Here is a 56390-nt window from a genome sequence, read left to right as displayed (position 1 = left end):
GCCGAGCCTTCCCATTAGCTCCACCCATGCGGCCGCGATCTTTTCGACCCCCCACCCGGTGGTGGCCGGCTTGTCGCTGTAACCGAAGCCTGGTAGCGACGGGACCACGACGTGGAACGCTGGCGCGTCTGGATCGTTCGGATCCGCCAGCTCGTCTATTACATCAATGAACTCGGCAACGCTGCCTGGCCAGCCGTGCGTCAAGATCAGAGGGGTGGCATCCGCGCGGGCGGATCGGCGGTGCAGGAAATGGATTCCCAGACCGTCGATAGTCGTGCGGAACTGGCCGATCCGGTTGAGGCGCGCCTCGAACGACCGCCAGTCGTACTCGGTGCGCCAGTAGTTCACAACCTCGACGAGACCGGCAAGAGGAACGCCCTGTTCCCATCGGCGAGAGTCGGGCGCGGGGCGATAGACCGTCTCAGCTTCCGGCAGACGCGCCGCGGCCAGCCGCACGCGAAGGTCGTCGAGGTCATCGTCAGTTGCGTGGGCTTCAAATGCGTGCACGTTGGTGGTTGGACGGTTCATGAGATGCCCCTGCCGAAGTGAGCTACCGTGGCAGTACGTTAGAAAAACTGTATGCCATCCTGATTCAACCTACGTTTATATGATCTAAAAGCTAACAGATGAGGGCGTTTGGGGCCTGTCAGAAAAGTTGAGTAACTGTTAGTTTTTCTATCATGAGAAAAAGAAACGATATCTCTTGGCTGCCGCTGAATTCCCTTCGTGCATTCGCGGCGGTCCGTGAAACCGGCTCTGTCGGTGCTGCTGCGGATAGGCTCAATGTGACGCATGGCGCAGTAAGCCAGCACCTACGGGGCTTGGAAGAGCGCTTGCAGCGCAAGTTGTTTACCCGTTCCGGCAATCGTCTGGTCATGCTGCCGGAAGCCGAAGACTTGGCCGATAACCTGCTGCGGAATTTCAGGGCGATTGCCGGTGACATTGACCAGTTCCGGCGTGACGAAAATATCCTCAATATCACCGTGACGCCGCATTTCGCCCAGTATTGGCTGCTGCCACGCCTTGGCGAGTTCCTGCAGCGCCACCCGGAAATCGATTTGCGCATCAATGCCGATGCGACAGTGCATGATCTTGCACAAGGTGATATCGATGCCGCTGTCCGGCACGGCGACGGTAACTGGCCGGGGGTGAATTGCGAAAGGCTTCTTGAAAGCCGGCATATCGTCGTGGCGGCGCCATCGATCCTGGAGTCTGTTTCCATCCAAACACCTCAGGACCTGACCAAGCTGCCATGGATTCTGGATGAAGACCGGGATATCGAAATGTCTAACTGGTTCGATGATCACGGCTTGGCCCATCGAGCTCATACGCGGATTACCCGGCTGCCTAGCGCGCTGACGCTTGTCGCGGCACTTGATGGGTATGGAGTGGCATGGCTACCCCATGTTTATGCTGCGCCTTATTTGGCCAGTGAGCGCTTGGTGCAATTATTCAGCGACGACCAGTGGCCGGCCCAGAATACACGCCACTATTACTTGTGCTGGGCAGACAACAAGAATCGGCCGGCTTTCAGGAAGTTCCGGCAATGGATAAGACGACAACTTTCAGGAGAGTCGGGTAACTAGCCAGCTTCAGAGCGAGGCCCCAATGAACGTCAGTTTCTCGATCAGGCGCTCGTTGGCCAGGCCCACGGCCAGGTCGCCATTGCCGCCGCGCAGGACGGCCGGTGAGCGTCCAGTCGATGTTGTCGTGCTGAGCGTGGCGCCGTGCCAGAAGGCGAGGAAGCCCTCCACCAGCGGTAGGTCGATGCGTCGCGCTCGGTTCTCAGGTAAGCCATCATCGCGTGCCAGTCGTTAAAGGGGTAGAGCCTGCCGTCGGTGTGCGCCTCCCCAGGCGGCTGCCAGTTCCTGCCAGCGCTCGCCGACGTCCTGGCCGGTGGGCAGCCGCCACAACAGCGTCGAGGCCTCGATCATATCCATATCCAGCACCACGGCGCTGCACGCCTGGCGGATCGGGTCGGATCAATTCCGGCCTTCCGCTGTGCGCTTCGGGATAAGGCCCGTGAGTCGGCCCTGACCGCCCAGGACTCCCAAGATAGTAATCGCAATTCCGATCAGTTGTGCTGATTGCGGAACGATACCCATGGCCAGAGCCACGGACCGCGATGCCGACGTTCCAGAATAGATAGGCCAGTACGGAGCCAGCGATCCCCATCCATAGTGTCGCCAGCAGACTGATCCCGGATCCCGCGACTTAGGCTTTCCTATTTATTTAATTACTCTCTTAATTGAATTAATTAGCAATTATATGGGTTGGGGTGATAGTGGTTTATTATTGTTAATATGTTTTTGTTGAGCAAGGGTTGCCAAGCAAGGAAGAGCAAGCACGCTGATGGATCTAGCATCAAGGATGCACAAGCAGGATGCTTGTGGAGTGGCAGGGAAGCTCAACCCGGTCCATGTGACCGGGCTCTATTAATTCTGCATCAAATCTTCTCTATCTGCTTCACCCACCTTCCGCCGTGCATTATGGACTTTCTTCTTCTAAAGCCAGGCCCATGCGGTATTAACGTCCCTGAGCTCCCCGGCGAAGCCAGTCATGCACAAAGGCTAGTTTGCGGCGCGCGGCGTCTGACAACACGAACGGATAGAGGTCCGAGAGCCCCATCGAGCGATTGACGTTGTTGACCCCTACAGCCAGTGAAGCAGCAACATAGATCAGGCGCTCGGCATCTGGTTCCGAATACGGATCCCAGTTTTGGCCCGGTAACTGGGGCGAGGACAGGCCCGCCGCAACGAAGCTGTCGGCTATGTCGGTCAGGTGCAGCAGATGCGCTGTAGTCTCGGCCCAGTCTTCGTGTGGATGCGCAGAGGCGTAGGTAGTCAGGAAACGCTGCTTCCAATCGGGAGGCGGGCCATCATTATAGTGATGCTGAAGTGCTGTCGGGTAATCCGCCCGCTCGTCGCCGAACATGGCACGGAAGGCATCGAGAAAGTCAGTGCGCAAGCTGAGCCGCCACCAAATCATATGCGCTATTTCATGACGCATATGGCCGATCATGGTTCGGTAGGGCTCCTCCAATGCTTGACGACGCGTAGTCCGCAGAACAGGATCCGCCTCGGCAACGCTGATAGTCACCACGCCCTCGACATGCCCCATGGGCACCGGGGTTGGCCCCTCGGCAAGCATGTGGAAGATGGGTCGAACGCCCGGATCCTCCGGCCTGAACCAGCTCCAACGCCCCAGGTTATCGAGCACCCAGCGCTTGGCGGCCTCGGTCTGTGCCCAGTTCGGAATGGCGTTGGGGATAGCGGGATCTGGGGCAAGCGCCGTCATAGAACAGGACTGACAGAAGGCACCTTGTTCGGGAGCGATCCAATTACAGCTGATGACTTCACGATTGGCGCAGAAGGGTGGCGTGGGCAGGAAGGCCCGCGCCTGCGGGTCGTAAGCTACAGGTATGCCATCCGCAGTAGCGAGGTTGTCGAACCAGAGTGAGCCGGAACCGACAGGATTGGAAAAAACACGCATATAGGGTCTCCGTAAGGTCCAAGGTCCGAGATTTCTTTCTTTATATCCCCGCCCATGGATCAGTATAGAAATACTCGTGATCCAGGGCATTACGATTGCCTTTTGATGCGTGCCTGTAGCCTCGCCTCGATGCGGCAAGGCTGACTGTTCCCTTGGGTGGGGCATCATTGGTAGGGGCTGGCTGCTGTTCGCCTGTGGCGGCCCTTCTCGCTTCTGTGCGATGCAGTGCACGCTATGTGTCAGTGATCTCCTAAACACACCGAGCCAGATGTTCGACTCACCCGGGAGAATTCCACGATTATGGCGCTTCTCTAGCGCTTTCGACCCTCATGGCCCTGCCATGTAGAGGCGTGCAGCCCACCCTAGCTGGGCACCGCAGTGTAGCTTGCCATCTAACCTTGGGATCTCCGCCAGCATGCGGTCACCATGTAAAGCAAACCAAGGTTTGCTTGTGGTGCGAGAATCGCTTAGGTGCGAGAGGAGGGGGGCAGTGCAGGTGGCGATGCTAGTGATAAGGTCGGCTTTTGGCCGCAATTGGCCAGTGAACTGTGCCTCATGAAAAATCAGGCCGACTTGGAAGAACCGCTCCACGACTCGCAGCCGATAGGGGCCTTCGCTGTCTATGACTACGGAATGAACGAGTTCGACGAGGTGCGGCCTGATCCGCTTGCCTCGAGTTAGGTGCTCCAGGTCCTGTTACATACCTATCGCTGGGAGGTGCAATCATACGATCAGATGAGCTGATTTATTGATGTTGCCATTTGATCTGAAATTCTATTTCTTCTTCATCATCTGACCGTTCGTGTTCGATGGAGAATTCGGCTCGGACGGGGACATAGATACGCTCGCCGGCAATCTGAATGTCGAAACGTTCGCCGTTCTCGATGGCATCTGCCAGTCGCCGTAGCTTTGCCACGAAGTCGGCCTTCGGATAGCCTTTCTCTACGTCTCTCTCGCCTTTGGATCCCATTGTTCTTCCTCGGTGACATCGTTACCGTCAGCGCCGGTGGCACTAGCCGGCTCTCATCTAGTCTAGCACTGCACCCACATCTTCTACCCGACGGCGCAAGCTAAATTCAACATCTCCGAAACCACTCAGGCGTTCTGAAGCGTTCGATGCCTGGCATAGATCCGCCTGTGCCGGCGATGATAAGACGAAAGCGGCGGTTGCCAGCATGCCGGCAAGTAAGCACAACAAGAGTAATCGTTTCATCCCTGCACCGGGGTAGTTATGGTATCGCTGCGTGTGAGGTACGCTCAGTGCGGCGTTGCTCTTGCCATGGAAGCAAGACAGGAAGCGATAGGGCGCCGTCCCTGGCTTCCATCCTTGGCAATTGCTATCCATCAACTAGCAATGTAACGCTATGTAATGGTCGCGTTTGTAAGAGATTACCGACAAGGCATGTGCGAAATTGCCGCTAGTGAGGAGACAGGCTGCATTGAGCTCGGCACAGTGGGCGCACGGACATGAAGGAATTCAGATGAGCCTGAAAAAACAATTTGAATTACTAGCCACCTACAACCAGTGGATGAACTCGAAGGTTTATGTGGCCGCGGGCCAGCTCTCTGCGACAGATTTGGCGAAAGACCGAGGGGCCTTTTTTGGCTCTATCTTGGGAACTCTGAACCATATCCTCGTTGGTGACACCATCTGGCTCAAACGGTTTGCTACCCATCCGTCCTGCCTGAACTCGTTGCGGGTGGTCGCCGATCTTCAAAGTCCGACGAGCCTGGGTCAGATACTCTTTGACGATCTTGGTAGATTATCTGAGCAACGGATCTGGTTGGATCGTCAGATCATCAACTGGATAGCCGAGCTATCCGAAGGCGATCTGGATTTCGTTCTCAGCTACCACAACACCAAAGGAATTTCTGCTCAAAAACGGTATTCGAGTATGGTTCTTCATTTCTTTAACCATCAGACTCACCATCGAGGGCAGGTTTCTACTTTGTTATCACAGGCGGGAGTGGATATCGGGGTTACTGACCTGTTGGCTCAGATTCCGGATGAAACTCATGTATAACCAGCCGCACTTGCCGGACAATTTCCACCGTGTTGCGGCCAGCGCTCCGCCTGTTCTTCGCTGGCGAAGCATAACGCAATCTCATAGTTCCCACCGCGCGCCGGTGACTTCGCGCTTATCGACCTGAAGGGGCACTGCAGTTCGGCGGCGATCAATACCATGGGGTGTGGTGAGTTCACGAATCGGGGCAGGCCACACCGCGCGTACGGGCCTGCGTCAGCAGCCATGCCTGCACGGCCATGCCCGATAGCGCCACGAGTCCGGCGGCGATGGAGAGCGTGTCGACAGGCATCTGTAGCGCTAGGCGAGCCCACCGAGCGAGGCGCCGAGGGCGCTCCACAGCACGATTGATTCAGGTAATGGGCACCAACTGCTTGAGCAATAAGCATTTCAAGTCTCATCTCATAGTATTGTGGGTAATAAAATGCTCATCTTCTTGCTATCTATACAAGCCGCATCATAGTGAGCACTTGAATGCTCATAAGATGTCTAATGAGTATTTAAATGCCCAATTTGGCGAGATGGCAATGAAACGGCCGCGCAGCTACTTCCGCGTCACCAGTCAGGCGCTCTCGATCCTCGGCAAGCTGATCAAGGCTGGCCGCTTGGAGCGTGAACTCACCGCTGCGGAACTGTCTGAACGCGCAGGCATCTCGCGTAAGACCCTCCGCAACATCGAAAATGGCCGAGATCGGCATCGTCTTCGAGGTCGCCACACTCGTTGGCGTGTGGCTGTTCGATGTCGACGACCGGGCAGGTGCGATGCATAACGCCCATCTCGAGGAAAAATTGACGCTGCTGCCGGAGCGGGTTCGCCCGAGCAGGCAGGAGGTCGATGATGCCTTCTAGGCTGACGCAGCCACGAGAGGCCTATGTCTGGATCTGGTTGCCTGAAGAGACACAACCCGTGGTGGCCGGTCGCGTTACGCAGCACGGCGATAGCTACAGCTTCAACTATGGCGCCAGCTACCTGGCGCGCGATCCCGATCTATGACCCCGAACTGCCACTGCGCCGCGGCCTGATCGAACCAACCGCTGGCCTGTCGATGGCCAGTTGCCTGCGTGACGCCTCGCCCGATGCCTGGGGGCGCCGGGTGATCATCAATCGTCTGATGGGGGGCAAGGCCGCTGGCGCCGCAGCTGACGACATCTCCGAACTCACCTATTGGCTCGAATCGGGGGCGGACAGGATTGGTGCCCTCGACTTTCAGCATTCCGCCACGGAATACGTGCCTCGCCTCAAGGCCGAGGCATCTTATGAAGAGTTGCTGGAAGCGGCTGAACGGATCGAGAAGGGCGCCCCGCTGACGCCAGCCCTCGATCAGGCATTGAACCACGGCGACTCGATTGGCGGTGCCCGCCCGAAAGCCCTGGTCGACCATGGCGGTCGCAAAATGATCGCCAAGTTCTCGTCGATTACGGACATTTACAGCGTCGTGAAGGCGGAATTCACCGCCATGAAGCTGGCGGCTGCCTGTGAGCTCAATGTCGCCCCGGTCTCGATGACCGCGGCGGCCGGCAAGGATGTGCTGCTCATCGACCGCTTCGATCGCATCAAATCAGGGGCTGGCTGGCAGCGAAAAGCGATGGTGTCAGCGCTGACGATGCTCGGCCTTGACGAAATGATGGCGCGCTATGCGTCTTACGAAGACCTTGCCGAAGTCATCCGTCATCGCTTCACTGATCCGAAGCAAACGCTGCGAGAGCTCTTCGCTCGGATCGTCTTCAATATCCTGTGCGGCAACACGGACGATCATGCCCGCAACCATGCCGCGTTCTGGGACGGCAGGATGCTCTCGTTGACCCCAGCCTATGACATCTGCCCGCAGGGGCGAACGGGCAACGAGGCGACGCAGGCGATGCTGATCAAGGGCGAAAACCGTATGAGTACGCTGCACAGCTGCCTCGCGGCCGCCCCGGATTTCCTGCTCAATGACCAACAGGCCCAGGCCATCATCGAGAACCAACTGGTCATGATCGCCGGTGCATGGGACGGGGTCTGCGAGCAGGCCAAACTGACCGAGACCGACCGCAGACTTTTTGCCGGCCGACAGTTTTTGAACAGCTACTGCGTCGAAGGCCTCGGCGCCGCGCATAGCACGATACTGGATGGCTTTGCGGCCGCACGTGCGCAGTTACTCGGCTAACAAGGCGGCGAGGGTGTTCGGCTTCGACCGGCAGCCGGCCGAGTATCGCAATCTGCTCTGGATGCTGTTCACCGACCCCGAGCTGCGCCAGGTGATTGCCGATTGGCCGACCCAGGCTCCACGCATTCTCTCCAGTTTTCGGCGCGACTACGCGCGGGCGGATGGCGATCCCATCATCGCCATCCAAGTGAAGGAGCATTCAGCGCACTCGCCCGACTTTTTCCAGTGGTGGCGCCGCCACGAGGTGGATGCCCCGCGCCAGGGCGTGCGTGCGCTCGAGCTCGATGGGCTCGGCAAGGTCGGCTTCGAGCACACCCGCCTGATCGTCGACGAAGGCCGGCATCTGCGCCTGGTGGTCTACTCCGTGCAGGAGACGGACCTCAGGCCAAAGCCTTCGCCCGCTGGGTGGCTGGCGAAAGAGAGGAATAGCCGATTAGCCGCCGCTACGGCCCGGCCTCGCCCTGCGCGACGAGCGGCTGGGGAATGAGCGGCCGAGCGGCTGATGAGCGTCACCCAGAATTACCGGCTTCCCCAAACTTGCCGGTAAGTCTCATTGCAAAACGTTACCGAGCGAGGCTAAGTAGAGTTAAGCCTCTGGGCTAGCGGCCGATAGAAAATACAAAGAGAACAATGCATAGCGAGTCGCAGGGAAAGGATGTCATCCCCGGGCGGTAGTGTGTCTGGGTGTGTGATCGCAGCAGGTGCCCTCGGGAGCTGTGGCGTTGGGTGACCCCATGAGGCCTGACTTGCATGCTAGGAATGATCAATGGTGTTTGAAGCTTGGCAAGGCAGCGTCTGCTTTCGACCCAGAGCGGACGGTCCGAGGAAGGCCGCATGCGCGTTCAAGGGTGTTATGCAGCAGGCACGGTTATTGGTGTTATGTTGCCGAGTATACTTAATGACGAGCTATTTCAATAGGTTAATGACCTGTCACCATACTCAATAACATTGTTGAACGCGCGTGCGCGTTTAAGTCAATAAACGAACACGCTGTCTAATACCTGTTAAAAGCTATGAATGATTGTACCGAGTGCGAAGATCTGCAAAACAAATTTGATATTTCACATCCGTCAGAGCTTAGGAAGGCCATGCGGGTTGCGAAGGATAACGTCGCTGACGGAACGCTCTGTGTTGTCGGCGGAAATGATGAGGCCTGGGCTACTCCTTTTGATCAGGTTTCTGCTGAAGGACCATGGGACGATATTGTTCATTACAAATTCAAGTGCAATCATTGTGGTAGGAAGTTTTTGCTGTCGGCTGAAACATATCATGGAAGAGGCGGCTCATGGTCTGTGTGTGCATAGCAAAGGCTTTTAACAAGGCCATCAAATTCGCTCCCTACGGTCGCCGGACGCTCGCAAGCTCGCGCCGTTAGCTTTCAAAGGAAGAAGAATGTCATCTTTAATTTTTTACACGGATGAGTCGCAGGCTCTAATTGCAACAGACACTTTAGCTGTTGATGCTCATGGGAATCCCGCATTTTTTTGTTCGAAAGCAAACCATATTCCGCATTTAAAAATGATTATTGCTGGTACTGGGGCTGGAGGTTTTTCGAACGAATGGGGTTTGCAGGCTTCAACTAGGATGGTCGTAAAAGGCATTCACAATCTAGATTACCACACTCCTGAAAGGTTGCGTGCTTTATGGAGCGAATACAAAGAAAAGTACTCTTTGCCAAAAAGTTTCACAACCACTGTATATCAATTTGGCATATCCGAAGAAACGGAAAGCGTTGTTGGTTTTGCCTATCGGTCAACCAACAATTTTATGTCAGAGGAGATTGGTTATGGTGCTGGAGTAAAGCCCGAGTGTGATGTTTTAGAAGGTAACTTGATTGAATTGCTCTCTACGATGATGGAACAGCAACGATTTATTCAAAACTCTGCTCCAAAAAGCGAACGTGTTTACATTGGTGGTGAGATTATTGCGTTTCACTTAACCGCTAATGGTTGCAATACTTTTAAAATTAGTGAGTTTGATGACTTTTCCGAACATGTGGCATTCATATTTGATAATTATGAGAGTAATAAAAGCTAACAAGGCCATGCACGGGATGCCAAAAAGCTGCGTTCGTTCCACTCACTACACTTTTTGCCACCTGTGATGGCGACGTTAGGCACTAGAAGTGTGGCTTGCTTTTTGGGGTTTCTACGTCGATTCAAGACATCAGCAAAATAGGTATTAAATAGGGGAAGAGGTGTCGAGCAACTATTGTTATGAATTCGTGTGTTTTGTTCCGCTTGATGCGAATGCTCCGAGATTCTTTGGTTTCTCCGAATTTCTTGCTGGACTAGCGCTCATGGTATTGGCATGGACAATAGCGGATGTGCGCTACCGCTTTAGGGTTAGAACGACACCGTTACCGCTCCAAGGGATAACATTCTCTGTGGTAGCAGCTGTGGGCGTTTTGACCCTACTGACGGATCTGTGGCGTGCGGAGCAATGGCTGGTTCCACGAGGGAATCTCTTGACGCCATCAGGATGGCAGGCCTTGCTCGGAGGTATTTTTCTTCTGACGTTTCTAACATGGGCATGGTTCGCTTTCATTCGTCCTCCTGTCTTTGGTAAGAGGAATGCCCAGCGGTATGGCCAAATCCTTTATCGGATTATTCTCAAAGGCTCTCCGTCTGAGCTATCTGTGATTGCAGATGAAGTTGCCCGCTCGGCGAAGTCGTTGATTCGCCACGCCACGGATAAGGGCGAGTTTAAAAACTACCGTAGGCACGAAAAGGAAGATAAGAACCCGCCGAAGGTGACAGCCTGTGCTAATGATATATTGCTCCTGATTGCCGATAAGAGGTTCTGTAGGGAAATTGTCGAATCGTCCCCCGGTACTGCGTTAGCTGTGTTCTACGAGATTGGCGAGACACAGAAGTATGGCGTCCCAGTAGAGATTTTCTCCAAGAATATCGTGAACGAGGCCCTCGCAAATAAGGATTCCTTCCTATTCCATGAAGCCGAAGGGTACGAATCCGGCTTGATCGGCTATCACAAGCCTTTGAGCCAAGCCATGTTCTCAAATTACAAGATGGTTGAGGTAATCGGAACACTTTTAGACCCAGACATATGGGACAAAAGAAAGTGGGATGCTGCGCAATGGAAAGCATACTGCCGGGTAGTTCTAATGACCCTCCGCGATTATGTGGAGAATGATTTCTGGAACCACTCCTTCGTGCTGTACCGCGCAAAGGGCTACATTGAGCACGCTGCATTCGATCTCTACAAAATTGATGGAATCGCGAACAGTGGCTGGGATGACGATGTACAAGCGAGGCTTCGAGTTGTCGTTGAATTCATCAAGGACGCAAGCGAGGTTCTCGAAAAGAGGGGGGTTCCTGAGGGCCTCCAGCTAAGAGTTCGGGAGGAGCGTGGTAGGGAATCCTTCTATGATCACCTGGTTGCCATAATCTTCGAGGTCATATTCTGCGCATCCGCAGTTCGGTCCCCTGCCAGCCAGTGTTGGTGGATCCAGCATAACTCCGTCTGGGGTGAGCTGTTCAACTTCAGAAGTCTAAATGCAGCTGCTGGCAAGGTAGTGAAGTTCAAAGTGCGTCGTCTTATCTACAATGAGATAGCAGATATGGCGCGCTTCCCAAACTTTAAGGGGGCTAGGATTATTGGCTTCTGCTTGAACGTGATGGGAATCACCGTCACGGATCAGGACTATTTTCACGACAGTAGGGCACTACAGAAGGCGGTACTATCGTGGACGAAAAAAAATTATGCGTGGCTGCACTCCTACAACCCGAACGTAGCTGAAGCGTGTTTGGTCGATGGCATTACGTATGACGAGGGTAATCGACGTTTGGTCAAAACTTACCCGGTCGAAGGTTTGAGACGCGAGCCAAAGTATGTTTACTTTGATGTGGACCCGCCACCGCCCGAAGTAGAGAATCCCTAGAATGGTCATGCACTATTAGGATGAGAAAAAAGCGCCTAACAATCGGCTGCACAGCGACCGATTTTCCGCCGCTTCGCGGCTCCAATCGGCACGTGAGCCGGGCGTTAAGCCTCATAGGAGAAATAGTGCATATCCGTCGTTTTCGTATTGGTGATGAGCGTGAGCTTTTCGAAGTCTTTCACTCGGCGATTCATCTTGTTGCAAGCCGCGAGTACACACCGGAGCAGATTAATCCTTGGGCGCCGGTAAGCTTGGATCAGGAGCTTTGGGCACGGAAATGCGTGACATCAAGCCATTTGTCGCAGAGATTGATGAAATGATTGTTGGCTATGCCGATGTGCAGCCTTCTGGCTATGTTGACCACTTTTTCGTCTCGGGATTTCACCCAAGTCAGGGAATTGGAAAGTTACTGATGTCGACTCTTCATAGTGAGGCAGTATCGCTTAGTTTAACAGAATTGATATCCGACGTTAGCCGGACGGCACAGCCTTTCTTTGAAAAGTTCGGGTTCGGTATAATTGAGCGACGGGCACCCGAGTTGCGGGGAGTAGTCGTTCCAAATGCACTCATGCGTAAGATTTTGCCGTGACGAGGCTTAACCAGTCCATTAAGTTCGCGCACTTCGTGCGCTGGACCTCATTTCACTCGGCCGCTTATGGCGTGCGTTATATTCATGCGGACCTAAATGCATTTAGTTTAAAAATGTGGAGCTGGTCATTCAAACGATACATCTGATAAATATGCTTTATATTTTTACTGAGCTTTGATATTCGCAGTGTAAATCTTTGATTAAGGATAGCATGAATATATTTGAAAATTTCAAGCTACTTAAAGCTGATATGGAAGAAAAAGGTTGGGCTATTGAAGCCTTTTCCTTTAAATATAAAAAAGTAGACTATGTGGTTTTAGTGAAGCTCTATCAAAGTAATGAAGTTAAAGAGAGTCGATATGCTCTCTTAAGAGTAGAGTTTCTTAAAACACATGATTTCAATGATAGTCTAGTTGTTCCTGCAAATGTTCGAGAGCTTCTAGCAGATGCTCAAACTTTGAGAGAGTATTTTGGTATTGAGTGGTCTGAAAATCTTGGCGAGATTTTACGCCAATTTAGCGAACACTTTGCTCAATTTATACCTGGAAAAGTTGATTTGTCGAAAAGCAATACGCTTAAGAGAGCGATGATAAAATCGCTTTCCGAAAGCGATAGCGAAGATCCATGTAAGATATATTGTTATGCTATTCGTAGAAATCCGGATAACGGGAAAAGATCTATATTCAACGACAATAAGTCTAGGCTGTTACGTCCAAAGCTATATGGAAAGATGTTGGGTGATCATACAGTTAGTTTTTGCTACTCGTCGAGTAGTGATCGAGAAAAAACTGATGCCGAAGTTATTAAAAATTTTACCAAAAAATAAGTTAGCAGGTCATTTAATAAGTATAAAATATAACAAGCGCAGGCACGACGACGGCTTTTCCGTTTCGGTTTCGCCTCCACTACAAAGCTGCGTGTGCTGCGGGCGTTATGTTGTCAAATTAGAGTCAGAGTTAAAAAATATGGATTGGTTTCAAGAATATAAAGAGTTGGTTTTTTCAGAGAGTATATCTGTAGAAAATATCGATAGAGCCATGTCTTTGAAGTATGATCATATTCCAAGTATACTTTATAAGTACCGATCTATTAACGAATATTCTCTGAAAAATTTAGAAGAAGACACAGTTTGGCTATCTGACCCAAAGAACTTCAATGATCCATACGATTGCTCATTTCATCATGAAGTAGCGATAGATCCTGACAATTCAGATTTAGTTTTATCAATGGCTCATGAGAATGGGTTGACAGATGGGTTAACTGAAGAACAAATTCAAGCAGTCAGAGAGAGTGAAAGCCCTACAATTAAGCTACTTGAACTAAGTTATCCTGATGAACCTGAATTCGGTCGCTCTTGTGGTGAGGCTCTAAGTCATGCGATGAAAGAACATGCGAATGCTTTGGTTCGAGAAACGTCCGAGGGTTTTAAGGGGATGTTTAAAATCTGCTGTTTCTCTGAAAATCCAAAATCCATACTAATGTGGTCGCACTATGCTGATTATCATTCAGGGTTCTGTATAGGGTATGACTTTTATGAGTTAGGTGATAAAGACTTAAGGGCTAGGTCAATTTACCCTGTCGTTTACTCTGATGAAATGTTTGATGCTACCGATGTGTTTGGCCCAACTAAAAATGTAGATAACATACTCTACCTAAATCAAACTGCACTTATTAAAAGTGCCGAATGGTCTTATGAAAAAGAGTGGCGGCTTGTGTTTGGGAATATGCTCATAAAACAAGAAGTTTCTTATCGTATGCCGAAACCAAAGCGTGTGATTTTAGGCGCAAAAATATCTTTTGACAACGAAGAGGCTATCCGGAAAATATGTGATAGAAAAAACATTGAAGTTATCAAGCTTTATATGAAGCATGATCAATTTGTCCTTGATGTCCAGAAGTGACTACATAACAATTGATTTCTAATGACGCCTACGGCGCACCTTAACCTAGCGTTAAGTGTAAATATGGATCGAACCAGGAAAGATAAGCTTCAGTTAATCAACAGGTATCTTTACAGAACCTTGATAAAGATGTTCACGCCAAAGGTCTCTCGTGATTTCGAGCACCTCATCGAGGACCTGACGGAATCCGAGGAGTCATTCGGGCGTAAGATTGACAACGCGTACGAAGCCCTCCAGAGCACCTCGCGGTTAGTAGAGCGGCTTGAAGGCGAGTTGAGTCGAAAAATTGCTGATGTCGAGCGTCTCAAAGGTGAGTATGAGCGCTTCTCACAACTTGCCAAAGTCGAAGAGGGCAAGGCGCGAGCCATCGGTAGGCAACTGGAATCAAGCTTTAATAGAGGAAAGACTAAAGAGCGAGAATTCGCATTTTAATCAATTTGGCTGCCGGCCTTATTTTGTTTTTGGTGGGCGTTATTTTGTTTGTGGTGGGCGTTATTGCAGGGCCCTATCTTACGTCATGGCTCGGCGTAGGCACTTAACAAGGCCATCAAATTCGTTCCGGCCTTCGGCCTCCACCGGACGCCCGTGTCAGGGCGCCGTTTATGGCTGGCGTTATATCTACTCTGGCTTAACGTCTGCTTCTGGCCGTTAGCTGACCGATGGGTACGACAGAAGTAGATGTTTGATCCGGTGAAGTAATGGTTCAGGTCGCCATGCATCGCCCCGGGCATTCTAGACACCCGCCAGGCCCTGAATGTAAGCCGTTGTCACGCTGACCCCGGCTCGTGAGCTGCCTCTGAAGGTTGGATACCAACCGATGTAGGGGCGGTTAACGAGCCGGGGTTTTGTTTTTTGGCCTTTCAGTTAGCCGGCGGCTGTAGGGTCGTCAGCCGGGTTTCCAGCAGTCGCGCGGCATGCATGACCTTTAGATCCTCGAACTTGGGGCCAACCAGGTGCAACCCGACGGGGAGCCCCTGGCCGTCGAGGCCGCAGGGCAGGGAGGCCGCGGGTTGTTGCGTCAGGTTGAACGGGTAGCTGAAGGGCGTCCAGTCCATCCATTCCTTGTACGGGCCGCCGGGTGGTGTGTTGTGGCCCGCCGCGAAGGGCGCGATGGGCATGGTTGGCGTCAGCAGCAGGTCGTAGCGTTCATGGAAGCTGGCCATGTGTGCGGTCAGCTCCGCCCGCTGTCGTCGTGCGGCCAGGTAGTGCTGCAGGGAAATGTCGCGGCCGCGCCGGGCGATATCCAGGAAGCCGGGGTCGAGCCGTTGCTGTTGTGCTTCGTCCAGCCGTTCCAGCACCTGGCTTGCACCGGCAAACCAGAGCGTGTTGAAGGTCTCGATTGGGTCCTGGAATCCCGGGTCCACGTACTCGACCGTCGCACCGAGTTCTTCCAGCAGGCCCACGGCCTTCTCCACGCAGGCGGCAATGTCCGGGGCGACTTTCACATAGCCAAGGTCGGCGCTGTAGGCGATACGCCAGCCCGTCAGGTCGGGCGGTGGCGGTGTCAGCCAGGCCGGGCAGCGCGGGTTGCCGGCATAGCCGTCGCGTGGGTCCGGCTGCGCGATGACATTGAGCATGAGCGCGCTGTCTTCCGCCGTGCGCGTCATGGGGCCCAGGTGGGAGAGCGTACTCATGGCGCTTGCGGGCCACTGGGGGACCCACCCGAAGGTGGGCTTGATGCCGAAGGTGCCGGTGAAACTGCAGGGGATGCGAATCGATCCGCCGGCGTCGCTGCCCTGATGCAGCAGGCCCAGGTTGAGCGCGGCGGCGGCGCCGGCCCCGCCGGAGGAGCCGCCCGGGGTCAGCCGGGTATCCCAGGGGTTGCGGGTTATCCCGTGCAGCGCGTTGTCGGTGACTCCTTTCCAGCCGAATTCGGGGGAGGTGGTCTTGCCGAGGAGGACCGCCCCGGCGTTGCGCAAGTGCCGGCTGATGGGCGCATCCGTATCCCAGGGGCCGTCGGGGTTGCTGGTCGCCGAGCCCATGCGGCAGGGCATGCCACGGGTGGGCGTCAGGTCCTTGATGGTGATCGGCACGCCATCCAGCTCGCCGCAGGGCTCGCCTGCCTGCCAGCGGGCTTCGGATTGCCGGGCGGCTTCCAGCGCCTGCTCGGCGCCGACATACGAGAAGGCGTTGACGCGGGGGTTGTCACGTTCGATACGCGCCAGGCAATCCTCGACGAGTTCGACGGGCGACAGCGCCTTGCGACGAAATTGCGCAAGCGCCTGGCTGGCGGTGATCCGGGCCAGTTCAGTGGGAGCATCGGGGTGTGTCATGGCCGGCTTCACCCTTCTTTCTGCTGGTCGACGCCGGCCGCCTGCACGACCGCCCGCAGCAGGACGTTGCATCCATCGTGCAGGTCGCTCTGGCTGGCGAACTCGCTCTCGTTATGGCTGATGCCGTTCTCGCAGGGCACGAAGATCATCGCCGCGGGCGCCACGCGGCCGATGAAGATCGCGTCATGACCGGCGCCGCTGACGATATCCATGTGCGAAAGCTTCAAGGCTTCGGCCCCCTGGCGAATGGCGCTGACGCATTCCTCTTCGAAGTACTGCGGCGCGAAGTCGGCGGTGGGAGTCAGCGTGTGTTCGAGGCCATGGCGCTGGCAGACCTCGTCGATGGCCCGCTCCAGGGCGTGGGCCATCTCTATTAGCGCCTCGGGCGTCAGGTGGCGAAGATCGATGCTCATCTTCACTTCGCCGGGTATGACGTTGCGCGATCCGGGATGGACCGCCAGCGAGCCCACCGTGCCGCGACCATGCGGCGCATGCTCCAGGGCGATCCGGTTGACCGCCTGGGTCAGTTCGGCGGCGCCCAGCAGGGCGTCCTTTCTCAGGTTCATGGGCGTGGGGCCGGCGTGGGCTTCCATGCCGGTGAGGGTAAGATCGAACCAGCGTTGCCCCAGCGCACCGATGACCACGCCAATGGTGCGTTCGGTGTCTTCCAGGATCGGGCCCTGTTCGATGTGCGCTTCGAAATACGCCTGGATCTCGGAGGTCGCCACGCTGTCCTGGCCCCGGTAACCGATGTCGTCCAGCGCCTGGCCCACCCTGATGCCATCGGCGTCGGTGTGGCCGAGCATGTCGTCCAGCCCGAGCTGGCCGGCGAACACGCCGGACCCCATCATGCAGGGGGAGAAGCGGCAGCCTTCTTCATTGGTCCAGGCCACCACCTCGATGGGGGCCCGGGTGCGAATGTCGTGCTGGTTGAGCGTGCGAATGACTTCGAGTCCCGCGAGCACGCCGAAGCAGCCATCGTACTTGCCGCCGGTGGGCTGGGTGTCGATGTGGCTGCCGGTCATCACGGCGGGGGAGTGCGGCTCGCTGCCGGCCCGGCGGGCGAAGATATTGCCGATGCTGTCGATACGGATGGTGCAGCCTTCCGCCTTGCACCAGTCGATGAACAGGTCGCGGGCCTGGCGGTCCAGGTCGGTCAGCGCCTGGCGATTGACGCCGCCCTTGGGCGTGGCACCCAGCCGGGCGAGTTCCATCAGGGCGTTCCAGAGTCGTTGGGCGTCGGTGCGCGGCAGGGCATGAGCGGTTGCGGCCGGGGTGATCGCTTGAGTCATGGTGATGTCCTTGTCGGTGTTATACGGGGGCGTCTCACGCGCTGAGCGCCAGGTAACGGTCGCGAATGGCCGGGTCGGCCTTGAAGGCGTCGGCGCGGCCCTGGTAGACCACTTGCCCCTGCTCGAGGATGTAGTGGCGGTCGGCAACGGCCTCGCACACTCGCAGGTTCTGTTCCACCAGCAGCACGGGGAGGCCTTCTTCGCGAATGGCGGTGAGGATCTTGATGATTTCGTCGACGATGACCGGCGCCAGCCCTTCGGTCGGCTCGTCCAGCAGCAGGATCTTCGGGTCGTTGAGCAGCGCGCGGGCGATGGCCAGCATCTGCTGCTCGCCGCCGGAGAGGGCATTGCCGCTGTTGCGACGACGCTCCTCGAGCCGCGGGAACCAGCGGTAGATGTCGCCCAGCTGCCAGCGGCTCTGCTTGCGCGTGGCGATGCGCAGGTTTTCCTCCACGCTCAGGATGCCGAAGATGCCGCGATGCTCGGGCACCAGCGCGATTCCCTGGCGGGCAATGCGAAAAGGCTGCATGCCGCGAATGTCGTGGCCGTTGAAGGTGATGTTGCCCTGACGCGTGTCGACCAGCCCGACGATGCTTTTCAGGGTGGTGGTCTTGCCGGCGCCGTTGCGTCCCAGCAGGGTCACCAGCTCGCCGGCTTCCACCTGCAGCGAAACCCCTTCCAGGACGTGGCTCTTGCCGTAGTAGCTGTGGATGTTTTCGAGCTTGAGCATCAGGCGGCCTCCCCGAGATAGGCTTCGCGGACCCGTTGATCGTTGCGCACGCTGTCGGGCGTGCCCTCGACCAGTACCTGGCCGCGGTTCATCACGGTAATGGTGTCGCTGATCGACATGACGATGCTCATGTTGTGTTCGATCAGCAGGATGGAATGATCCTTGCCCAGCTCGCCGATCAGGCGCGTCATGGTCGGAATGTCGTCGATCCCCATGCCCGAGGTGGGCTCGTCCAGCAGCAGAAGTTTGGGGCGGGCGCAGATGGCCATGCCCACTTCGAGGATGCGCTGCTGACCATGGGAGAGTTCGCCGGCGGGAATGCCGGCCCGTTCGGTCAGGTTCAGGCGCTCGAGCACCTCGTCGGCCGTGTCGATGTGGCGCTTGCGGGTGTCCAGGCGCTGCCAGAAATTGAGCGCCTTCCAGCCGTCCACGCCCTGCGCCGCCAGGCGCAAGTTCTCGTGGACGCTGAGTTCCTGAAACAGGCTGGTGATCTGGAAGGAGCGCGCCATGCCCAGCCCCACGCGGCCATGGGCCGGCTGGCGGGTGATGTCCCGGCCATCGAGCAGAATGCGTCCGTTCGTGGGGCGGCGTTCCCCGGTCAGGCAGTGGAAAAGGCTGGTCTTGCCGGCGCCATTGGGGCCGATGACGGTATGGATGGTTCCGGAGTGAATGCGCAGGTCGACCCCGCCCACGGCCTTGAAGGCACCGTAGGCCAGTTCCAGTTGGCGCGTTTCCAGCAGGGGAGCGTGCGAGTTGGTCATGTCACGCCTCCTTGTCGTGCGATGCCGCACGGCGTGCACGCTGCAGCAGGCTGGTCAGCCCACCCCACAAGCCGCCGCGCATGAAGATCACCACGGCGATCAGCGCCACCCCCAATAGCAGCATCCAGCGTGGCCAGATGGCCGAGAGGATGTCGCCGAGCAGGACGATGCTGCCCGCCCCCAGCAGCGAGCCGAACAACGAGCCGGTGCCGCCGATGATGGTCATGATCAGGATCTGCTCGGACATCAGCAGTTCGATGTTCGACAGCGGCGCGAAGTTGAGCAGCATGGCGTAGAGCGCTCCGGCCAGTGCGGTAATGGCGCCGGATAGCACGAAAACCATGATCTTGAACAAGCGTATGTCGTAGCCCAGCGCCGCGGCCCTTGCCTCGTTCTCGCGAATCGCCAGCAGGGTGCTGCCGAAGGGCGAACTGGTGATGCGTCGGGCCATGATGTAGATCACCGCGAACAGCACGGCGACCAGCCCGTAGAAGGCCAGCGGCGAGGCCAGGCTGACGAAAGTCGTGCCGCCCAGGGCGATGGGCGGGCGCGGAACGCCCAGCAAGCCGTTGTCGCCGCCCGTCCAGTCGCTCAGGGTATAGGCGAGAAAGTAGGCCATCTGGGTCAGCGCCAGCGTCAGCATCACGAAGTAGATGCCCTTGCGGCGAATGCACAGCAGGCCGACCAGCAAGGCCAGCACGGCCCCTACACTCAACGCCAGCAGCAGGGCGCTGAACAAGCCCAACTGCCAGTGCAGCATGCCCAGGGCACTGCAGTAGGCGCCCGCCCCGAAGAAGATCGCCTGGCCGAAGGACAGCAGGCCGGTGTACCCCAGCAGCAGGTTGCAGGCCAGCGCCGCCATGGCAAAGATCAGGATCTCGGTGGCCAGCGTGGCCGAAGGCAGCACGACGGGGAGCAGGATGACCACGCCAAACATGGCGAGCGTCGTCCCCGGCGCCCAGCGGGCCCGGCCCGGGCGGGCCAGAGGGGCGGCGCCGTTGCGCTTCGCCGAAGAAGCGACGGCGGCCGTTTTGGTATCCATATCAGGCTCTCCCGAAAAGGCCGTAGGGACGAAGCAGAATGACCACCGCCATGGCGGCGTAGATCATCAGGCTGGCGCCCTGGGGCCAGAGCGTGGTCATCAGGCTCTGCACGACGCCGACGAGCAGGCCGGCCACCAGGGCGCCGCTGAACGAGCCCATGCCGCCGATGACGACCACCACGAACGCCAGGCCCAGCACTTCCGGGCCGATGAACGGGTGGGCGCCCCTCAGCGGGGCGGAGAGCACGCCGGCCAGCCCCGCCAGCCCGACGCCGAGTGCGAAGGTGATCGAGAAGAGCCGGAAGATATTGGAGCCCAGCAGCGAGACCATCTCGGTGGATTCGCTGCCCGCCCGCACCAGGGCACCGAAGCGGGTACGCTCGAGCAGCAGCCATAGCAGGATGGCGACGCCGGCACTGAAGGCGATCAGGAAAAGGCGATAGATCGGGTAGGCGAAATTGCCGAAGCGCACCACGCCCTGGAGCAGTTCGGGCGTGGGAACGCTCTTGCCGACCGGGCCCCAGATCATGATCGAGAGCTCCTGGATGATCAGGGCGATACCGAGCGTGACCAGAATCTGGAAGGTGTGGGGCAGATGATAGATACGCTGGATCAGGCTGCGTTCCAAGGCCCAGGCCAGCATGGCGATCACCAGCGGGCCCGCGATCAACGCCAGCCAGAAGTTGCCGGTCAGGGTGACCAGCGTGTAGCACAGGTAGGAGCCCAGCAGGAAGAACGCCCCGTGGGCAAAGTTGACGAAGTTCAGCAGCCCGAAGATGAGCGTCAACCCGACCGAGATGAGGAAGTAGATCATTCCCAGGCCCAGGCCGTTGAGCACCTGGAACAGATAGACATTGAGCATTGTTCACGTCTCCTGGTGGGCCGGAGTGGCAGGCACTCCGGCGTCCGGGTCAGAGTTGGCAGACGCTCTTGTCTTCCTCGACGAAGGAATGACCGGAACTGATGATGTCGGCGAAATCATCGGCATCGTCCATCTCGGCCTGGCCCTTGCCCAGCAGCAGGTAATAATCCTTGATCACCTGGTGGTCGGCGGCGCGGATGGTTTCTTCGCCGGTGGGGCCCTGGTAGGTGAGCCCTTCCAGGGCGGCGATCAGCTCGGGGCCTTCACTGGCACCGGTGGCGTCGACGGCCTCGAGCATCGTGCGGGTCATGATGTAGTCGGCAGCCAGCGGGTAGTTGGGCGTGATGTCGTACGCTGCCTTCACCTTTTCCACCAGGTGCCGGTTCATGGGGGTGTCGACTTCGTGCCAGTACTGCGCGCCGAAGTAGATTCCCTCGACATTGTCCGCGCCCAGCTCCTGCAACTGGTCGAGGCCGGCCGACCACACCATGACGATGTCCATCTGCTCGTTGAGCCCGAAGTTGCGGGCCTGGCGCAGTGCGTTGGACGACTGGGCGCCAAAGTTGAGCAGGACCAGTACATCCGGTGAGGTGGACATGGCGTTGGTCAGATAGCCCGAGAACTCCTGTTCCTGCAGGGAGTGGTAGCTATTGCCGACATGCTCCAGACCGTACTCCTCGAAGACTTTCTTGGCGTTCTGCAGCAGGGCTTCGCCGAAGACATACTCGGGGGTGATGGTGTACCAGCGCTTGGCATCCGGCAGTTTCTCGATCAACGGCACCAGGGTTTCGCGGATCGCCCCGTAAGTGGGCACCGACCAGCGGAAGGTGGAGGCGTTGCATTCACTGCCGGTCAGCTCATCGGCGCCGGCCGGGGTCATGAAAACGCCACCGGCCTTGTTGACTTCCTTGCCGATGGCCAGGGCGGTCGAGGACAGGGTTGCGCCATTGAACAGCCGAGCGTCTTCCTGGTTGATCGCTTCCTGCACCTTGCGAATCGCACGGCCGGCGTTGCCTTCGGTATCCAGCGTGGTGTAGTTGATCTCGCGGCCCAGGGTTTCCTGCATCTCCTCGACCGCAAGCTGGGAGCCCATTTCGGCGTACTTGCCATAACTGGCAAAGGCGCCTGAAACCGATTTGACCCCATAGAAGTCGATGGCGGGTTTGTCCTGGGCCATCAGCGGTGTTGCCAGCAGGCTGCCCGCAAGCAGGGTGATGGCGAAAGTGGCGGTGTGGGTACGCACAGACATTGTTGTTCCTCTTGTTTGAGTTAGAACCCGTCGGGTGCGACGAGCCGGTGTGGCTGGCGTCTTCATGGTCGGTATTGTTCTTGTCGGGTGGGTCAGGATGAGTAGAGGTTGGCGGCCTCCTTCAGGGTCTCGGGCAAGACCAGAAACTGATCGACCACCTCGGCTTCCAAGGCCGCCATGTGGTGTTCGGCATCGCACATGTGGTCGTGCATCAGTTGCCGCACCTGCTCGCGATCCTGCGCTTCGAAGGCCTCGACCAGGGCGATGTGGTAGCGGATATTGGCTTCGTCGAAGGCGTGCCGCTCGGGCTTGTAGGCCTTCTTGATGACGACCAGATCGCGCAGGAGATCGTTGAGAAACTGGCTGACGAAGCGCAGCAACGGGTTGGGGCAGTACTCGGCCAGCACGTTATGGAACTCGAGCTCGAGCATGCGGTGCTGACGCTGGCTGAGTTCATCGTCGTGAGGTCGCTGGCATTGCGCAATGTTCGTGCGCAGTCGGGCGAAGCCGGCTGCGTCCAGGCACTCCACCACGGAGTCGGCTATCTCGACTTCCACCAGGCGCCGCAATTGGTAGACCTGGCTGCCATCCACATGCTGAAAATGCAGGAAGTTGCGTAGGGCGCGACAGGCCGGGTCGATCGTGACCTCGCGGATGACGGCGCCACCGCTCGGCCCGGTTTTCATTTGCACCAGCCCCTCGACCTCGAGCACCCGCAGCGCCTCGCGAATCGTCCCCTTGGCGCATTCATAGCGCTCCATGAGGGCCTTCTCGTTGGGCAGGCGATCGCCTGGCTGCAGGCCCTCGGTCACGATCCAGTGCTTGATGTCTTCGCAGATGAGGTCGGCAATCTTTTGCCGTTTCGCGGTTCTTGGAGTCGGCACGAATGATCCTAATATTATATTTATTACAATAAATACTAGAATTAGCCCACCGCGGAGGCTCCGTCAAGGTCATATCCGCCGGTGAGCCGCATGAGGGCGCCAGGGTGGGCGCCACGTGTCGCGGCGGAAAACCGTGGAAGGCCCGTTGCAGGGCGGAGCCCGCGCCGCCGTCCGGGCAACGCTCAGGAAATGAGCGTAAGGCGTGGGGTACCAGCGTGGCAGCGAAGCTGACTGGATATCGGCATAAAGAAACGGGATGAACGGCCGATAAAGCCCGTAAAGTCGACCTGATCGGTTTCTCCAGAAATTCTTGAATTTCCCCAGTGATCGGAACTCCATGGGGCTGAAGTCATAATGGATGATCGCCGTTTTACACAGGGGGATTAGGCTTTTGGCATCACTAAAAAAGCAATATAAGGTACATTGGCTGACGGGGCAGTTTCGTGAAGATGTCAGGGAGTCAATGTATCGAAGGTCCATCAATAAGAGGGTACGACTCGAGTCCTCTCTTTCGTTGGTTGTGGCGACCTTGGTCTTTGGCATGTTCGCCATTACGGACTACTACCTCCTGGGCCTGTCTAGAGAATATTACCTGTTAATCACCATGCGCAGCGTGGTGGTTGTCCTCTGCCTTATCCTGGCATTTATTATCGCACGCAGGGGCAGCTATTCTCATAAGGCCTGGCTACACGCAATGCCGCTCTGGATACTTGCGACGGGCATCATCCTGATCGTTCCCCTGCGCCCCGAGAGCCTCTCCACGCAGATAACGGCGGTAGTAGTGGCTACCATGGCGTTCTATCTCCTGATTCCCAACCTGCTGACGGTGGTAACGTTCGCCAGCCTCTATCTGAGCATCGGCTTTCTGGTATCTGCGGTGCTGTTTGCCGAGCTTGCTCCGGTGGATACGCTTCGCTTGGCGCTGTTATTGGTCATGACCAACGTAGTGGGCTTCTGTGCCTTGCTGCGTCTAGAGAGCTTGCAGCGCAAGCAATTTGCGCTGCTTCATGAAGCGCGCGATCAAAATCGCCAACTGCTCAAGGAAATAGCGCATCGAAAATCACTGGAAGAGCAGTTGCGCATGGTCGCCGAGCGGGATGCCCTGACGGGACTGAATAGTCGGAGTCATTTCATGAAGCGTGCCAAGGCGCTCTTGCAGCGTTCGCGATTGGAAAAGGTGCCGTTCAGCCTTTTCATGATCGATGTGGATCATTTCAAGAGCATCAACGATACCTGGGGCCACAGTCATGGGGACTGGGTGCTGAGCAAGGTCTCGGAGGTCTGTGCGCACGCTCTGCGCCCTACGGATGTGATAGGTCGTTTCGGTGGTGAAGAGTTCGTGGTTGCCCTGCCTGACACCGGCCCTGACGACGCTCTAATCGTGGCGGAGCGCTTGAAGACGAAGGTCGCCGAGCTGCCGCTGAAGGAAGAAATGAGCGAGATGTGCCTGAGCGTCACCATCGGTATTGCGATAGCGCACAGTGAAGAAGTCGACCTACAGGCCCTGATCTCGCGAGCGGATCAGTCGCTTTACGTTGGCAAGCGCGACGGCAGGAATCGGGTGGTGATAAGCCGCCAAGGAATGGAGACGGATGACCAACCCCGGGCGTGACACCCGAAACCCGGCAGCCAGCTGCGACTGGAGTCGATAATCTATCGCTTCATTCGGACTCTTCGGTTAAAGAATGCGGAGTCTGGCTCCGCATTCTTCATTTTGGCTTATCGCATTATCATTGCGACGTGATGGGGGCGCGCCATCCCGGATAGTGCGCCCCGAGGCAGGTTAACGGAGGGATCTGAGGAGTTCCGGTAGTGCCAGACTGATCTGCGGGAACAGGGTCACTAGCGCCAGTACGCCTAGCAGTGCCAGCAGGAAGGGCAGGATCGAGCGGACGATTCGCTCCACCGGTACCTGAGATATCTGGCTGGCGACGAACAGGTTCACCCCCAAGGGCGGCGTCAGGAATGCGATCTGTGTATTGATCATCAAGATGATGCCAAAGTGGATCGGGTTGATGCCGAAGGCGGTCACCAGCGGCACCAGGATCGGTGCCAGAATGATGATCGCCGACATAGTCTCCATGAAAGTCCCGACCAGGATCAGGAAGATATTGATCCAGAGTAGGATCATCAGAGGATCGGTGGAAATTCCAGCCATTGCGGCTGAGATCTGCTGAGGAATCGTCTCAAGTGTGATTGCCTTGGCCAGTAGCGCGGAGCAGGCCACCACGATCATCAAGGCGCCGGAAATCCGATGAGTCAGCTCAAATGCCTGATGCAACGCGGGCAGGTCCAGACGGCGATAGACGAACCGGGCCACTATCAGGGCGTAGAGTACCGCTACCACGGAGGCTTCCACGGGAGTGAAGAGCCCGGAATAGATGCCACCGAGAATCAAGACGGGCAGAAACAGGGCGAATTTTGCTTGCCAGATCAGCGACGCCAAACTTTCGGACTCATTTTCCTCATGGACCGGTGAAACTACCGCGCCGGATCGCTTGGCGGTGATGTAGGCGGTGCCTACCAGCACCGTGCCCATCAACAAGCCGGGTAACAGGCCGGCGGCGAACACATCGGCGATGGAGACGTTGGCGATGATGGCGTAGATGATCATCGGATTGCTGGGCGGTATCAGGATGCCAAGGGTGCCACCAGTGGCGGTCACCGAGGCTGCGTAAGGCGCCGGATAACCATAGCGCACCATGGATGGAATCATGATCGATCCGATCGCCGCCACGGTGCCCGGGCCGGATCCGGAAATGGCAGCGAAGAACATGCAGGACAGGATGGTCACGATGCCAAGGCTGCCGGGGATATGCCCGAACATCCGCCTGAAGATGCGGATGATGTCGTGAGTAAGCCCTCCTTTTTCCATGATGTTGCCGGCGAGAATGAATGCGGGAATCGCCAGCAGGGCGAAATTGTCCACGCCGTTGAAGATGCTCTGGGCGGCGAATACCAGGTCGGCGCCTAAAAACCAGGTCGCCGCGAAGCCGGTCAAGCCTATCGCCGCGTAGATCGGCACTCCGAGCAAGAGTAACAGCGGGAGTACGATGATCAGGACGAGCTGAACGTCGGTCATGGTGACTCCTCCACGGCATTGCCCTTGGCGTTACCGGCCCAGAGTCGGCTCAGTGCCGAAAGCACGAACGCGATAACCAGCACCACGAATAGATAGTTGGTGTTGAAGCCCAGCACGGGCGACACGCTTGGGTACTTGATGCCGTCCAACACGTTCTGAAAGCAGTAGACGATCATCAGGACATCGAACACCAGCAGCAGGGCGGTGATCAGCCTTTCCATCGGTCTGGCACCGATGAGTCGGCTCAGGTAGGCGTAGAGTACGCCGATCTTCAGTTCGGACTTCATCAACGTCGAGTAGCTCGCGCTGATGAACACGAAGGAGATGAAGGCGAACCGAGAGAGTTCCTCGGTCCATTCCATGCCGGCGTTGAAGCTGCGGCCAATGATCTGAAGCAGCAGCGCCAGGACCATTCCGGCAAGGAGCAGGTGGCACAGTGTTAGTTGTGTTCGTCTGAGCAGGCTATGCATGGGAGTCTCCCGTCGGCCTGTTCTTGGCCGACAGCTGGCGTGATTGTTTTATTGTTTGCTTGCTTTGTAGGATTCGAGGATTTCCATGGCCTTCTTCGTGAGTTCCTCTCCATCCTCACCGATCAGGTGGTAGTAATCTGGCCAGGCGGCGCGGGCCTTTTCCAACCAAGGCGTTTCATCCTCGATCTCGGTGATCTTGACGCCGGCTGCCTCAGCCTGCTTCCACCAGCGGGCCTCGTCCTGCGGTTGCCACCAGCGCACGTACTCGGTGGTCTCGCGACCGGCGCGTAGCACTGCTTCCTGAAGATCCGGTTCCAGGCTCTGGTACCAGCGCTCGGACACCACGATGGGGTGGGTCAGGATGGTGTAATGCAGTCGGCTGATGCGTCCGATCACCTCGTCGAACTTCATGCCGATGATGTCGCTGACCGGACTGTCCCCGCCTTCGACGACGCCCTGTTGCAGGGCGCTGTAGAGCTCGTTCCAGGCGATCGGCGCCGGCGAGGCGTCCCAGGATTTGTAGGTGCCGAGCATGATGGCATTGGGCGGCACGCGCATTTTCAGCGGCGCCAGGTCCGCCGGCGTCTGGATCGGCTCCGGCGCGTTGTAGAAGAAATGCCGCCAGCCGGTGTTTTCCCAGCCAACGATGCGCACCCCCGCTTCCTCGATCACCCGGGGTTGGAGGGTCGGGGTGATATGATCCAGCAGGTAATTGGATTCCTCGGTGCTTTGCGTCAGGTAGGGGAGCAGCAGCACGTTCATGCTGGGCGCCACCTGGGCCATGTTGTTGGTTGCGGGAATGGTCACCTGGATCACGCCCTGGCGGGCCTGCTGCAACATCTCCTTTTCGCTACCCAGTTGCGAGCCGGGAAAGATCACTGGACGAATGCGGTTGTCGGTATATATAGCCACCAGTTCCGCGAAGCGCTTGAGTGCCACGGTCTGCGAACTCCACTCCATGTTCAGGGAGTGCGCCAGGCGCATGGTGATCTGGTCGTCTTTCCTGGGGACCGATTGCCAGTCGAATGGGTTGGGGGTAGCGGCGTGGGCGCCGGTAGCGATGATCAGGGCGGCTAATGCCGTCAGCTTAGCGATTGTTTTCATGATCATGTCTCTGTTTTTATGGCTATGGAACGCGGCCGTCATCGCCGACGGGCCGCGTTTTTCGATGGAACAGGCGTTACCAGGCCAGGTAGGCGGATTGCTCGATGGTATAGAAGGCCGAGGCGGAAGCGCCCACGGAGTAGGCGCCCAAGCCGGAGTGCTTCATGCCGCCGAACGGCATGTTCACGTCGGGCACCGTGCCATTGTTCACATGCAGCATGCCGTTGTGGCTCTCATCCAGAAAACGCTGGATTAGGGCATGGGAGTCGGAGAATAGGCTCGACGTTAAGCCGTATTCGGTTTCGTTCAGTAGCGATAGCGCTTCGTCGAAATCGTCATAGGGCAGTACCGACAACACCGGGCCGAAGATTTCCTCCTGGCTGGCAGTCCGCGACACTCGGGCGTTGTCGAGCAGGGTGGGCTGGAAGAAGTAACCGTCCTCGCAGCCGGTCACGCTGGCGCTGTCGCCGCCGGTAATCAGGATGGCGCCTTCGTCCATGGCTCGGGCAGTAGCGGCCTTGACGCTGTCGAAGTGGGCGCCGTTACACAGCGGCCCCAAGGTGGTGGCCGGGTCCATGCCGTCGCCCAGTGTCAGAGCTTGGGCGCGGGCGGCCAGCCCCTGGACCACCGATTCCTGGAGGTCACGGTGTACGATCACCCGGCTGATGCTGGTGCAGCGTTGCCCACCGGTCTGGAAGGCGGCGCCGAACACCTGATCCAGGCAGCTATCCAGGTCCTGGCTGTCGTTGATGATCACGCCATTCTTGCCGCCCAGTTCCAACTGCATGGGAATCAGGCTGACGGCGGCTGCCTGGGCCACTTTGCGGCCCACCGTCACGGAGCCGGTGAAGCTGACGCCGTCGAAGCGGCCGTTGGCTGTCAGTTCGCTAGCGAAGGCGCCGCCGCAAGGCATTACCTGGACAAGGCCTGCGGGGAAATGGCGTGCGGCGATCTCAGTCAGGATGAATGCCGCCGCCGGCGTGAACTGGGACGGCTTGATAACCAGGGCGTTACCGAAGGCAATGGCTGGGCATAACTTGCGCAGCGGGGTCATCGCCGGGAAGTTCCAGGGGCAGATCGCCAGCAAAGTGCCGCGCGGGCGGCGCAGGATCAGGTTGCGCACACGCGGTCGGGCGGCGGCGCTGGTCTGCAGCTGCTGGCGGGCCGCTTCGCCGGCCATGAACTTGCCTTCCGCGCAGCCCTTGAGGGTTTCGTTGCGGGCCTCACCCAAGGGCTTGCCCTGTTCCAGGGTGATCGCCTCGGCGATGCGTTCCACATTGGCGATCACCTCGTCCAGAAAGGCGGTAAGCCGGTCGCCGCGAACCACCGGCGGCACGTCTGCCCATTCCGCCTGGGCACGCCTGGCGCTGGACAGAATGGCTTCCACGCCGACGGCGTTGGTCACCTCGGCGTAGGCGCCGACGATCTCGGCGGGGCGCGCCGGGTTGCGGGTCTCGAAGATATTGCCGCCCGTGTTGTGGTCTCGGTAATCGAATTTCATTGTGCTTGCTCCCGAAGAGGTGGGGTGTTGAGGATCAGAGCGGCGCCCTTTTCTCCGATCATCAGCGAGGGCGCGTTGGTGTTGGCGGAGGTCACCATCGGCATCACCGAGGCATCTACTACGCGCAGGCCCTCCACTCCGCGCACGCGCAACTGCGGGTCCACCACGGCGCCCTCGTCGCTGCCCATGCGGCAGGTGCCCACGCAATGGAAGACGGTGCCGCCCTTGTGGCGGACCGCGTCCCAAATTGCCTCGTCGCTGTCCACATCGGCGCCGGGCTCCATCTCGTCGTCCCACAGGTCGCGGAAGGGCGACTGCCCGGCGATCTCGCGGAGAATCTTCACGCCCTCCACGATCACCTGGCGGTCGTGGGGATCGGCGAAGTAGTTGGGGTCGATGGCTGGCGCCGTGGCCGGATCGGCGGAGGTGAGGCGTACCGTGCCTCGTGAACGCGGATGACACTGCCACACCGAGGCGGTGAAGCCCGGGTAGGCGTGCAGCGGCGTGCCCGGCTTGTCCACGGACAGCGGCATAACGTTGAACTGCACATCCGGCCGGTCGTCCTCGGCGTGGCGGGTGCAGGCGCTGCCACCCACCTGGCCGGCGCCCACGGTGAGGGAGCCGGAGGCGCGCAGTAGCCACTCCAGCCCCATGCCAGCCAACTTGACGGGGTTGCGAATGTCGCTATTCAGGGAAAGCTTCTGCTTCAGGCGGTAGATGATGCGTACCTGATAGTGGTCCTGAAGGTTGGCGCCCACTTCCGGCGCTTCGTGTACCAGCTCGATGCCGTGCTCGCGTAGCAGATCGCCGGGACCCACCCCGGACAGTTGCAGCAAATGCGGCGTCTGGATGGCGCCGGCGCAGAGGATCACTTCCTTGGCGGCGCGCGACTGATGGCTGGCGCCCTGGTGCCGCCATTCCACACCCGCCGCACGCTTGCCCTCGAACAGTACCCGGCTGGCCGGGGCCTCGGTGACGATGGTGAGGTTGGCGCGGTCCTTCACTGGGGTGAGGAAAGCCTTGGCGGAGCTGCACCGCCAGCGGCCCTTAAGGCTCAGCTGATAGGGACCGACGCCGCGGGTATCGCCACCGTTCATGTCGGGGTTGTAGGGCAGGCCCCAGGCCTCGGCGGCTTGTAGCCAGGCGCGACAGGCCGGGTTGTCGGTGCGAATGTCGGAGACATGCAGCTCGCCGCTGTCGCCCCGGTATTTGTCGCCATCGCCGGTGTAGCGTTCCAGCTTGCGGAAGTAGGGCAGCACTTCGTCATAGGACCAACCGGTTGCGCCCTGTTCGGCCCAGCCGTCGAAGTCCTCGCGCTGGCCGCGTATGAAGATCAGTCCATTGATGGAACTGGAGCCGCCGATCACCTTGCCCCGAGGCCAGACGATGTTGCGTCCGCCAGTGTTCTCCGAGGGACGGGTGTCGAACAGCCGGGCTACCCGGGTGTCGTAGATCGAGCGGTAATAGCCCACCGGGAAGTGCAGCCAGAAGTTCCGGTCCCAGCCCCCCGCCTCCAGCAGTAACACCCGATTGCGACCGTCGGCGGAAAGTCGGTTGGCGACGATGCACCCGGCCGAGCCGGCGCCTACCACGATGTAGTCGTATTGGTTGTCGGACACCGTTTACTCCTCGGTGTTATTTTCGTATCTAAAAGTCCTCAAGTCCTAATGTTAGGACTTTAGTTGATGCGAACGTTTCCACATGCTAGTGTTCCTGTCAAGCGTTTCCCGGAGATGGCTCTCCCAAGGCGTTATGCGGTAACGCCATTCAAAATGCGGTTTGTGCCATTACCATAAGAGGGCTGTTGGCCGTTCAGGCAGCGGCGAGAACGGGCTTCGGAGCCGACCAGTGATCGCGGATAGCTCCGCCGCGAAGTCCGGCGTTTACGCACCCGCCCAAACGGCGGTCACCGGGAAAGGATTGAATGGCTGATCACAACGACGATAACGGGTTGCTCAACGCGAGCCCCATTCCGCTCTACTTGCAACTGGCGGATATTTTCCGCTACCGGATCGATCGCGGGGTCTGGTCGGAGGGCACCATGCTGCCGCCCATCGATGTGCTGATGAAGGAGTTCTCGGTATCCCGGGTCACGGTGCGCCAGGCCCTGCAGTTGCTGGCCCGCTCCGGCCTGATCAAGATACAGCGCGGGGTGGGCACCCTGGTGATCAAAAGCGCCGGCGAGCGGCATCCGGTGAAGGTTGAAACCACGCTGGACGCCCTGGTGGAGGCCTACCGCGGCGATACGCCGGTGGTCACCAATATCTCCGATTCCAGCACGCCGCCACGCCTGACCGAGAGTGATGGCGTACCGGCGGAGGCTTACCACCACCTGCGCCGCGTGCATGCCCGCGATGGCGTGAAGTATTGCGTGATTTCCATCTATCTGGAGCAGGGCGTGTTCGAGAAGGCGGAACAGCGGTTTCGCGACGAGATCATCCTGCCGGTGCTTATGTCTTTGGACGTCACCGTCGCTCAGGCCAAGCAGAGCATCACCATTTCCAAGGCGGACCTGGAAGTGTCGCGTCTTCTGGACATGCAGCTCGGCGACCCGATCGCCAATGTGCGCCGGGTACTGGTGGATCCGAACAATACGATTATCTACGTCGCCGAGGCGGTTTATCGCGGCGACTACATACACTTGGAAATGGACCTGAAAGCATGAGCAAACCGGTCGCCGTCCGCGATATCAAGGCCTTCGTTTACCGCTGCCCCCTGGAAACCCCGGTAGAAACCTCCTTCGGGACGATGTCGGACCGGCCCATGGTCGTGGTGCGTGTGACCGACGAGGATGGCCACCACGGCTGGGGCGAAATCTGGTGCAACTTTCCATTGGTGGGCGCCGAGCATCGCGCACGGCTGGTGGATAGTGTGTTTCGGCCATTGATGAAGGGGGCGGTTTACGACACCCCTCAGCAGGCATTCGACGCCCTGCAGGCCGGTACCCGTGTATTGGCGCTGCAGTCCGCGGAGCCGGGGCCGTTCGCCCAGTGCCTGGCGGGCATCGACCTGGCGCTGTGGGATCTGTGCGCGCGCCGCGAGGGCCAGCCGCTGTGGCGCTATCTGGGCGGCGCCTCGGACCGTATAACCGTGTACGCCAGCGGGCTGAATCCCACCGGGCCGGAGCGCCTGGGCCGAGCCATGGCGGACCGTGGTTATACCCGCTTCAAGCTCAAGATCGGTTTCGGGGTGGAGCGCGACCGGGCCAACCTGGGGGCCCTGCGCGACACGCTGGGCGCGGACGCGGACCTGATGGTGGACGTGAACCAAGGCTGGACCCTGAACCAGGCCCGCGAGCAACTGCCGCGCCTGGAGAACCTGGGCCTGAAATGGATCGAGGAGCCCCTGCTGTGCACGGCTCCCTGGTCCGAGTGGCGGGCGCTGGCGGAGATGACCGACATTCCGGTGGCGGCCGGCGAGAACCTGATGGGCGAAGTCCGGTTTCAGGAAGGCATCGACAGCGGCGTGCTGTCCATTATCCAACCGGACGCGGCCAAATGGGGCGGCATCAGCCGCGGCTTACCCCTGGGCAGGGCGATCAACGACGCCGGTCTGCGCTACTTCCCCCACTATCTGGGCGGCGGCATCGGTCTGCTTGCCTCGGGGCATTTGCTCGCGGCGGTGGGCGGCGAGGGCGCCCTGGAGGTAGATTCCAACCCCAATCCGTTGCGCGGCGAACTGGCCGGACCGCTCAATCGGGTGGAAAACGGAGTTGCCGCCCTGGGTGAGGCGCCGGGCATCGGCGAGTTGGACGGGCTTGAACGGCTGGAGCCCTATCTGGTCGGCGAACGCTGACATTGAGTGCGTATCGCGAGGGCCTGGTTGTTGAATAAGGGAGATGTACCTTTGAACCCGCATCGCCAATCTCGATGGTTCCGTCTGCACACAGGGGCGGCACCGGACCCCCGGTTTACACTCGCCAACGAGCGTACTTTCCTGGCCTGGATCCGTACCGCGCTGGCTTTACTGGCCGGCGGTATCGCCATCGAAGCCTTCTCCAGTGATCTGTTTTCCGATTCGGCTCGCCTAGGCCTGGCGGTGTTGCTGACTACGCTAGCCATGATTATAAGCGTCGGCGCCTTCTTTCGCTGGCTGAGGATCGAGCAGGCTATGCGCCTTGATCGCCCGATCCCTCCGCCATTGCAGATCCCTATCCTCTCGCTGGCGGTGGCCGCGGTGACATTACTGTTCGCGGTACTGTTGGCTTCATGAATAGCGGCGGGAGCCGAGACGACAATGGCTCAACCTCTACATTCAGACCCCGGACTACAGCCTGAACGAAATTGGCTCGCCTGGCGCCGGACACTTGTGTCCTTGGTGGTGGCGAGTGCCCTGCTCGTGCGCTGGTTGCCATACCATGCTCTGGCCTCCTGCGGGCTTTTGCTGATGACGGTGTCATGCGCTTGCTTGATCGGCGCGTCATTGCAACGCCGTTATCGTCTTCAATGCGGTTACCTCAATCGGGAGCGCGCGGTACCGGCTCTGGGCTCGGTGTTGGCGTTGACTATGGCCCTGCAACTGGTGGCGATGACCTGTTTGGTGGCGATACTGGGTGGATTTTAAGCAATGAAGGCGACGAAGCCTTCCACCAGCGGCAGGCCAGGGCCGCTGTTTTCCGAGTTGTCGACGGCGTCGCACCTGCACCTGCACACCTGCACCTGCACCTGCACCTGCTCGCTGACCGCCGACTGGAGCGGTGTGCAGTGCTATGGAAGGGTTAATAGCTGAGCTTTTTCCCGGGATTGTCCACCTCGATGCGGATTATCGAGCCGGTGGCCGATTCCGTCATGTAAAGCGTCCGCCGGTCATCACCGCCAAAGGCGAGATTGGTCAGGGTCCGGCCTTCGGTCGGCGAGCGCAGTCGCCAGAGCGGCTCGCCATGGGGGTCGAAAACCCACACACACCCGTTGCCGGCATCGCAGACGAAGAGATTTCCCGCCTCATCGAGCGCCAAGCCATCCGCCCCGGAAACACCGCCTGCCAGTTGCACGAACAGGCCAACCTTCCCGGCAGCCCCTTGGTCTTTCAAGGGAATGCGCCAGACCCCGTTGCCCCGCGTCATCGCAACGAACAACGCCTTCTCCGCTAAGTCGCAAACGAGCCCGTTGGGGCTGATGCCATTGTTGATCAGGCAGTCGAGTCGATGCGTGTCGAGGTCGTAGCGATAGACCCGGCCACTGGGATCCTGGAGTCCGGTTTGGCCCTGGTCCGTAAAGTAGAGCCGGCCTCGCCGATCGAAGAAGAGATCATTGACGCCTTTGAACCGCTCGCTGGCCACATGCGTCAGGATCGGCTCGGGCTGGCCGCCCTGTGGTGGCAGGGCGAGAATGCCGTGACGGTAATCGGCGATCCATAAGCGACCATCGGGGCCAAAGCGCATACCGTTTGGCCAGCCGTCGTAATGCGCGATGCATGACCATTGGCCTTCGGGTGTCACGCGCAGGATGCGTCCATGGGGAATATCCGTGACGTACAGATTGCCTTCGGCATCGAAAACGGGCCCTTCCAGAAAGCTGGGGACTGACTGGCCCGGCTTGTTGGCATCGATCCATTCGGAAGGCGCATCGTACAGCTTGAGGCTCTCGGGGATTTCGCTGAAGACTTCGCACCAGCGTGTTTCAGGGGGCGCATAAAGGCTCATGAGGATACCTCCTGGTGTGCCTCGGAGCTTCGGTGGCTCCGGTAGGCGTGCAGCATCAGGATTATGATGGCTATCGAGGCAATGGCCGAGAACAATAGCCCCTGGGTTAGAGCGACGACCCCGGCCACCACCATCCCCAGACGTTCGGCGGGGTTGAGCTTGCGGCGGAAGAAGCCAACGTTGGCCGCGCTGATGCCGATCGTGGCCAGGATCATCATGGCAATGGTCGCTATCAGCGAAGGCAGGTTTTCAAGATATTGGGACTCGAGGTTGATCTCGGGGTGATAGACCCAGGCAAAGGGGAGCAGGAAGGCTACCAGGGAGAGCCGCAGTGCACTGAAGGCAATGCTGAGCGTACGTTCCCCCGTGATGGCGGCAGCAGCGAAAACAGCCAGGGCGACCGGTGGCGTAATGGCCGACAGGACAGCGTAGTAGAACACGAAGAGATGGGTTTGCAGCTTGTCGACGCCCAGGTCAAGGATGGCCGGGCCGGCGACGAAGATGACCATCAGGTAGGACGCGGCGGTCGGTAAGCCCATGCCCAGTAGAATCGAGCAGAACGCGGCAAGAATAAGGGCCAACAGCAAGTGGCCTTCACCCAAGCCGACAATGGCTTGATTGAGCGTCACGCCAAGCCCGGTGACATTGACGGCACCGATCACGATACCGATTGCGGCACAGGAGATCAGAACGGCCAGGCCATCTCTCCCGCCGTCGACCATGACATCCTTGAGCCCGTTAAGTGACAGGCGGGTATCGGGCAGCAGCATGGCGATGGCGAGCACGACCGCGGAGGCGGACATGCCGCACCAGGTGGGCGAATAACCCATCATCAACAGCGTGATCAGTGTGGCGAACCCGCCCAGCAGCACGATCCCCTGGGACTTGCGCCGACGGTCAAACGGGTCGTTTCCGGTCTCTTCGGGCTTGAGCTGTAGGCGGCCCGCTTCGAAGGCGACTGCAGCAGAGAGTGCAAGCAGGTAAAGGAAGGCCGGTACGACGGCGGCCAGTGCAATTATGGGATAAGCAATGCCCGTGATTTCGGCCATGATGAAAGCGCCCACCCCCATGATTGGCGGCATCAACTGACCCGAGCAAGAGGCCACGGCTTCCACCGCGCCGGCGAAGCGGCCTTGATAGCCGGCGCGCTTCATCATGGGAATGGTGAGCACGCCTGTCGACATCACATTGGCCGGCGCTGAGCCGTTGACGGAGCCAAACATGGCCGAACCGATGATCGCGGCTTGTGCTGCCCCTGAACGGCGCCCGTTGGCTAGCCGTAGCGCCAGGAAGTTGAAGAAATCCCCGGCGCCGGTGTGGCGTAACGCGGCACCAAGAATCACGAACATGAGCACGACATCGACGACGGCACCCAGTGCGATGCCGTAGATCCCTTGATAGCTGTAGCTGACTTCAAGGACCTGATCGAACCACAGCTTGCGATGGCCTAGCTCACCGGGAAGGTAATGGCCAAGGAAGAGATACAGCAGGGCACCGCCGGTAATCGCGACGAGCGTCCAGCCTTCGACTCGCCGCGCGGCTTCCAGCACCAGCAGCGTGCCGATGGCATAGCAAAGGATGTCCTGGCCGTTGGGGAGCCCTTCGCGGAACGCGGCAATATTGTCGTACTCGATGAGGTAATAGCCGCTGCTGGCGAGGCTGAGCACGATCAGCAAGACGCTCAGCCCTTGATCCAGCCTGGGTAGGCGGACGGCAAGCGGGCCAGGCTTCAAGGAAAACGTGGCAATAAGCCCGAGCAACAAGGCAATGCCGTACATGATCTGGGCCGGATAACGAACGCCCAGCGTGGTCCAGACGATGAACAGGGTCAGTGCGGCGCAGGCAGCCAAACCCAGGCCCCGCAGAGCGGGGCCGGGTAGCGTTGTGGGTTGCGGTGACATAGCTGTTTCTCGAAAAGCGTTATTCGATCAAGCCGATTTCGCGGAAATAGCGCTCGGCGCCGGGGTGCAGCTCGGCCGTCAGGCCCGTTGTCGCCTCGTCACGGCGCAACAGGTTAAGCGCGGCACTGGTCTGTTTGATTGCATCCAGGTTGCTCCACAACGACTTGGTGAGCTCGTAGGCGGTTTCGTCCTCCATGGCCTTGTTGACGACGAACATGTAGGGAAATGTCCAGAAGTTGACGTTACCCTCGGCCTCGACACGACCTTGATAGGCGTTTTCGATCTCCTCGCTGGAAATGGCTTTCAGACGATAATGCTCGCCGGCCGTGATGTGTTCCCTGAACGCTTCCATCTTGTCTTCGCTGGGCGAGATGAAACGCAGGTCCATGGTGCGTGAGGCATTGTCGATGGCTGCCTGAGGCAGGCCACCCCAGACGAACGTGCCATCGAGTCGGCCGTTGGACATCTGGTTGAAGGCATCGCTGTAATCGATGTATTGGGTATCGACGTCTTCGCCGGGCTCGAAACCATAAGCTTCCAGGAAAGCGCCGCTGACTCTGCCGGCATTACCGCCCGGGCGGCCAATGGCGATGCTGTGCCCATCCAGGTCAGCGAAGCTTTCAATGCCCGCATCTTCGCGCACGACATACTGGCCGGCGCTGGTACTGATGGCAAAGAGGCTACGGAGATCCTGATAGGCCTCGGTCAGGCGGTCAGGATCCTGACTGAAGTTACCGCGCTTGTTGACGGCATCGAGATAGTGCGGAGCGCCGATGACCGCGACATCCAGGCGATTGGAAGCCAGCTGGCGCAGGCCGTTGACGCTGCCGTTGTCGACCACGGTAAGCCGGTTGTCCCCGTCGCTCCTGGCCAGTTGGTTCGACCAGGCCACGGCGAGGGCGTAATCATCGGAGGTTTGTGAGGTCGCGCTGACGACCAGGTCATCGGCATGCGCGGTACTCAGACCAATCGTCGTCGTTGCGAGCAGGGCGAGCAGGGTGCGAGGCGTGTTGTACACTTTCATTGTTGGTTCTCCAGAGAATTGCCGATGATGCCTTCGGTGCGTGTTGAAGTTGTTTTATCGAGCGTCGCGTTCGGGAACCGAGCGTGGTGTGGGACCGCCATAGGGCCATAGCCAGCCCTTGGGAATCGGCCCTTTGTTTCGGCCGCCCTGGCACTTCTGTTCCCAGGCGTGGGCGAGTATGCCCACCGAGCGGGACAGGCAGAACAGGCCGCGAGCCAGCGGTGCCGGGAAGCCCAGCTCGGCATAAATCACCGCAGTCGCTCCGTCGATGTTCAGCGGAATCGGCTTGTTTTTCCTGGCGATCAGTTGGCGCTCGATTTCACGGGCGATCGCTACGAAACTGCCTGCCACCTCGTTACGAGCGGCAGCTTCTTCCACCAGGCTCAGCAGCTTCGGACCACGCGGGTCGACGGGATGAAAGCGATGGCCGAAGCCAGGAATGATCTTGGTACGGGTCTGCTGCCATTCGGCAATACCCTCACTAACAGCAGCTTCTAGAGGGTGACCCTCGTTCTGGAGCGCTAGAATCCGTTGGTAGAGTTCGACGGCTTGCTCTCCCGCACCGCCATGCACGTCATCGAGGACGTTGACGGCTGATGCCATGGCATTGTTGAGGCTGCTACCGCAGGTCATGGCCATACGAGCGATGGCGATACTGGGCGCTTGCGGGCCGTGATCGACTGCGCTGACCAGCGCAGCTTCAAGTAGCGTCGATTGGGCGCGGCTCGGTAACTCGCCCCGGGTCATGAGCCATACCATGTCTGCGAAGTTGACCTGGCCGATGAGCTCCTCGATAGGATATCCGCGATAGCGGATCTCCCCTGGGTGCATGTCGATGATGTCGGTTTGCCACCACTGCTGGGCGTGGCGCGGATCAAGGTCCTGTGCTGCGTCATTTGTCTGGGTCATGGGGTCGTCGTCCGGTAGGTCATTCATCGTTAGCGGCATGCGGGGGCAACAGTTCCCAATTGTCTGCTCCCAGGCGTGGCGGCGGGGTGGCAACTCGGGGTGCCTGGCCGTCAATTCGATAACCTCCGCTGACAACTTCCAGGGGGCGGCCCACCGAGCTTTCGTCGAAGCGCTCGATCAAACCGCGGTCACGAACCTGGGGATGGGCCAAGGCTTCGGCAACGCTATACACCGGCCCGGCCGGGACGCCGGCCTCGACCAACGTGCGCCACCAATGATCGGTAGTGCCATTGCCCAGGGCGGCTTCGATGCAGTGGGTCAACTCAGTGCGGTGGTCCAGGCGAGCCTGTCGCTCAGCAAAGCGAGGATCGTTGCACCACTCTGGATGGCCGAGGATGCTGCAGACCGCCTCGAACTGCTCCTGCTTGTTGGCTGCGATGTTGATCAAGCCGTCGCCGGTGCGGAACGTTCCCGAGGGGCTTGCCGTTACGTTGTCATTGCCGAGTGGGCGGGGCTCCTTACCGGCGATGAGCAGGTTGGAGACCGCCCAGCCCATCGTGGCCAGCACCGATTCCAGCATCGATATATCGATGAAATGGGCGCGACGAGGGCGCTCGGCCAAAGCGGCATTGATGGACATGGCTGCCGTGAGGCCGCCGACAGTATCTGCGAGCGGATACCCGACCCGGTAGGGAGCATTGTCAGGCGCTCCGGTAATGCTCATGACGCCTGCCATGCCCTGAATGATCTGGTCGTAGGCTGGATAGTTTGCCAGGGGCCCGTCTTGACCGAAGCCGGAAATGGCACAATAGACCAGCTTTGGATTGACCTCGCGCAAGGCCTCATAGCCTAATTCGAGGCGCTGCATTACACCGGGACGAAAGTTTTCGACCAGCACATCGGTTTCCTTGACTAGTTCAAGGAAGCGGCGACGATCATCGGGATGTTTCAAATCGAGGGTGACTGAACGCTTCCCGGCATTTTGTGCCAGAAAGGAAACCCCCATGAAATTACGGTTGAGCTCGGGATCAGCACCCAACTGACGCGCCAGATCCCCACCTTGGGGGCGTTCGACCTTGATCACCTCGGCACCCAGGTGGGCTAGTTGATGGCAGCAGAAAGGCCCTGCCAGAACGTTGGTCAGGTCGAGAACGCGGTAGCCAGAAAGTAGTGCGCCCATTTGTTTCCCTAGATAGAACAAGTTTCGACTAAGAGAATATGAGGGGCGCATTCTTGTTGCAAGGCAGTTTCGCCTGTCAGAACATTAGTCTTTAGTCCCATTGAGGAGGAACCCTATGAATCAGCGACGCGTCGAGGCCGTCGAGCGGGCGTTGACCTTGCTGGAGGCGTTCTCAGCCGACCGGCGCGAGTTTTCGCTGACCGAGCTGGCAAACGCGACCGGCTTTTACAAGAGCACTATTCTGCGGCTGATGGCATCGCTTGAAATTTTTGGCTATGTGGTGCGTGACGAACGCGGTATTTATCGCTTGGGGCCGGCATTCGCCCGGATGGCGCCGCTGGCAGGCGAGGGGCCGCAACTCGAGAATCTGGTGCGGCCCGTTCTGGAATCGTTGCGGGATGCGAGTGAGGAAACCGCTTCGTTCTACATCCGCCATGGCGACGAGCGGATCTGCCGTTTACGGGAGAATGGTCGGCTGGAAGTTCGCCATCACCTCGAAGAAGGCGTGCGCTTGCCATTGGGGCGAGGGGCAGCAGGGCGTGTACTCAATTATGAGACCCCGAGAGGGCAAGTCTCTGTTTCCAGTGGGGAACGCCAGGTAGGGCTATCTGCAGCAGCGATCGGTATTTATAACTCCGAAGGCGAACTCATGGGCGCATTGGCACTTTCCGGCCCAAGCGAGCGATTCAACGCCTTGGTCCGTGATCGTTACGTTCCCCTTCTGACCCAGTATGCGGCGTTATTGGAGCGGCAATGGCCTAAGGCATTGCGCCCAGCTTGAGTCAGCCCTGACAGACCTATAAGCCAAAAGCCCAACGCCTAGCGGTGTTGGGCTTTTTCATGCTCGGAAGATACCCAGGCCGACACGTTGTGATGGGCGTTGCTATTCAAGCCAGGCGAGCACGCTCTTGCGACTTTAGTTGGTATTTCGCTGTTCTCCATTGACGAAGCGTCAGTCCGCTCTCTAGATTCCCTTCTGTGAAACAGGTTGCATTGAATAGAACAATGATTCGTTAATGGAGCACACCATGAAAAAGGCCCTTCTCAGCGCAGCAGTCGTCGCCGGCGCCGTTGTCTTTCCTTTTGCCGCTAGTGCCTATGAGCCCGAAGGCAAGGTCGAGTGCCTCGCTCCAGCTGACCCGGGCGGTGGCTGGGACTTCACTTGCCGAAGCGTCGGGCGAACATTGGAAGAGTTGAACCTGGTTCCCGGCAGTGTTCAGACCATCAACATGCCGGGCGCCAGTGGGGGCGTGGCCTTTGCCCACGTCATTAGCAAGCGGGCCGGGGACGAGGAGCTGCTCGTAGCTGCTTCAACGGCAACCACGACCCGATTGGCGCAAGGGCAGTTCCGGGGAATGAATGCCGATATGGTCAACTGGATCGGCGCCCTGGGTGCCGATTACGGCATCATCGCGGTGGCCGACGACTCCGCGATCGAAAATTTCGGGGATCTGCTTAGCACACTCAAGGAAGAGCCGAACTCGGTCAGCTTTGCCGGAGGCAGCTCAAAGGGCGGGTGGGACCATCTCAAGGTATTGATGCTGGCAAAGGAAGCCGGTGTAGAAGGCCTGAACCGCATCAAGTACCTGCCTTTTACCGGCGGGGGCGAAGCCATGACCCAGGTGGTGGGTGGCCATATCGATGTTTTCACCGGTGATATCAGTGAAGCCCAAGGGTTCATGGAATCCGGTGACCTGCGCGTGCTGGCAGTCCTCGCCAAAGAGCGTCTGTCCGGCGATCTCAGCGATATTCCCACTGCCAAGGAGCAGGGCGTGGACGTGGTCGGTGCCAACTGGCGCGGCTTCTACATGCCGGCGGATATCTCTGACGATGCCAAGCAATACTGGGTCGATGCCTTGGACCAACTATACGCCAGTGACGAGTGGCAGCGAGTCATGAAACAGAATGGGTTAATTCCTTTCGATGTACAGGGTGAGGAGTTCAGGCAGTTCATTGAGGATCAGATCAACGACATTGAGACTCTCTCCAGGGAAGTCGGGATTATCCAGTGACCCGTCTCAATGACCGCATCTACGGAATACTGATGCTCGTCCTGGCCGTCGCGTACGGCTGGGGCGCCACCCAGTTTCCGGAGCCGTTCGGTGGGGCCGAATCGGTCGGCCCCGAGACCTTTCCCCAGGTGATCGCGGTGGTGCTGGCGCTGTCCAGCCTCTACCTGATCGTCAAGCCGGACCCCGACAATGCCTGGCCCAGGGGGCGTATCGCGCTGGAATTGACCATCGCTGTGCTGGTGCTGATCGCCTACACGCTGCTGCTGGAGCCGCTCGGCTTTATTCTCGCCACCCTGCTGGCGGTGGGTACGTTGTGCTGGCGCATGGGCGCTGCACCCGTGCGCGCCTTCGTGACCGGCGGGGTGGCCGGCGTCGCGGTCTATCTACTGTTCACCTTCGCACTCGACCTGGCCCTGCCGTTGGGTGTGCTTGGCGTGCTGGAGGGAAGCTGATGGAAACCCTGGGCTATCTGATCGATGGGTTCGGCATCGCCCTGCAGCCGCACAACCTGATGTTCGCGCTGATGGGGGCCTTCCTGGGCACCCTGATCGGCGCGCTGCCCGGACTCGGGCCGGCCAACGGCGTGGCGATTCTGATCCCGCTGGCCTTCACCCTGGGCCTGCGCCCGGAAACCGCCTTGATCATGCTCACGGCGGTCTATGCGGGCGCCATGTACGGCGGACGTATCTCCTCGATTCTTCTGAACATCCCGGGGGACGAGCCGGCGATGATGACCTGCCTCGACGGCTACCCGATGGCCCAGCAGGGCAAGGCGGCCGAGGCGCTGGCAATCTCTGCGATCGCCTCGTTCATGGGCAGCCTGATCGCCACGGTGGGGTTGATCCTGCTGGCGCCGCTGCTGGCCAAGTTCGCGCTGACCTTCGGCGCGGCCGAGTATTTCGCGCTATTCGTGCTGGCCTTCGCCACACTCGGCGGGATTACCGGCAAGAATCCGGTCAAGACCATCATGGCTGCGGCCCTCGGCCTGATGATCGCCACGGTGGGCATCGATTCCACCGGTACCCAGCGCTATACCTTCGGTGTGCTGGAGCTCTATGAAGGCGTCGACTTCATCATCGCCATCGTCGGTCTGTTCGCGATTTCCGAACTGCTGTTCTTCATCGAGGAGCGTGCCGGGGGCGGCAAGGGTCCGATGGTGGTCAACAAGCTCAAGCTGTCCTGGAAGGAGGTCCGCGAGATCATGCCGACCAGCATCCGTGGCGGGGTGCTCGGCTTCATCGCCGGGGTCCTGCCGGGCGCCGGCGCCTCGCTGGGCAGCTTCATCAGCTACACGCTGGAGAAGAAGGTCCTCGGCAGGAAGGGTAACTTCGGCACAGGGGATCCGCGTGGCGTGGCGGCCCCCGAGGCCGGTAACAATGGGGCGTCCTCGGGGGCGCTGGTGCCCATGCTGACCCTCGGCGTGCCGGGCAGCGGCACCACCGCGGTGCTGCTGGCGCTGCTGATCTCGATGAATATCACCCCCGGGCCGCTGATGTTCACCCAGAACGCCGATATCGTCTGGGGCGTGATCGCGGCGCTGCTGATCGGCAACTTCCTGCTGCTGCTGCTCAACATCCCGCTGGTGGGCATCTTCGTCAGGCTGCTGTCGGTACCGCCGATGTACCTGCTGCCGATCGTGACCATGGTGGCCTTCGTGGGCATCTACTCGATCAGCAACTCGGCGTTCGACCTGTATTTCATGGTCGCCTTCGGGGTGTTCGGTTATTTCCTGCGCAAGCTGGAGATCCCGCTGGTGCCGATCATCCTCGGCCTGCTGCTGGGGCCGGAGATGGAGAAGAACCTGCGCCACACGCTGGACATCGCCGATGGCGACTGGACCGCGCTGTGGAATAGCGGTCTGGCGATCGGGTTGTGGACCGTGGCGATCATCGGATTGATCCTGCCGGTCATCGTCGGGCCGATCCTGCGTCGGCGCATGCAGGCGGCGGCAGGGCACGGCAATCAGACGGACTAGTTCAGCCGATTCAGAGTTACTGGTACAGCCTCAGCAAACGGGACGTTGGGGCGTTTTCGTGCCGTGCTTGCTTGTCGCGAAAGCGATAATGGCCTGGCCCTGACTTCGGCCTCGTTCGACGACCCCGTACCCAGTTAGGCACGGCGCGTCGCTTCGAGGTGCGCAGGGACAAGAGTTGTACGCCGATTCCCAGCAGGGCAGTGATTCCCGCTCCCACCGATAGCATGTCCACCGGCACATGCACGGCAGGCCGACCCATGGCACTTCCTAAGTAGAGCGCCGATTCGTTCAGCGCAACCGCCAGATTGCTGCGTTGGCCCAAATCGAGCAGGCTGGCTATCGCGCTGTTTTTTTCATCAGGCGCAGGACGCTGGGCTCGCTGACACCGGCAGTGGATGGGGCACGTTACATGCGGGATAGAGATACGCTGTCGACTGGGCTCTTCCAGAGAGCGGGGCTGGTTTTGCAGGGGGCAAAGCGGTCATGATCATCGGCAAGAACCAAGGAGACATGCCATGAACCCGTCTTACGTTTCACCGAACGATATCCGCGACCGCTTCTCCAAGGCCATGTCGGCCATGTACCAGGCCGAAGTACCCCAGTACGAGACGCTGCTCGAACTGGTCGATCAGGTAAACCGAGAAACGCTCGAACGCGACCCGGCATTGGCCGAGCGGCTTTCGAACTTCGATGAGCTGAACCGCCTGGGCGTGGAGCGCCATGGCGCCATTCGGGTGGGGACGGCCGATGAGCTGGCCATGTTGCGTCGGCTGTTCGCCGTGATGGGCATGGTCCCGGTCGGGTACTACGACCTGTCGGAGGCCGGTGTGCCCGTGCATTCCACGGCGTTCCGTCCGGTCGATGACGACGCGCTGGCCTACAACCCCTTCCGGGTCTTCACCTCGCTGTTGCGTCTCGAACTGATCGAGAGCGACACGCTGCGCGAGCGAGCTGCGAAGATCCTTGCCGGGCGCGATATCTTTACCCCTGGGGCACGAGAGATGATCGCCCGGCATGAGTCGCAGGGTGGGCTCAGCGACGAGGATGCCGATCGGTTCGTGAGCGAGGCGCTGGAGACCTTTCGCTGGCACAAGGACGCCACGGTGGACCTGGAAACCTATGAAGCGCTACACGCCGAGCATCGGCTGATCGCCGATGTGGTCTGCTTCCGGGGGCCACATATCAATCACCTGACGCCGCGCACCCTGGACATCGACGAAGCCCAGCGCCGCATGCCGCAGGCAGGCATGAACCCCAAGGAAGTGATCGAGGGGCCGCCGCGGCGCGACTGCCCGATCCTGCTGCGCCAGACCAGCTTCAAGGCGCTGGAGGAACCGACCCGCTTCGCCGGCGAACGCCAGGGCACCCACACCGCCCGCTTCGGCGAGATCGAACAGCGCGGGGTGGCGCTGACCGCGAAAGGCCGCGAGCTGTACGACCGCTTGCTCGGTGAGTCGCGCCGTCGCACGGCGGGGCTGGCCAACGACGAGCATCAGCGTGTCCTGGCCGAGGTCTTCACCGAGTTCCCCGATACGGAAGCGGAACTGCGCCGCCAGAAGCTGGCCTTCTTCGAGTATCGGCTGACCGAGGCCGGTCGCCAGCCGGGCAGGGCGGAGGCTAGCGATATCGAGACGCTGATCGAGCAGGGCCTTGTTGAAGCACGGCCGGTCACCTATGAAGATTTTCTTCCAGTCAGCGCGGCAGGCATCTTTCAATCGAACCTCGGTGGCGATCAGAACGGTGCCTATGAAGGTAACGCGAACCGGGAAGCCTTCGAGGAGGCACTGCAAGGCAAGGTCCTGGACGAACTGGCACTCTACGCCGAGCGTGAACGGACTTCGTATCGATCGACGCTGCAGGCGTTCCAGGGGTGACGTGGACGAAGTGAATCGGGCTATCGGGTGGGCGCCGGCAGCCATGAATCACTCGCAGATGCATACACGCGGCGTGTTGACAGTCGTGAAACGACGCGCTCATATTGATTTGGCGAAAAACAATACTCATCAACACGCGAGACGATCATGAATGGAATAAAAGCATCGCTCCTGCCTGCCGCCCTAATGGGGACAATGGCCATCGGCAGCGGTCTAGCTACGACCGCTTTCGCACAAGATCCTTATACGGTCGGTGTAGAGGCGTCCTTCCCCCCTTGGGCTTATGTGGAAGCGGGGGAATTCAAGGGGATCGCAATCGATGCCATGGAGGCGATAGCCGAGGAAGCCGGCATCGAGATCGAGTTCCAAGACATGCCATTCCCGTCGCTGATTCCGGCACTCGCAGCGGAGAAAATCGACATTCTCGCCACCGGTCTTACGGTTACCGAGGAACGTAGTGAGAATATCGATTTCACCATTCCTTGGTGGGAAACCAACGATGTGGTGCTGGTACCCGAGGATTCCGACTTAAACGTCTTTACCGCTGTGTGTTGTGGGGCTCGCGTAGGCGTTCAGGGCGGCTCTTCCCAGCAAGCCTGGATGGAAGAAAACGTTGTGAATTCAGGCGATATCGATGTCGAGCTGGCCAAGTACGACAATTACGTTACCGCAGTTGATGACATGGCAATCGGGCGCATCTCCTCGGTCATTGTCGACGATACCTCTGCTCAGGAATACATCAACGCGGGTAAGCCAGTAAAAATGGCGGGTAAGATCTTTATTCGTGCCCCGTTGGCACTCGCGGTATCCAAGGGCGACCCTCAAGAGATCCTGGGGAACTTGAACCAAGGCATCCTTGCCATTTACGAATCCGGTGAGTGGGGCAAGATAGTCGAGAAGTACATTCCTGGAGTCACCGTACCTGCGATTCCAGGCCATATGCCCGATTATGTCGACACTTACCAGAAACCGGTGGCCGGTCTTCCTGAGCTCGGTAACGAATAAGTCGCTATGACGGTGGGCGCTTTCCCTGGCGGGAACGCGCCCGTTGCGTTAGGAAAGCCGGTATGGATATCTACGATGTATTGCTTCGCGATTTTCCCTTCCTGCTGAAGGGGCTTGGAGTGGCCATTGTGCTATTGGCCGCTCTGTTGATGATCGGTTTCGTGCTGGGCCTGGGCATCTGCCTGGTCCAGCTCTATGGCCCCAGGTCTCGGCTGGTGCAGTGGCCGCTGGTGATCTACGAGCGCATCTTCCGGGGCGTGCCGATTATCATCATGCTGTTTATCTTCTTTTATGGCATCTCGGGTGTTTGGGACATCTCGGCCTTCGGTGCCGCGGTGTTGGCCATGGGGCTGCGCTCGGCGGCCTACCAGTCGCAGATTTTCCGCAGCGCCTTCCAGTCGGTGCCTGCCGGGCAAATGATGGCGGCCCGGGCCATGGGTATGTCCAAGATCAAGGCGATTCGCTACATCGTTTTTCCTCAGGCGGGGCGGCATGCCATCGGTCCCTGGACAAACGAATTCTCCTCGCAAATCAAGGAGACCTCCCTAGCCTACGTCATCGGTGTGGTCGAGCTGACCCGTCAAGCGCATTACATCATCACCAGCACCCAGGGCAACGTGCTGACCGTGTTTGCCGTGGTGGCGCTGCTTTATTTTATCCTCAATCGGGCGGGCAATAGCCTACTGTATGCCTTCGAACGCAAGCTGGCCGTGCCGGGTTTCGAAAAATAACGCGAGGGGAACACCAAGAATGGCCGACGATCTGATTCTGGACGTGCAGGATATCAAGAAGGCCTACGACGGCTTGGAGGTGCTCAAAGGTATTGGCTTTGGGCTGCGCAAGGGGGAAACCAAGGTCCTGATCGGCCCCTCTGGCTCGGGCAAGAGCACCCTGTTGCGCTGTATCAATTACCTCACGGTACCGGATGCCGGACGCATTTATCTCAATGGTAATGAGGTGTTGGACCGCAATATCGACGCCATGCGAGCACGAATGGGTTTCGTCTTCCAGGATTTCAACCTTTTCTCACACCTGACGGTGCTCGACAACGTGCGCATTTGCCAGGTCAAGGTCAAAGGTACGGACAAGGCGGCAGCTACCCAGCGTGCGCATCGCGAGTTGGAGCGGGTTGGTTTGAGTGACAAGGCTGACGCCTACCCGGCCGAGCTATCCGGCGGCCAGCAGCAACGTGTTTCCATCGCGCGGGCTCTTGCCATGGACCCCGATGTACTGTTGTTCGACGAGCCCACCTCTGCGCTGGACCCGGAATTGACCGGCGAAGTGGTGAGGGTGATGCAGCAATTGGCAGTCGAAGGGATGACCATGGTAGTAGTAACCCACGAAATGAGCTTCGCTCGCCAGGCCGCCGACGAGATCATCTTCATGGAGAACGGGCACATCATCGAGCAAGGACCGCCGGAGGTTATGTTCACCGAATCCACGCATGAGCGTACCCGGGCCTTCCTCAATGTCATAGCGGAGCACGGGTGAGCCATGCGGGAATTCATTGAGTTCGGCATCGAGTGGCTACCCGAGCTGCTCATGGGCGTGCCGGTCACGTTGTCGCTGTGGGTGATTGCCATCACCCTAGGGTTCTTCCTCGGGCTGATGCTTTGCTGGGCCAGGGTCTACGGAAATCGGCTCTTCTACTGGATCAGCACTGCCTACGTGGAATTGTTTCGCGGTACACCAATGCTGGTGCAGATGTTCTTCATCTACCTGGGGCTTCCTCACGTGGGCATCGTTTTTGACGCCTTCACCTCGGCGGTGATCGCCATCACCCTCAACAGCGCTGCTTACCAGGCCGAGTACTTTCGGGGTTCGGTGCTGTCGGTGCCCAAAGGGCAACTGGTGGCAGCGCGATCCTGTGGCATGACTCAGTGGCAAGCGATACGCTACATTCTGCTACCCCAAGCGCTTCGCCGTGTAATTCCTCAGTGGTCCAATGAGGCGATCATCGAACTCAAGTTCACTTCTATCGCCTACACCATCGGCGTAGTGGAAATTACGGCCATTGCCTCGGATATCGGTTCGCGAACCCTGGATTTCTTTATAGTCTTCCTCTGGGCAGGGGGGATTTACTTGGTACTCACCTCCACGGTAGCTAGTCTACTGGGGCTCCTTGAGCGACGCACCTACGTTCCCGGAGTGACGAACGTATGAAGCTTATGTGTCGGTCAAATATCAATGATGGCCACTGATAGCTGGCGGAGTCGGTTTAAAAGAGATGGTTTGAACATTTATGCGTGACCGCCCGGCAATTGTATCAATCGCAGGGCTTGGCAGCATGCCGTCACCGGGACATGGGCGAGAGCAGCCTGAGTCAGATCAGCCGCGCCATTGCCTGGATTCGTAGCCACTATTCGGATCCGCTGCGTATCGAGGCCGTGGCGCAGATCGCCAGCATGAGCCCATCGTCGTTTCACCGCCACTTCAAGGCGGTCACGGCCATGAGTCCGCTGCAATATCAGAAGCGAATCCGCCTGCAGGAAGCGCGGCGCCTGATGCTGACCCAGCAGGCGGACGCGGCGAGTATCGGCTTTACGGTGGGTTATCAGAGCCCGTCGCAATTCAGCCGTGAATATTCGCGTATGTTCGGCGCTCCGCCGCGCAAGGATGCCGAGGCGATACGCGCCACTAAACCTGTTGGAGTCCTTGATTCCGCTGTGGTGTAAGAGCGTCGTGCGACAGGACGCGGCTGTAACGCCCGTCGAGGCTGATCGATCATCGGCTCACCGCATCCGCCTTTAATTCATCGGAAACCGACGTCGAGCTTTCTTGGGTAAGAATTTGAAACGAACACCCCAATCACCTCCATCATGAGGCTTATCGGGGTGTCCGCTCCAATTAGACTACTTCAGCACCATGGAATCATTTCTGATTCTCAGAAGTTGATACCCATGCCGAATGTATAGGCCCAGGCGCCATCGTCGTAGTTATCTTCGGCACTGTCGCTGCTATCGAACAAGAACTGATACTCGGCTCTGGCCTGGATGAAGGTGGTAGGCAAGAGGTAGTACTTGAGGCCAGTTTCCAGGCCGGCGATACCGGTGTCCTTCACGGCGTCACCATAAATACCCCCGAGCGAGGCACCCACGAAAGGTCGGGCCGCGCCTTGGCCGAAGTGGTAATCGGCAAAGCCCCGAGTGCTGCCATTCCAGACGTTGTTATCGCCTTCCACATCAGCAAAATTGACGCTCTGACGAATACCCGCCAGCGTGTGATCCGACAGGTACCAGCCGTAGTCGCCGGAAATACCAAAGCTGCCATTGTCGAAGTCCTTGCTGCTGCTACCGGTACCGGAGAGGGAGAATTCTCTGTCACCCGTCTGCGGGCCCATCTCTTGGGCCATGGCAGGAGAGGCAAGCAGGAGAGAAGCCCCAACCACCACGGGCAGCGAAGCATTTACAAAAACATTCATAATGATACTCCTTGCTAACATCAGCATTTAATGAAGTCTGCTTTCTCTGGTGAGATTGAGACTTCAAGCTCCTTGTCATCCGCACCATGCTGCCGACAACGGCTACTTTTCTTGCTATCGATTCCTGTTTGTCGACTTCTGCCAGATAACCTTACAGTCACTACCCAGTGTAGAAGGCACCGCTATTTTGCAAATAATAATTTTGGCTCTTAACGGCTAGCGTGAAACGGGCGGGAGGTGGAACGAGGGCGGATAGAGAAACGGCGGTAAATTCGCGTAAGCTGATATTCGCCAAAACGTCAGCCTACGGACACCGTTACTATGGGTGCTGCTCCGCTCCGCCTGTTCCGGAAAGGGTTCACCGTCGCCCACCACGAGTATCTGGAGCCCCATAACTGAACCCCTCCCGTCTGCAGTGGCTGCACTGATGCAAGACGTACCTCGCCGGGCGCCCGTGAGGAACCGCTGCTGATGTATCCGGTGGAGTTGGTTGTCTCGGTGCGACGACTGCGCTGCCCTGTCTGTGGCCCGACTCAAGCGTGCGTTCGGTGCGCCACCGGCGACCTGGCGGCGCGAGCAGCGCGCATTGGAGCGATCTTGATGGATCGCTTCTGGCGCCGTACTCACTCCGTCGGCAGGTGACGCCTCAGCTCGCGCTGCGTTGGCCCTGCTGGTGGAGATAGAAGAAGCGCAGCATTTCCCGGGTAGCATCTGGGCCCTTGGGATCGGTATAGCTTCCCTGCGCGCTGCCTCCCGACCACGCGTGCCCCGCGCCCTGTATCCGCCACTGCTCCAGGCGCGGCTCGCCTTTCGCGTCGTGATGCGTGGTGCGCGTATAGGCGTGGCCGTTGGCCACCTGGCCTCGCTCCACCGTGACTCCGGCGTTGCCCTCACGCTCGCTGGCCGTCTCACTCCCTTTACGCGCGGCGGCGTACTGGGCGGCAATGCGATCCGCATTGCTGGGGTGCACGGTGGTGTCGCGATCGCCATGAAAGATGATGGCCGGCACGAGCGACGCCCATCCGCTTGTTCGTTCTGCGCCGCTACCACCGAGTGGCCCCGTGCCGCCCTGCATCGCCCCCAAGGCATCGGGGAGACTCTGCGCCACGCCGTGGGGCAGCCCGGAGTGCACGCCCACCGCCGCGAACAGGTCCGGATAGGTCATCGCCAGGGTCGTCGCCATGGCCCCTCCCGCCGAGAGCCCGGCGACGTAGACCCGGCTCGCATCGAGCCCGTGCGTGTCGATTATCTGGCGGGTCATGCCGGCCAGGATCGCCGGCTCGCCGCCCTCGCGCTGCTGGTCTTCGGCCTTGAACCAGTTCCAGCACTTCGAGCTGTTGGCGGTCATCGGCTGGGCGGGATAGAGCACGCAACACAGTTGCTCTTCGGCCAGCCGGTTCATGTTGGTACCGGCCGCGAAGTCATCGGGGTTCTGCGTACAGCCATGCAGCATGACGATCAATGGCAGTGGCTGACCGTTATGGCCGCTAGGGATATACAGCTTGTAATCGCGCGTGCCGACCTGATTGGTAAAGCGACCGGCAGTGAAAGTGCCGGGCAGTGCCTCCTCGGTAGCGCCCCTGGCATGCGCGGGCTGCGCGCTCTCGGGCTGCGCTCTCTCAGTCTGCGTTAGGGCGCCGCGAAACTTGAGCCACTTGTCACGCCATGCCGAAGGCACGCCGATATCGCTGCCCGGGACTCCCCAGGTTGACGCCTGATTGGCCGGGCCAGCCGCGGAAAAAGAATCCGTTTGCGCTCTCGGTTCATCTGTCCGGCGCGATCCCGAATCAGGTTTCGACGCCGTCATCTCCTCGTCGACGACCTGCCAGCTCCCCTCGAAAGTATTGCCCTTGCGGTAGGGTTTATCCGGCGCGTCTTCCTCTCTCGTCTCATTTTTTCCATCAGGCATCGCGCCCCGCAGGATGGCCATCGCCTCGTGCAGTTTTCCGGCACGCGTGAGCCGCGTGGCTTCTTCCATTCGCTTCGTCATGTTGGCATCGATCATCGTCATGTCCCTATTCAATGATTCAGTGGATCCGGCCAGCCAGGGCGGCCTTGACCGCTTTACTGGCATGCAGGGCGCCCAGCACGACCACCGACTCGATGGTGGCGCGGGCAAGCTCCGGCGATACGTCGTCGGCGATGCTGGCCATGCCCAGCACCTGGATCTGCAGCGTCTCGCCCGCCGCCTGCAGGGCTTCCAGATCCTCGCGGCTGTAATGCTCCAGCCCCAGCACGAAGGCCTTGCGGGTCACGGTCTCCCTGACCGCCTCGGCATGGGTCGCCAACTGGTTGCGGATGGCGGTACGAATCAGATCGGTGCGATTTGAATAGAACCCTTCCTGAACCAGCAGATCGATCTGCCCGAGGTCGACGACCCCCAGGTTGATGGTGATCTTCTCGCTGGAATCGCCGGTCTTGCGGCGCAGTTCATGCACGCTCATGTGTTGTGCCTCGTTGGTCTACTAGCGGAAGCCGTCCGTGTCATACAAGTGGCATCATCCAAATGGAATCCATATACCATCCATACAGATGGTATAATGATCTAGCCGGGGCAAAAGTCAAGCAGCGGACGAGAGAATGCGAGGGACCAGTCATCCCGAGTTGGCAAGGTCAATGTGCGTCCGCGGCCTGGTGCATGAAGCGCAGGAAGCCCTCATGGGGATCCGCGAAGACCGGGCCCTGCCCACAGGCCTGGTCCGGATCAGCACAGCGGTGATGTTCGGTGAGAACTTTCTGGCACCGGTGATTTTGCGTCTGGCCCAGTCCTACCCCGGTCTGCGTTTCGACCTGGTGCTGGGCGATGAATTGGTGGACCTGGTGAGGGAAGGGATTGATTTCGCGACCCCCCTGGGCGAGTCGGAGGATTCGGAAGTGATCGGCAGAACGCGGGGCAGCGCAACCTGTCCTGCTCCTTGCGCAGGCGATTGCGGCCTTCCCGCTAAGTGTCGATCAACCCGGCAGCGTGACGACGACTGCCCCACGATCCGTCGCGACGACCGTGTGTTCGTACTGCACGACGGGGGCGCTGGGTTCGCTGTAGAGCGTCCATCCGTCTTCTCCTTCGGCGGCCCAGACGCCTCCCTTGGACAGGAAAGGCTCGACGGTCAGCACGAGCCCCTTGTTGATGCGCCGCTTGTCGCCTCGCGTGGGCCAGGTGGCGATTTCCTCGGGGTATTCGTGCAACGATCGGCCTACGCCATGGCTGGCGAGATTGCGGATCAGCGTATAGTTCCGCTGCGAGGCAAAGCGCCCGATGGCCTTGCCGATGCCCGCTAGCGGCTTGTCGCTGCCTACCTTGGCAATGCCGATCTGCATGGCGCGCTTGCCGTCACGGCAGAGGCGTTCCAGCGAGGGATCCACCTGCGCGACACGATAGGTCGCCCCGGTATCCGCGAAATAGCCGTTCTTCGAGGCCGATACGTCGATGTTGACCAGGTCGCCCCGCGCAATCACTCGCTCGCCCGGAATGCCGTGGGCGATCTCTTCGTTGACGCTGATGCAGGTCGTGCCCGGGAAACCGTAACTGGATTGCGGCGCCGACACGGCGCCCTCGCGCTCCAGCAGCGCTTTGCCGATCCCATCCAGTTCCCGCGTCGTCATGCCGGGCTCCATCGATTGCGCCATGGCGCGCATGGTGTTGGCGACGATGCGGCCGATCTCCTTGAGCCCATCCAGTTCCGCTTGTTTGGTAATCGTCATTGTTCGGTCTCTTTGTGAAGCGAATTGTTCGCCCGCGGGGGCACGGCTGTCAGAAGTCGGGCGCTTGCTCGACGACGGCTCGATCCGCGTCGTCGTGGACAGCACCTATCCGCTTGCCGATGCGCGGATGGCACACGATATATCCAGAACAAGATCGTGCTCATGCTCGAATGACGGCGGCGGCGGGTAGATCCATCCATGGGTGGTCAGGTGTTGGTAGGCCAGGTCGCCAGGGCCTGAGCGGCGACCGCTTCCAGGGTTTCGCGACTGAAGCCGGCCTTGGCTTGCACCGCCATGCCGTGGGTCACCGCCATCACGTAAGCCGCTAGTGCGGAACAGTTGGCGGTTTGCGGTAGATCTTCCTCTTCCTTGGCCCGCTCGAAGCGCTCGCGTAGCTGCGCCTCGCCCTTCGCACGAAACTCTATCAGCGTCTGGCGCACGGATTCGGATTCATCCGATCCCGCCAGGGCGCCATTGATGAGGAAACACCCGGAGTGCTCCGGGTGACGGGTGTTCAGTTCGGCGACACCGCTCAGGATGTGCGCGGCGACCTCGCGTGAGGTCGGCTGCGCGAGCGCCGCCGAGAAGAAGCTCAATTGTTGCTCGTAGTAGCGCTCGAGCGCCTGGTGGAACAGGGCCTCCTTGTTGCCGAACGCCGAGTAAAGCGCGGGGCGCTCGACCCCCGTGGCCTGAGTCAGGTCATTGTAGGACGCGCCTTCGTAGCCCTTGCGCCAGAACACGCAAAGGGCCGCGTCCAGTGCCTGGTCTACATCGAATTCGCGGCGTCGTCCCATGTGATTCCCCTTTAATTCGTAACGGTCATTATAAAACGCTGGACAGCTCCGGGCAATTTCGTAATGATCATTATCATAATGGTCGTTATTTAATTGGGTGCCGCTACGGCGGATGCGAATCTGCAAACGAAAATGGAGCAACAGAGCATGAGCCAGACACTGAAAGGCAAGGTCGCGTTGGTCACGGGTGGATCGAGGGGGCTCGGCGCGGTAACGGCGGCGAAGCTGGCCGAACTCGGTGCCGACGTGGCGATCAGCTATGTGGCCTCGGCGGACAAGGCGGGCGCTGTGGTGGAGAAATTGAAGGCGATGGGCGTTCGCGCGATGGCGATCAAGGCGGATCAGTCCGATCTTTCGACCGCCAAGCCCCTGATCGAGACGGTGGTTGGCGAATTCGGCAAGCTCGACATCCTCGTGAATAACGCCGGTATCGCGATACAGGGTCAACTGGTAGACGATCCCGAGCTCGACGGAGAGCAATACAACCGCCAGTGGCAGGTCAATGTGATGGGCTCGATCGCGATCACCCGCGCGGCGGCGCCCAAGCTGAGCGATGGCGGCCGAATCGTCTTCATCGGCTCGCTTCTCGGTTCCTACGTGCCCTTCGCAGGAGTCGCCGACTATGCCGGAACCAAGTGGGCGCTTGCCGGATACGCCAAGGGTATCGCGCGCGATCTCGGTCCGCGCAATATCACCGTGAACGTGGTGCAGCCGGGCATCATGCCCACGGACATGGCCTCGGACGTTGCCGGTGAGCTTCCGGATCGTGAAGCCATCCTGGACATGCATCCGATCCGTCGCATCGCGACCCTCGAGGAAGTGGCGGACATCGTCTGCTTCCTGGCCGGGCCTTCCGCCGGCTACGTCAATGGCGAGACCATCAACGTCGCCGGCGGTTTCGGCATTTGAGCCGGGTGGATCCAGGCATGCTCCGCCGCTTCGCATAAGCCGCGAGGCGGCGGACACTACCCGGACGGAACTCAAGGTCTGCGGACTTATGGCTCAGTGACAACCTCGATCGAGCCGAGAACAGGAAAAAACGGTCCCGTCGTTATGAACGTACGGCATCATCAGCCGCGGCCAAGACTTCCTGCGTCGCAATCGCTTGGCTTTCCGAGGCAAATTCAGGCAGCACCGCCTCGGCTTCGATAGCGATCAGCCATTCCGGTTCGGCAAGGCCGTACACAATCAACCAAGTGGCCGCCGGCGGCGCGATGGGGAAGCGATTCTTCAGTGCTTCAATCACCACGTGCTGATCGTAGCGCGCGAACTCGACCAGGTAGATTCTCAGCATCACCACTTGCAGGAGATCGCCACCGAGCCCTGATAGCAATCGTTCGACATTGTCCAGCGCCGACTCGGTCTGCTCGGACAGGCCGTGGCCAGCCAACTGGCCTCCGGCATCGATCCCAACCTGACTGGAAAGCAGCACGCGAGCGCCCCCCTGTACCAACACGGCTTGGCTATGGCCTTCGACCAGGGTGTCGGGCAGATCGGGCGGATTGAGGGTCTTGCGTCTTATCGTATGCATCATCGTCTCCATGAGTAAGCTCATCGCGTCGCTTGCAGGTTTATTCATCGATCAGCTGATCGATGTTCGATATTCACTGGGCGCAACGACGCGAGCATCAGGAGCAAGCTTGGAGAA

Annotated in this window: 58 protein-coding genes and 2 pseudogenes (1 of these 60 only partly in view); 31 read left to right on the top strand and 29 right to left on the bottom strand. The window is 59.1% G+C overall.

Features of this window, described 5'->3' with window-relative positions; all coding sequences use genetic code 11:
- A protein-coding gene (locus tag R6258_RS10140) for an epoxide hydrolase family protein (protein ID WP_318449795.1) crosses the window boundary here: on the bottom strand, positions 1-528 show its beginning. Its footprint begins 657 nt before the window's first position; only the first 528 of its 1185 coding nucleotides appear in the window; the start codon lies at positions 526-528; its stop codon lies beyond the left edge, outside the window.
- A 152-nt stretch (positions 529-680) separates the two neighbouring features.
- On the opposite strand from R6258_RS10140, the gene R6258_RS10135 reads away from it, so the two are divergent.
- A complete protein-coding gene (locus R6258_RS10135) occupies positions 681-1586 on the top strand; it encodes a LysR substrate-binding domain-containing protein (protein WP_318449793.1) in 906 nt (301 codons plus the stop codon).
- Between the two features lie 6 nt (positions 1587-1592).
- On the opposite strand, the gene R6258_RS10130 is transcribed toward R6258_RS10135, so the two are convergent.
- The 4 genes from R6258_RS10130 to R6258_RS10115 form a co-directional block, all read right to left on the bottom strand.
- Positions 1593-1754 (bottom strand): hypothetical protein, encoded by a 162-nt coding sequence (locus R6258_RS10130; protein WP_318449791.1) that lies wholly within the window; start codon positions 1752-1754, stop codon positions 1593-1595.
- A 60-nt stretch (positions 1755-1814) separates the two neighbouring features.
- Positions 1815-1940: a hypothetical protein gene (locus R6258_RS10125; RefSeq protein WP_318449789.1), complete on the bottom strand. Its 126-nt coding sequence runs from the start codon at positions 1938-1940 to the stop codon at positions 1815-1817.
- Positions 1941-2526: 586 nt separating this feature from the next.
- Positions 2527-3492, bottom strand: a complete 966-nt coding sequence (locus R6258_RS10120; RefSeq protein ID WP_318449787.1) for a putative zinc-binding metallopeptidase — start codon at positions 3490-3492, stop codon at positions 2527-2529.
- Between the two features lie 745 nt (positions 3493-4237).
- A complete protein-coding gene (locus tag R6258_RS10115; RefSeq protein WP_318449785.1) occupies positions 4238-4462 on the bottom strand; it encodes an amphi-Trp domain-containing protein in 225 nt (74 codons plus the stop codon).
- A gap of 511 nt (positions 4463-4973) precedes the next feature.
- Here R6258_RS10115 and R6258_RS10110 point away from each other — a divergent pair.
- From R6258_RS10110 to R6258_RS10060, 12 genes and pseudogenes are all read left to right on the top strand, one after another.
- Positions 4974-5516 (top strand): DinB family protein, encoded by a 543-nt coding sequence (locus tag R6258_RS10110; RefSeq protein ID WP_318449783.1) that lies wholly within the window; start codon positions 4974-4976, stop codon positions 5514-5516.
- A 239-nt stretch (positions 5517-5755) separates the two neighbouring features.
- Positions 5756-6160 (top strand): annotated as a pseudogene (locus R6258_RS18880) (hypothetical protein); the annotation flags it as partial.
- A 37-nt stretch (positions 6161-6197) separates the two neighbouring features.
- Entirely contained in the window at positions 6198-6365 is a 168-nt protein-coding gene (locus tag R6258_RS10105; RefSeq protein ID WP_318449782.1) for a hypothetical protein, read from the top strand.
- A complete protein-coding gene (locus tag R6258_RS10100) occupies positions 6352-6510 on the top strand; it encodes a hypothetical protein (protein ID WP_318449780.1) in 159 nt (52 codons plus the stop codon). Before R6258_RS10105 ends, R6258_RS10100 begins: the two co-directional genes overlap by 14 nt.
- Positions 6473-7663: a HipA domain-containing protein gene (locus R6258_RS10095; protein WP_318449778.1), complete on the top strand. Its 1191-nt coding sequence runs from the start codon at positions 6473-6475 to the stop codon at positions 7661-7663. The genes R6258_RS10100 and R6258_RS10095 overlap by 38 nt, the downstream gene beginning before the upstream one ends.
- A 13-nt stretch (positions 7664-7676) precedes the next feature.
- Positions 7677-8150, top strand: coding sequence for a hypothetical protein (locus tag R6258_RS10090; RefSeq protein WP_318449775.1), 474 nt, complete (start codon positions 7677-7679; stop codon positions 8148-8150).
- A 905-nt stretch (positions 8151-9055) separates the two neighbouring features.
- Positions 9056-9700 carry a hypothetical protein gene (locus R6258_RS10085; RefSeq protein ID WP_318449773.1) on the top strand — a complete coding sequence of 215 codons (645 nt, stop codon included), beginning with the start codon at positions 9056-9058 and terminating at the stop codon, positions 9698-9700.
- Positions 9701-10154: 454 nt separating this feature from the next.
- On the top strand, positions 10155-11564 hold the full coding sequence (locus R6258_RS10080; RefSeq protein WP_318449770.1) for a hypothetical protein: 1410 nt from the start codon (positions 10155-10157) through the stop codon (positions 11562-11564).
- Between the two features lie 277 nt (positions 11565-11841).
- Entirely contained in the window at positions 11842-12153 is a 312-nt protein-coding gene (locus tag R6258_RS10075) for a GNAT family N-acetyltransferase (protein ID WP_318449768.1), read from the top strand.
- A 211-nt stretch (positions 12154-12364) separates the two neighbouring features.
- Entirely contained in the window at positions 12365-12979 is a 615-nt protein-coding gene (locus tag R6258_RS10070) for a DUF6037 family protein (protein ID WP_318449766.1), read from the top strand.
- Positions 12945-14054, top strand: a complete 1110-nt coding sequence (locus tag R6258_RS10065; RefSeq protein ID WP_318449764.1) for a DUF2971 domain-containing protein — start codon at positions 12945-12947, stop codon at positions 14052-14054. Before R6258_RS10070 ends, R6258_RS10065 begins: the two co-directional genes overlap by 35 nt.
- A gap of 129 nt (positions 14055-14183) precedes the next feature.
- Positions 14184-14486: a hypothetical protein gene (locus R6258_RS10060; RefSeq protein WP_318449762.1), complete on the top strand. Its 303-nt coding sequence runs from the start codon at positions 14184-14186 to the stop codon at positions 14484-14486.
- Positions 14487-14914: 428 nt separating this feature from the next.
- Here R6258_RS10060 and R6258_RS10055 read toward each other — a convergent pair whose 3' ends face one another.
- The 8 genes from R6258_RS10055 to R6258_RS10020 all read right to left on the bottom strand — a co-directional run bounded on the left by R6258_RS10055 (position 14915) and on the right by R6258_RS10020 (position 23147).
- Entirely contained in the window at positions 14915-16327 is a 1413-nt protein-coding gene (locus R6258_RS10055) for an amidase (RefSeq protein WP_318449760.1), read from the bottom strand.
- Positions 16328-16335: 8 nt separating this feature from the next.
- Positions 16336-17619, bottom strand: coding sequence for a Zn-dependent hydrolase (locus R6258_RS10050; protein WP_318449758.1), 1284 nt, complete (start codon positions 17617-17619; stop codon positions 16336-16338).
- A 34-nt stretch (positions 17620-17653) separates the two neighbouring features.
- Positions 17654-18349 carry an ABC transporter ATP-binding protein gene (locus R6258_RS10045; RefSeq protein ID WP_318449756.1) on the bottom strand — a complete coding sequence of 232 codons (696 nt, stop codon included), beginning with the start codon at positions 18347-18349 and terminating at the stop codon, positions 17654-17656.
- Positions 18349-19110: an ABC transporter ATP-binding protein gene (locus tag R6258_RS10040; protein ID WP_318449753.1), complete on the bottom strand. Its 762-nt coding sequence runs from the start codon at positions 19108-19110 to the stop codon at positions 18349-18351. The genes R6258_RS10045 and R6258_RS10040 overlap by 1 nt, the downstream gene beginning before the upstream one ends.
- A 1-nt stretch (position 19111) precedes the next feature.
- Positions 19112-20152 carry a branched-chain amino acid ABC transporter permease gene (locus R6258_RS10035; protein WP_318449751.1) on the bottom strand — a complete coding sequence of 347 codons (1041 nt, stop codon included), beginning with the start codon at positions 20150-20152 and terminating at the stop codon, positions 19112-19114.
- A gap of 1 nt (position 20153) precedes the next feature.
- A complete protein-coding gene (locus R6258_RS10030) occupies positions 20154-21014 on the bottom strand; it encodes a branched-chain amino acid ABC transporter permease (protein ID WP_318449749.1) in 861 nt (286 codons plus the stop codon).
- Between the two features lie 49 nt (positions 21015-21063).
- On the bottom strand, positions 21064-22263 hold the full coding sequence (locus R6258_RS10025) for an ABC transporter substrate-binding protein (protein WP_318449746.1): 1200 nt from the start codon (positions 22261-22263) through the stop codon (positions 21064-21066).
- Between the two features lie 92 nt (positions 22264-22355).
- Positions 22356-23147 (bottom strand): FadR/GntR family transcriptional regulator, encoded by a 792-nt coding sequence (locus tag R6258_RS10020; RefSeq protein WP_318449744.1) that lies wholly within the window; start codon positions 23145-23147, stop codon positions 22356-22358.
- A gap of 541 nt (positions 23148-23688) precedes the next feature.
- Between R6258_RS10020 and R6258_RS10015 the strand changes: the two genes are divergently transcribed.
- A complete protein-coding gene (locus R6258_RS10015; protein WP_318449741.1) occupies positions 23689-24759 on the top strand; it encodes a diguanylate cyclase in 1071 nt (356 codons plus the stop codon).
- A gap of 171 nt (positions 24760-24930) precedes the next feature.
- Here R6258_RS10015 and R6258_RS10010 read toward each other — a convergent pair whose 3' ends face one another.
- From R6258_RS10010 to R6258_RS09990, 5 genes are all read right to left on the bottom strand, one after another.
- Positions 24931-26229 (bottom strand): TRAP transporter large permease, encoded by a 1299-nt coding sequence (locus R6258_RS10010; protein ID WP_318449738.1) that lies wholly within the window; start codon positions 26227-26229, stop codon positions 24931-24933.
- Positions 26226-26699: a TRAP transporter small permease gene (locus tag R6258_RS10005; RefSeq protein WP_318449737.1), complete on the bottom strand. Its 474-nt coding sequence runs from the start codon at positions 26697-26699 to the stop codon at positions 26226-26228. Before R6258_RS10005 ends, R6258_RS10010 begins: the two co-directional genes overlap by 4 nt.
- 48 nt (positions 26700-26747) lie before the next feature.
- Positions 26748-27803, bottom strand: a complete 1056-nt coding sequence (locus tag R6258_RS10000) for a TRAP transporter substrate-binding protein (protein WP_318449734.1) — start codon at positions 27801-27803, stop codon at positions 26748-26750.
- A gap of 76 nt (positions 27804-27879) precedes the next feature.
- On the bottom strand, positions 27880-29304 hold the full coding sequence (locus R6258_RS09995) for an aldehyde dehydrogenase family protein (protein WP_318449732.1): 1425 nt from the start codon (positions 29302-29304) through the stop codon (positions 27880-27882).
- Positions 29301-30923 carry a GMC family oxidoreductase gene (locus R6258_RS09990; protein WP_318449730.1) on the bottom strand — a complete coding sequence of 541 codons (1623 nt, stop codon included), beginning with the start codon at positions 30921-30923 and terminating at the stop codon, positions 29301-29303. Before R6258_RS09990 ends, R6258_RS09995 begins: the two co-directional genes overlap by 4 nt.
- A gap of 305 nt (positions 30924-31228) precedes the next feature.
- Here R6258_RS09990 and R6258_RS09985 point away from each other — a divergent pair, with 305 nt between their 5' ends.
- Genes R6258_RS09985 through R6258_RS18875 form a run of 4 tightly spaced genes read left to right on the top strand, consistent with a single transcriptional unit; the run spans position 31229 to position 33867 of the window.
- Complete coding sequence (locus R6258_RS09985) at positions 31229-31969, top strand: GntR family transcriptional regulator (protein WP_318449728.1); 741 nt, start codon at positions 31229-31231, stop codon at positions 31967-31969.
- Positions 31966-33099 (top strand): mandelate racemase/muconate lactonizing enzyme family protein, encoded by a 1134-nt coding sequence (locus R6258_RS09980; RefSeq protein WP_318449726.1) that lies wholly within the window; start codon positions 31966-31968, stop codon positions 33097-33099. The genes R6258_RS09985 and R6258_RS09980 overlap by 4 nt, the downstream gene beginning before the upstream one ends.
- 51 nt (positions 33100-33150) lie before the next feature.
- Entirely contained in the window at positions 33151-33516 is a 366-nt protein-coding gene (locus R6258_RS09975; protein ID WP_318449724.1) for a YidH family protein, read from the top strand.
- Positions 33517-33540: 24 nt separating this feature from the next.
- Positions 33541-33867, top strand: coding sequence for a DUF202 domain-containing protein (locus R6258_RS18875; protein WP_412176370.1), 327 nt, complete (start codon positions 33541-33543; stop codon positions 33865-33867).
- A gap of 154 nt (positions 33868-34021) precedes the next feature.
- Here R6258_RS18875 and R6258_RS09970 read toward each other — a convergent pair whose 3' ends face one another.
- The 5 genes from R6258_RS09970 to R6258_RS09950 are packed head-to-tail and all read right to left on the bottom strand — an operon-like array spanning position 34022 to position 39959.
- Entirely contained in the window at positions 34022-34945 is a 924-nt protein-coding gene (locus tag R6258_RS09970) for an SMP-30/gluconolactonase/LRE family protein (RefSeq protein ID WP_318449722.1), read from the bottom strand.
- A complete protein-coding gene (locus R6258_RS09965) occupies positions 34942-36846 on the bottom strand; it encodes a TRAP transporter fused permease subunit (protein ID WP_318449719.1) in 1905 nt (634 codons plus the stop codon). The genes R6258_RS09970 and R6258_RS09965 overlap by 4 nt, the downstream gene beginning before the upstream one ends.
- Positions 36847-36865: 19 nt before the next feature.
- Positions 36866-37870: a TAXI family TRAP transporter solute-binding subunit gene (locus R6258_RS09960; protein WP_318449717.1), complete on the bottom strand. Its 1005-nt coding sequence runs from the start codon at positions 37868-37870 to the stop codon at positions 36866-36868.
- Positions 37871-37924: 54 nt separating this feature from the next.
- Positions 37925-38779: a citryl-CoA lyase gene (locus R6258_RS09955; protein WP_318449715.1), complete on the bottom strand. Its 855-nt coding sequence runs from the start codon at positions 38777-38779 to the stop codon at positions 37925-37927.
- Between the two features lie 19 nt (positions 38780-38798).
- Positions 38799-39959 carry a CoA transferase gene (locus tag R6258_RS09950; protein ID WP_318449713.1) on the bottom strand — a complete coding sequence of 387 codons (1161 nt, stop codon included), beginning with the start codon at positions 39957-39959 and terminating at the stop codon, positions 38799-38801.
- A 115-nt stretch (positions 39960-40074) separates the two neighbouring features.
- Here R6258_RS09950 and R6258_RS09945 point away from each other — a divergent pair, with 115 nt between their 5' ends.
- The 10 genes from R6258_RS09945 (at position 40075) to R6258_RS09900 (ending at position 49500) form a co-directional block, all read left to right on the top strand.
- Positions 40075-40740: an IclR family transcriptional regulator gene (locus R6258_RS09945; RefSeq protein WP_318449711.1), complete on the top strand. Its 666-nt coding sequence runs from the start codon at positions 40075-40077 to the stop codon at positions 40738-40740.
- Between the two features lie 247 nt (positions 40741-40987).
- Positions 40988-41971, top strand: coding sequence for a Bug family tripartite tricarboxylate transporter substrate binding protein (locus tag R6258_RS09940; protein ID WP_318449710.1), 984 nt, complete (start codon positions 40988-40990; stop codon positions 41969-41971).
- Complete coding sequence (locus tag R6258_RS09935; RefSeq protein ID WP_412176369.1) at positions 41968-42423, top strand: tripartite tricarboxylate transporter TctB family protein; 456 nt, start codon at positions 41968-41970, stop codon at positions 42421-42423. Before R6258_RS09940 ends, R6258_RS09935 begins: the two co-directional genes overlap by 4 nt.
- The gene (locus R6258_RS09930) at positions 42423-43946 is read left to right on the top strand and encodes a tripartite tricarboxylate transporter permease (RefSeq protein ID WP_318449708.1); all 1524 of its coding nucleotides are present in this window, start codon (positions 42423-42425) and stop codon (positions 43944-43946) included. Before R6258_RS09935 ends, R6258_RS09930 begins: the two co-directional genes overlap by 1 nt.
- 515 nt (positions 43947-44461) lie before the next feature.
- Complete coding sequence (locus tag R6258_RS09925) at positions 44462-45820, top strand: VOC family protein (protein WP_318449705.1); 1359 nt, start codon at positions 44462-44464, stop codon at positions 45818-45820.
- A gap of 147 nt (positions 45821-45967) precedes the next feature.
- On the top strand, positions 45968-46825 hold the full coding sequence (locus R6258_RS09920; RefSeq protein WP_318449704.1) for a transporter substrate-binding domain-containing protein: 858 nt from the start codon (positions 45968-45970) through the stop codon (positions 46823-46825).
- Between the two features lie 62 nt (positions 46826-46887).
- Complete coding sequence (locus tag R6258_RS09915) at positions 46888-47556, top strand: amino acid ABC transporter permease (protein ID WP_318449701.1); 669 nt, start codon at positions 46888-46890, stop codon at positions 47554-47556.
- A 19-nt stretch (positions 47557-47575) separates the two neighbouring features.
- Entirely contained in the window at positions 47576-48316 is a 741-nt protein-coding gene (locus R6258_RS09910; RefSeq protein WP_318449699.1) for an amino acid ABC transporter ATP-binding protein, read from the top strand.
- A gap of 3 nt (positions 48317-48319) precedes the next feature.
- The gene (locus R6258_RS09905) at positions 48320-48988 is read left to right on the top strand and encodes an amino acid ABC transporter permease (RefSeq protein ID WP_318449697.1); all 669 of its coding nucleotides are present in this window, start codon (positions 48320-48322) and stop codon (positions 48986-48988) included.
- A gap of 83 nt (positions 48989-49071) precedes the next feature.
- Positions 49072-49500 (top strand): AraC family transcriptional regulator, encoded by a 429-nt coding sequence (locus R6258_RS09900; protein WP_318449695.1) that lies wholly within the window; start codon positions 49072-49074, stop codon positions 49498-49500.
- A 209-nt stretch (positions 49501-49709) separates the two neighbouring features.
- Here the strand turns inward: R6258_RS09900 and R6258_RS09895 are convergent, their stop codons facing one another.
- The 3 genes from R6258_RS09895 to R6258_RS09885 all read right to left on the bottom strand — a co-directional run bounded on the left by R6258_RS09895 (position 49710) and on the right by R6258_RS09885 (position 52690).
- Positions 49710-50246, bottom strand: coding sequence for a hypothetical protein (locus tag R6258_RS09895; RefSeq protein WP_318449693.1), 537 nt, complete (start codon positions 50244-50246; stop codon positions 49710-49712).
- A gap of 646 nt (positions 50247-50892) precedes the next feature.
- Positions 50893-52251, bottom strand: a complete 1359-nt coding sequence (locus R6258_RS09890) for a PHB depolymerase family esterase (protein ID WP_318449950.1) — start codon at positions 52249-52251, stop codon at positions 50893-50895.
- Positions 52252-52273: 22 nt separating this feature from the next.
- Entirely contained in the window at positions 52274-52690 is a 417-nt protein-coding gene (locus tag R6258_RS09885) for a CopG family transcriptional regulator (RefSeq protein ID WP_318449691.1), read from the bottom strand.
- A gap of 136 nt (positions 52691-52826) precedes the next feature.
- On the opposite strand from R6258_RS09885, the pseudogene R6258_RS18870 reads away from it, so the two are divergent.
- A pseudogene (locus R6258_RS18870) lies at positions 52827-53120 on the top strand (LysR substrate-binding domain-containing protein); the annotation flags it as partial.
- Positions 53121-53198: 78 nt separating this feature from the next.
- Here R6258_RS18870 and map read toward each other — a convergent pair.
- Positions 53199-53948 carry a type I methionyl aminopeptidase gene (map, locus tag R6258_RS09880; RefSeq protein ID WP_318449689.1) on the bottom strand — a complete coding sequence of 250 codons (750 nt, stop codon included), beginning with the start codon at positions 53946-53948 and terminating at the stop codon, positions 53199-53201.
- Here map and R6258_RS18865 point away from each other — a divergent pair.
- Positions 53848-54138, top strand: coding sequence for a zinc-binding dehydrogenase (locus R6258_RS18865; RefSeq protein WP_412176368.1), 291 nt, complete (start codon positions 53848-53850; stop codon positions 54136-54138). The genes map and R6258_RS18865 overlap by 101 nt on opposite strands.
- A gap of 16 nt (positions 54139-54154) precedes the next feature.
- On the opposite strand, the gene R6258_RS09875 is transcribed toward R6258_RS18865, so the two are convergent.
- On the bottom strand, positions 54155-54742 hold the full coding sequence (locus tag R6258_RS09875) for a TetR/AcrR family transcriptional regulator (RefSeq protein ID WP_318449687.1): 588 nt from the start codon (positions 54740-54742) through the stop codon (positions 54155-54157).
- 147 nt (positions 54743-54889) lie between these two features.
- On the opposite strand from R6258_RS09875, the gene R6258_RS09870 reads away from it, so the two are divergent.
- Positions 54890-55651: an SDR family NAD(P)-dependent oxidoreductase gene (locus R6258_RS09870; protein ID WP_318449686.1), complete on the top strand. Its 762-nt coding sequence runs from the start codon at positions 54890-54892 to the stop codon at positions 55649-55651.
- A 142-nt stretch (positions 55652-55793) separates the two neighbouring features.
- On the opposite strand, the gene R6258_RS09865 is transcribed toward R6258_RS09870, so the two are convergent.
- Positions 55794-56285, bottom strand: a complete 492-nt coding sequence (locus R6258_RS09865) for a Rid family hydrolase (protein ID WP_318449684.1) — start codon at positions 56283-56285, stop codon at positions 55794-55796.
- Positions 56286-56390 lie beyond the last annotated feature (105 nt).

Source organism: Halomonas sp. HP20-15 (genome assembly GCF_033446685.1).
Lineage (GTDB): Bacteria > Pseudomonadota > Gammaproteobacteria > Pseudomonadales > Halomonadaceae > Modicisalibacter.
The sequence above is the reverse complement of the archived record's forward strand: the minus strand, read 5'-3'. Positions and strand labels throughout refer to the sequence as shown.

Bases quoted from the DNA above. Each gene is read 5' to 3' on its own strand.
- R6258_RS10115 (WP_318449785.1), bottom strand. From the start codon at position 4,462: ATGGGATCCAAAGGCGAGAGAGACGTAGAGAAAGGCTATCCGAAGGCC.
- R6258_RS09995 (WP_318449732.1), bottom strand. From the start codon at position 29,304: ATGAAATTCGATTACCGAGACCACAACACGGGCGGCAATATCTTCGAG.
- R6258_RS10135 (WP_318449793.1), top strand. From the start codon at position 681: ATGAGAAAAAGAAACGATATCTCTTGGCTGCCGCTGAATTCCCTTCGT.
- R6258_RS10025 (WP_318449746.1), bottom strand. From the start codon at position 22,263: ATGTCTGTGCGTACCCACACCGCCACTTTCGCCATCACCCTGCTTGCG.
- R6258_RS09875 (WP_318449687.1), bottom strand. From the start codon at position 54,742: ATGGGACGACGCCGCGAATTCGATGTAGACCAGGCACTGGACGCGGCC.
- R6258_RS10100 (WP_318449780.1), top strand. From the start codon at position 6,352: ATGATGCCTTCTAGGCTGACGCAGCCACGAGAGGCCTATGTCTGGATC.
- R6258_RS10110 (WP_318449783.1), top strand. From the start codon at position 4,974: ATGAGCCTGAAAAAACAATTTGAATTACTAGCCACCTACAACCAGTGG.
- R6258_RS10085 (WP_318449773.1), top strand. From the start codon at position 9,056: ATGTCATCTTTAATTTTTTACACGGATGAGTCGCAGGCTCTAATTGCA.
- R6258_RS09925 (WP_318449705.1), top strand. From the start codon at position 44,462: ATGAACCCGTCTTACGTTTCACCGAACGATATCCGCGACCGCTTCTCC.
- R6258_RS10030 (WP_318449749.1), bottom strand. From the start codon at position 21,014: ATGCTCAATGTCTATCTGTTCCAGGTGCTCAACGGCCTGGGCCTGGGA.
- R6258_RS09965 (WP_318449719.1), bottom strand. From the start codon at position 36,846: ATGTCACCGCAACCCACAACGCTACCCGGCCCCGCTCTGCGGGGCCTG.
- R6258_RS09910 (WP_318449699.1), top strand. From the start codon at position 47,576: ATGGCCGACGATCTGATTCTGGACGTGCAGGATATCAAGAAGGCCTAC.
- R6258_RS10050 (WP_318449758.1), bottom strand. From the start codon at position 17,619: ATGACTCAAGCGATCACCCCGGCCGCAACCGCTCATGCCCTGCCGCGC.
- R6258_RS09980 (WP_318449726.1), top strand. From the start codon at position 31,966: ATGAGCAAACCGGTCGCCGTCCGCGATATCAAGGCCTTCGTTTACCGC.
- R6258_RS09930 (WP_318449708.1), top strand. From the start codon at position 42,423: ATGGAAACCCTGGGCTATCTGATCGATGGGTTCGGCATCGCCCTGCAG.
- R6258_RS10035 (WP_318449751.1), bottom strand. From the start codon at position 20,152: ATGGATACCAAAACGGCCGCCGTCGCTTCTTCGGCGAAGCGCAACGGC.
- R6258_RS10000 (WP_318449734.1), bottom strand. From the start codon at position 27,803: ATGAAAACAATCGCTAAGCTGACGGCATTAGCCGCCCTGATCATCGCT.
- R6258_RS10055 (WP_318449760.1), bottom strand. From the start codon at position 16,327: ATGACACACCCCGATGCTCCCACTGAACTGGCCCGGATCACCGCCAGC.
- R6258_RS09955 (WP_318449715.1), bottom strand. From the start codon at position 38,779: ATGACCCAGACAAATGACGCAGCACAGGACCTTGATCCGCGCCACGCC.
- R6258_RS18865 (WP_412176368.1), top strand. From the start codon at position 53,848: ATGCCGGGCTCCATCGATTGCGCCATGGCGCGCATGGTGTTGGCGACG.
- R6258_RS10075 (WP_318449768.1), top strand. From the start codon at position 11,842: ATGCGTGACATCAAGCCATTTGTCGCAGAGATTGATGAAATGATTGTT.
- R6258_RS09865 (WP_318449684.1), bottom strand. From the start codon at position 56,285: ATGGAGACGATGATGCATACGATAAGACGCAAGACCCTCAATCCGCCC.
- R6258_RS10095 (WP_318449778.1), top strand. From the start codon at position 6,473: ATGGCGCCAGCTACCTGGCGCGCGATCCCGATCTATGACCCCGAACTG.
- R6258_RS09985 (WP_318449728.1), top strand. From the start codon at position 31,229: ATGGCTGATCACAACGACGATAACGGGTTGCTCAACGCGAGCCCCATT.
- R6258_RS09940 (WP_318449710.1), top strand. From the start codon at position 40,988: ATGAAAAAGGCCCTTCTCAGCGCAGCAGTCGTCGCCGGCGCCGTTGTC.
- R6258_RS09870 (WP_318449686.1), top strand. From the start codon at position 54,890: ATGAGCCAGACACTGAAAGGCAAGGTCGCGTTGGTCACGGGTGGATCG.
- R6258_RS09895 (WP_318449693.1), bottom strand. From the start codon at position 50,246: ATGAATGTTTTTGTAAATGCTTCGCTGCCCGTGGTGGTTGGGGCTTCT.
- R6258_RS10005 (WP_318449737.1), bottom strand. From the start codon at position 26,699: ATGCATAGCCTGCTCAGACGAACACAACTAACACTGTGCCACCTGCTC.
- R6258_RS18875 (WP_412176370.1), top strand. From the start codon at position 33,541: ATGGCTCAACCTCTACATTCAGACCCCGGACTACAGCCTGAACGAAAT.
- R6258_RS09960 (WP_318449717.1), bottom strand. From the start codon at position 37,870: ATGAAAGTGTACAACACGCCTCGCACCCTGCTCGCCCTGCTCGCAACG.
- R6258_RS09885 (WP_318449691.1), bottom strand. From the start codon at position 52,690: ATGAGCGTGCATGAACTGCGCCGCAAGACCGGCGATTCCAGCGAGAAG.
- map (WP_318449689.1), bottom strand. From the start codon at position 53,948: ATGACGATTACCAAACAAGCGGAACTGGATGGGCTCAAGGAGATCGGC.
- R6258_RS10105 (WP_318449782.1), top strand. From the start codon at position 6,198: ATGGCCGAGATCGGCATCGTCTTCGAGGTCGCCACACTCGTTGGCGTG.
- R6258_RS09920 (WP_318449704.1), top strand. From the start codon at position 45,968: ATGAATGGAATAAAAGCATCGCTCCTGCCTGCCGCCCTAATGGGGACA.
- R6258_RS09905 (WP_318449697.1), top strand. From the start codon at position 48,320: ATGCGGGAATTCATTGAGTTCGGCATCGAGTGGCTACCCGAGCTGCTC.
- R6258_RS09950 (WP_318449713.1), bottom strand. From the start codon at position 39,959: ATGGGCGCACTACTTTCTGGCTACCGCGTTCTCGACCTGACCAACGTT.
- R6258_RS10070 (WP_318449766.1), top strand. From the start codon at position 12,365: ATGAATATATTTGAAAATTTCAAGCTACTTAAAGCTGATATGGAAGAA.
- R6258_RS10060 (WP_318449762.1), top strand. From the start codon at position 14,184: ATGTTCACGCCAAAGGTCTCTCGTGATTTCGAGCACCTCATCGAGGAC.
- R6258_RS10040 (WP_318449753.1), bottom strand. From the start codon at position 19,110: ATGACCAACTCGCACGCTCCCCTGCTGGAAACGCGCCAACTGGAACTG.
- R6258_RS10120 (WP_318449787.1), bottom strand. From the start codon at position 3,492: ATGCGTGTTTTTTCCAATCCTGTCGGTTCCGGCTCACTCTGGTTCGAC.
- R6258_RS10015 (WP_318449741.1), top strand. From the start codon at position 23,689: ATGTTCGCCATTACGGACTACTACCTCCTGGGCCTGTCTAGAGAATAT.
- R6258_RS10045 (WP_318449756.1), bottom strand. From the start codon at position 18,349: ATGCTCAAGCTCGAAAACATCCACAGCTACTACGGCAAGAGCCACGTC.
- R6258_RS09915 (WP_318449701.1), top strand. From the start codon at position 46,888: ATGGATATCTACGATGTATTGCTTCGCGATTTTCCCTTCCTGCTGAAG.
- R6258_RS10125 (WP_318449789.1), bottom strand. From the start codon at position 1,940: ATGGATATGATCGAGGCCTCGACGCTGTTGTGGCGGCTGCCCACCGGC.
- R6258_RS09890 (WP_318449950.1), bottom strand. From the start codon at position 52,251: ATGATCGATGCCAACATGACGAAGCGAATGGAAGAAGCCACGCGGCTC.
- R6258_RS09945 (WP_318449711.1), top strand. From the start codon at position 40,075: ATGAATCAGCGACGCGTCGAGGCCGTCGAGCGGGCGTTGACCTTGCTG.
- R6258_RS10010 (WP_318449738.1), bottom strand. From the start codon at position 26,229: ATGACCGACGTTCAGCTCGTCCTGATCATCGTACTCCCGCTGTTACTC.
- R6258_RS10065 (WP_318449764.1), top strand. From the start codon at position 12,945: ATGCCGAAGTTATTAAAAATTTTACCAAAAAATAAGTTAGCAGGTCAT.
- R6258_RS09970 (WP_318449722.1), bottom strand. From the start codon at position 34,945: ATGAGCCTTTATGCGCCCCCTGAAACACGCTGGTGCGAAGTCTTCAGC.